This window comes from Peribacillus butanolivorans, from assembly GCF_001273755.1.
Taxonomy (GTDB): Bacteria; Bacillota; Bacilli; order Bacillales; family DSM-1321; genus Peribacillus; species Peribacillus butanolivorans.
Genome location: NZ_LGYA01000005.1, coordinates 288,357 through 346,027, shown reverse-complemented (window position 1 = coordinate 346,027; position 57,671 = coordinate 288,357). Strand labels below are relative to the sequence as shown.

The following is a 57,671-nucleotide window of genomic DNA, read 5'->3' as shown; positions in this document are numbered from 1 at the left end:
AATAACCGCGAATGCAGTAATCACGAACCCTAAAGCTCCTACCTTTTTACCATGGGCCCTAATAGCCTGTTCCGGAAGCGTTCCATGAACCATTTGCTTAAACCCAATTAAAAAGGGCACAACAATCGGTGACAGATACACTTCTCCGATTGAAAAAACCGGATACCATTCGAAAGGTGCTGGAAGTTCACCTCCTGGAATCATAACGAACATCGGAATTAGCCATATTCGTTGAGAAACATACACACCTATTGGCTGTCCCCGCTTGGAAACCTCCAACTGAGGGGATATCTTTTTACTTCCATTGCTAACAATCAGAAAGCCTTCAGCAATCAATAAAAACCCAATCAAAATAACAAGTGTTGGATAGACAGATTGATTCAACTGATTAAACGCATCCTGAAATATCGGCAGTTGGATATCTCTATCGTATAAAAAGAAAAGGATAAAGAAGGTGACTCCCATTGTATAAACGGGTGAAACAAATCTCCGGTTCATGGTCAGCACAGCTATCATCGTAACCGCTGCCACAATGATTAGCGCCGCCAGCGGAATGACGATTCCAGAAGCCAAGGTGAGGAAAGAAAGAATTAATCCCCAGATCAATCCTTGCGGAAACAAAGCACGCAGCTCCATGGATTTTCTGTAAATCTTCGTATTAAAGTCACGGCGTTCTCGTTTAACGCGAAGATAGCCTATGAATAAACAATATGCAATTGAAACATAAAGCAATGGATGAAGAAAAAGTTTTCCTAATCCTAGTAAGCATGCACTCAGCCAATCTGTTGTCAATTTCTTCCCACCATCCTTTCAAGTAATCAAATGTATGTATAATTTCTCCTAGTCAGTTACCTCCTATTCTATCAAATATGTCAGCTCCCTGCCTATTAAGATGAAGAAAAAAAGCGTTTCCTTAAGTTTTCTCCGTTCATCGTATTTAAAATATCCACCCTGCAAATTGAACATATGCAAAAAAGGCACCGCTACAAATGAGCGATGCCTTCTCCTTTACTTCACCACATAATTTAATGCCGTGCGCAACTGAATATCATTGTCTTCATCCTGAATTTTTTCCAGAATTGCGGTTTCTAGGTGTGCAGCGGTTTTAGTGTCCAGTTTACCAGTCACTTTCAAACCATACTGCTTTTGGAATGCTTTAACTGCTATCTCTGTACTCCAGTCATAATAGCCATCTTCACGTCCCGTTTCAAAACCAAGTCCTTTTAAAATAGTTTGGGCATATTGAATTTGTTCATCAGTCATATCACGCTGCAGTACCTTTTCAACGGACAGCTGATGGGCATCAAAGAAATCCGGCTGTTTTACTTCAATTGTAGGCTTTATCCCCTTTTTATGAATCCAGTTCCCAGATGGCGTCAGCCACTTGTATAGCGTAAGTTTAATCTTGCTGCCATCTCCCATTGGTACAGCCTGCTGTACAGTTCCCTTGCCGAAGGTCTTCTCACCGATCAATGGGTAGCCCCCCGCCTCCTGCATCGCACCAGCCAGGATTTCTGAGGCCGAGGCACTGCCCTTATCCGTCAAGACGGCGATTGGATAATCCTTTTCTTTATTTAGATTTGTAAAAAAGGATTGCGTTTCTCCCGTTCTCTCAGCAATTTGTAAATATGGTTTATCCTTTGTTATAAACTCTCCAAGTATCGTTTCCACACTCGATAGGAGGCCGCCTGGGTTGCCGCGGACATCTATGACCAATCCTTTAATCCCTTTCTTTTCTAACTCCTTCATCTGCTTTTTAAAATCAGATGCGGTATTTTCCGAGAAAGTGGTTAATTCGATATAGCCAATTTGCTCTCCCGCCGCTTCTTTAATCGATGAAAAAACAGTATCAAGTGGAATTTCAGCACGAACCATATTGAATTCAATTGGATTTGAAACCCCCGCACGCTTTATTTCCATTTTAACGGCTGACCCTTTTTCACCACGGATTTTTAAGCGTGTCTCATATAAATCCAAACCTTCGACACTTTCATCATTCACCTTAAGGATTTGATCCTTCGGCTTTAACCCTGCTTTTTCAGCAGGGGAGTCTTTGTAAGGAGACACAATAATGACCTTACCATCTTCCATCCCGATTTCCGTACCGATCCCTTCAAACGAGGAATCTAAAGTTTCATTAAATTGCTTAGCGGTTTCCTTGTCCATATATACGGAATATGGATCTTTCAAAGCTGACAGCATACCTTGAATGGCACCTTCGACAAGGTGAGAACCGTCAACCTTGTCCACATACTGATTTACGATCAAACCATAAGCTTGTTCCACTTTTGCCCATTCCTTATCTTTTATTACCATTTGCTTTTCCTGTTTTGTCTCATTCTTACCTGGGAAGCTTGTCCAATATATGCCCCCCCCTGCCCCAATAACTAATGACATAATGATCGCTAGAGGAAGTACCCATTTTTTGACCATATTTATCCCCATTTCTGCCCTGATATGTATTTCACTATATGAGCAACTTGGAGGAAATATGCTTGTAGACAATAGTAAACAAAACAAAAAAACAGACTAGTATTTTATCCTAGTCTGTTTTTCTATTGATGTATTGGGTATTAATTAGGTATGTAGTTTAATGGATTTACTGCATTTGACTTGCTATAATTCCATGCACCTTTATGTAGCTCAAAGTGTAAATGCTGACCGTATGAATGTCCTGTGTTCCCCATGATACCAATTTGTTGACCTTTGGCAACAACAGAACCAGTACTTGCTTGTCTAGAGCTTAAATGTGCATACACCGTTGTCCATTGCTGACCACTGATTGAATGGGTAACAAAGATAACATTACCGTATGTACTAGAGAAGTAAGACCGGCTTACAACTCCGTCTGCTGCCGCTACAACAGGAACCGTTCCACTAGCAGCAATATCAATGCCGGCATGCTGTTTATTCCAACGTTCACCCATTGTTGAAGATACATATCCTGCACTTGGTCTAGTAAAAGTACCCGATGAAACAGCTGGCACTTGACTTACATTAGACGAAGATTGGGATGATGATGGTGATGGTGATGGTGATGGTGAACTGCTGCTTTTTGCACTAGACCCTGAAGAAGAAGATTGTTTTTTTGATTCAGCTGCCTGTGATGCCGCTTGTGATGCTGCTTGTGCCGCTGCTTGCTCTGCACGTTTTTTCGCTTCGGCTGCCGCTTTTTTACGAGCTGCTTCCAATTCTGCAAGACGGTTTTGTTCTAAGTTGATAGCCGATTTGATAGCCGTTTCTTGAGCAGCAAGGTTCGCTTTTTCTTCCTCTAAGCCCATTTTCTCATCTTCATGTTTTTTGGTTTGTTGCTTTAATTTCTTAACTAAAGCAGCCTTTTCTTGCTTCTGCTGTTTTTGTTGCTTTTGGATTTCCAAAAGTTCGGCTTTGGCTACTTCTAAACTAGCAAGCTTCTTTTCAACAGCTGTCTGCTTTTCTTCTAGGTCCTTTTTATCCAACTCATGCTGCTTTAAAATATCCCGATCGGCTTCAGCAATTGTCGCTACAGCTCCGACGCGGTCAATTAAATCACCGAAACTGGATGATCCGAATAACACTTCTAGGTAGTTCACGTCCCCACCAGTCTCTTGGAAAGAAAGCGCCCTTTCCTTCAATACTTCATTACGTTTGGCGATCCGTTCTTTTAATACTTTAATCTCTTCTTTTAATGCTTCAATTTCTTTTTTCGTTTGTGTAATTTCAGCATTTTTAGCATCGATTTTTTTTGTCGATTCTGCAATTTTTGCTTCAATGGCTGCAATTTGTTCCTCTGCCGTCAATTGTTTATCCTGCAGGTTATCGATTTTTTTCTCAGTATCGGAAATATTCGATTCAACACCCGAACGTTTCTCCTGAATGGATTCTTTCTTTTGTTGCAAATCTGAAAGCGATTCAGCATAAGCCGAAGGTGCAGCTAAAATGCTCCCCAACCCGATCATTATTGAAGCATTCATGGCAATGATATTTTTTTTCAACGTTTCATTTCCCCTTTCAATCCCGTCACATCTAACGCCTTGTAACGTCTCTCTATTTGTACTAGGCTTCTTTTGACATTCGAGTGTAAAAGAAGGTGTGAAGATACATTTTTATACTTTTAAGAATTTCCTAACGGACATCAAGCTGCCCCATATCCCGATAACGGCGCCTATTACAATAAGAATGGCCGAAATTTGATAAATAAACGGGCTTGCAGGTAGAAAATCTATGAATTTAAACGTAATCTGTGGTGCTACATATTTATAAATATTGTAATAGAGTACTGAAATTAGACCAATTGGCACGATTGAACCGAGAATTCCCAACCAGAGTCCCTCTAAGAAAAATGGCCAACGGATAAAGTTATTTGTTGCTCCTACTAATCTCATAATCTCAATTTCTTTTCTTCTAGCTACAATTGTAATTTTAATAGTATTCGAAATAAGGAACATCGCAGTAAAAAGCAAACCTACAATAAGAACGATTCCTATATTTCTGGCTATATTCACGAAACTGAATAGTTTCTCTACATAGCCTTGTCCATATTTAACACTCTGGATATATTCAAAACCTTCGATCTTTTTTGCCACCTTGATGACATCTTGCGGAGATTTCGTTTTGATAATGTAAACGTCCCTTAATGGGTTGTCCTGTTCAAATGGTTTGAAGGCATCACCATTATCGCCTAAATCATCTATTAAATTGGTGAGCTCTTCATCTTTTGGAGAGAATATGACTGTTTCGATGCCGCTCATCTCTGTAATTTTCTTACCGATTGCTTTTATATCGTCATCATTCGCAGCATTATCAATATGTGCACGAACTTCGACATCCTTCTCCACATTTCCCGCGATATGATTTAAATTCATCATGAGCACTAAAAAAACGCCAACCAATGTTAGAGTGACTGTTACTGCACTGACTGATGCAAACGTCATCCAACCATTACGGCCAATATTTTTAAAACTTTCACGGAAGTGACGGAGTAATGTTCTAAATTTCATATCCGTAATCACCTCGATGTTCGTCTCGAACTATTTTTCCACTTTCAATGGCAATGACACGTCGTTTAATATTGTTAACGATGTCCCTATTATGTGTGGCCATGACAAGTGTTGTTCCACGATTATTAATTTCTTCAAATATGTTCATAATTTCCCATGATGTTTCAGGATCTAGATTCCCTGTAGGTTCATCGGCGATAACCACCTTAGGGTCATTGACGATCGAACGTGCAATCGCAACCCTCTGCTGTTCTCCACCAGATAGTTCAGAAGGGAGCATTCTAGCTTTATGTTTAATCCCTACTAGGTCAAGAACTTCCATGACTCTCTTTTTAATTTCTTCTGGTTCTTTTTCGATAACTTCCATCGCAAATGCTACATTTTCATAAACTGTGAAGGTTTGAAGGAGTTTGAAATCTTGGAATACCATACCGATATTACGGCGGAATAGAGGAACTTTCGAATTGCGGATACTTGGAAGGCTGACACCATTTACCAAGATATTACCACTTGTCGGCTTTTCTTCCCGATACATCATTTTGATGAAGGTCGATTTTCCGGCACCGCTGGGTCCTACTACATAAACGAATTCGCCTGGTTTTATTTTTACATTGAGTCCATTAATGGCAATTACGCCATTAGGATAGGTCTTTTTCACATCTATCATTTCTATCATTCTAAAACCACCTAATTTGCTTGTTTTTATATTTATGTAACTAAGCTTTTTCGACAATTTTCACTGGAATCTGACAGGAATCTTTCTTACTAGAGCACAGAAACATTATAACATCTAATTTTGTCAAATTAAGAATAAAAATATTACAGTTTCATTTCATTGAGAAAGATTATCAACATCTACGTAATAATTCTAGGATTAGTTTTCTTGATTAGGGATTAGTTGTGGGTTTTCTGTGGATTTATAAGGAGGATAAATAAAACGCCCTGCTGTATGCAGAACGTTTCTATAGTCGTTATTTATGTTCAGCAAGCCATTCAGCAACTTTGCTCGCTTCGGTTCCCTGAATTATACCTTTTGGCATTGCTCCTTGACCTTTTGCAATGACTTGCTCGATTTCATCTTTTGATAATCTCGAACCAACTTTCGTTAAATTCGGTCCTACGCCACCTTCAAGATTTACTGCATGACAGCTTGAACATTTGTTTTCATAAATTTTCGCTGCATCTCCTGCATCTACGGTTGTAGTTTCGTTTTGATCACTTGCTGGCTCATTATCTGCATTATCATCGTTTCCTCCGCACGCAGCCAAGGCGAGAGACGTACCCATTAATAAGGCTAACCATTTCTTTTTCATAGAATTTACCCCCTCTGTTTTATACCAGTACAGAAATATTATACCAATTTTAATCTAGTTTAAAACCCTCCCCAAGTACTTCCGATGCATCCATTACGATCACAAACGCTTTAGGGTCAACAAGTTTAACCAATTGTTTCAATTTAGTGAATTCCGACTGGTCTATTACACACATCAAAATTGGACGAGTATCATCCGTATAGCCGCCATACCCGGAAATTCGTGTTACTCCCCGGTCTAGCTCATGTAAGATAGCATTCCTTACTTCCATTTCATTATTCATGATAATTAATGCCATCTTAGAACGATTCAACCCAACCTGAACGAGATCAATCGTCTTGCTTGTCACATATAAACCTATTAACGCATAAAGCCCTTTTTCAATATCAAAAACAATCGCAGCGCTTAAGACAATGATTCCATCAATGACAGCTACACATGTCCCTAATGACATATGGGTATACTTATGAATAATCTGTGCTGCTAAATCCGTTCCCCCGGTGGAACCCTTCCCGCGGAAAACAATTCCTAACCCAAGGCCCACCATAATTCCCCCACATATTGAACCAAGCAAAGCATCATTCGTCCATGGCTCCCAATCCTTTGTAAGGAATACGACAAGCGGTAAGAACAATGTTCCAATCAGACTCTTTGCACCAAAATGCCGTCCAAGTATAATAAGTCCTGCAATAAATAAGGGAATATTACATCCCCACAGTACATAGGCTGGTTCCCAACCGAGCGTAGAATCGAGAATCGTACTAATTCCGCTGACTCCGCCTGAAGCAATTTGGTTGGGAAGCAAGAATACATTAAAACCAATTGCAATAATAGCCGAACCGACAATTACCAACCCGTACTCCATTAACTTTTGTATCAAAGGGTGCTTTTGCTCCCGGTATCTTTTTCTCATTCTATATTTTCTCCTATAAAACCATCATTTTTTATCTAGTATTGGCCGAACGTTGTATTGCATCCCCTATAATATCCTGTAAAAGTCAGCCAAATGACTTTAAAGTGGTAGTGAATTGAACTTCCATGTATACGTAATCATAAAAAAAGCCGAACCAGAAAATCCGGCCCGACTTTTACTTCTTATAATTTTGAACGTAAATAGGCATCAATGAACATATCGATATCTCCGTCCATGACAGCTCCCAAGTTTCCTGTCTCCGCACTAGTACGGTGGTCTTTTACCATGGAGTAGGGATGGAAGACGTAAGAACGGATTTGGCTTCCCCAGCCAATTTCCTTTTGCTCCCCGCGAATTTCATCCAAATCGGCTTGCTGTTGTTCAATTTCAAGTTGATATAATTTGGCTTTCAGCATATTCATGGCTTGAGCCTTGTTTTTGATTTGCGATCTCTCGTTTTGGCACGTTACCACAGTATTTGTAGGTAAATGCGTAATCCTTACGGCTGAGTCAGTCGTATTAATATGCTGACCACCTGCCCCACTTGCCCGGTACGTATCAACCTTCAGATCTTCCGTACGAATTTCTATATTAATCGTCTCGTCGAATTCCGGCATAACTTCGCAAGAAACGAATGAAGTATGACGGCGCCCTGATGAATCGAAAGGAGAAATCCGAACTAGACGGTGAACACCTTTCTCTGCTTTCAGATAACCATATGCGTTATGGCCCTTGAACAGCAGCGTGACACTCTTGATTCCAGCTTCATCACCTGGAAGGTAATCAAGGGTTTCTACTTTAAAGCCCCTTTTTTCACCCCATCTTGTATACATACGAAGCAACATTGAACCCCAATCTTGGGACTCAGTTCCACCTGCACCAGGATGCAATTCCAAAATTGCATTTTTCGAATCATATTCTTCACTTAGTAAAAGTTGAAGTTCAAATTCATTCATCTTTTGTGAAAGAATCGTGATTTCTTCTACCAACTCAGCAAGAAGTTCTTCATCGCTTTCTTCTTTCACTAATTCATACGTCAAATCCAGATTTTCATATGCATCATTCAAATCGGACAATTGATTGACTTGATCTTTCAATGCATTCGTTTCATTGATGACAGTCTGTGCTTTTGACTGATCATTCCAAAAATCAGGGTGTGTCATCTCATTTTCTAGTTGTGCGATTCGTGCCTCTTTTTCATCTAAGTCAAAGAGACCCCCTAAAGTCCGTTAATCGTTGTGCGGTTCGTTCAAGTTCATTTCTAATTTCTGCTAATTCCATTTCTCTTCACCTCATTAAGTATGTTAAAAAAACCCCTGTACAGGGATGTGTTTCAGTCCAATAAACATCTTCAAACTATACGCAAACTAAACATGAAAAGAGGCGGCAAGTTCTTACACCGTCTCTCTTATCATTATACACCTAACTTTAGGCTAAATTACCATGGCAATTCTTATATTTTTTGCCGCTACCACATGGACATAAGGCATTTCGCCCGACTTCATCCTTTTTACGGGCTGGAGCCTTCTTCACTTTTCCTCCATCTTCTTCCTTCGGATTGACCGCTTGTCCTTTTATGACTTCTTTCCGCTCTAAATTGTTGCGAATTTCAGCTTTCATAATGTATTTAGCGACTTCATCTTCCATGGAGGCAATCATAGCTTCAAACATTGCGAAACCTTCTGATTGGTATTCACGAAGTGGGTCAATTTGACCATAAGCACGAAGGTGAATCCCTTGACGCAATTGTTCCATAGCATCGATATGGTCCATCCACTTGCTATCCACCGCACGAAGAACGATAACCTTTTCAAACTCTCGCATTTGATCTTCTGAAAGCTCTGCTTCTTTTTGATCATAGTCTTCTTTCACTTTACCTAAAATAAATTCAACCAATTCCGATTCATTTTTTCCTTCTAAATCTTCTATTGTAATTGAACCTTCATTGAATAGGTTACCATTCAAGTAATCGACAAGACCTTGTAAGTTCCAGCCTTCTTCATCACCCATTGGAGCAAACGCAGCAACATTGCGCTGAATGGATGCCTCAATCATCGTCTCAACAATTTCACGTAAGTTTTCACTTTCCATCACATCAAAACGCTGTTTATAGATGATTTCCCGTTGTTGACGTAGGACATCGTCATACTGCAGCAATTGTTTACGCGAATCAAAGTTATTCCCTTCCACTCGTTTCTGAGCGGATTCAACGGCTCTCGTCACCATTTTACTTTGAATTGGCTGTGAATCATCCATACCAAGACGTGCCATCATACTTTTCATATTATCCGAACCGAAGCGTCGCATCAGTTCATCTTCCATTGATAAATAGAATTGAGTAACCCCAGGATCTCCCTGACGACCGGAACGACCACGCAATTGGTTATCTATCCTTCGACTTTCATGACGCTCCGTACCGATAACAGCAAGGCCGCCAAGTTCTTTGACACCTTCGCCAAGCTTGATATCCGTACCACGGCCAGCCATGTTAGTAGCGATTGTAACTGAACCTTGATTACCTGCATTCGCAATGATTTCTGCTTCACGCTCATGATTCTTTGCATTCAAAACATCATGAGGTATACCTTTTTTGGATAAATACGCAGAAATGACTTCAGACGTTTCAATGGCAACAGTACCAACGAGCACTGGCTGCCCTTTTGTATAACGCTCAGCGATGTCTTCCACAACAGCGCGGAATTTCCCATCCGTTGACGCGTAAATAAGATCGGCGCGGTCATCACGAACAATATTCCGGTTTGTTGGAATCGCAATAACATTCATATTATAGATATTCCGAAATTCCTCTTCCTCTGTCTTAGCTGTACCTGTCATACCAGAAAGTTTTTCGTACATCCGGAAATAGTTTTGGAACGTGATAGTTGCAAGTGTCATGCTTTCATTTTGAATTTCAAGGCCCTCTTTTGCTTCAATTGCCTGATGAAGACCTTCACTATAACGACGGCCCTTCATTAAACGGCCAGTGAATTGATCAACGATGACAATCTCGCCATCTTGAACAACATAATCCACATCCAAATGCATGGAAACATGCGCCTTCAAAGCCTGATTAATATGATGGTTTAAGGTAACATGGTTGATATCGAACAAGTTATCGATATTAAATGCTCTTTCAGCACGGTTCATACCCTCTTCGGTCAGCTGAACACCTTTTGTTTTTTCATCATACGTATAGTCCGTTTCTTTTTGTAACGTCCTCACAAACGCATTTGCTTGGATGTAAAGCTGCGCCGATTTTTGCGCTGAACCAGAAATAATCAATGGCGTTCTCGCTTCATCAATCAAAATCGAATCGACTTCATCGATGACAGCAAAATGCAACGGGCGCTGTACCATTTGTTCTTTATACAAAACCATATTGTCACGCAAGTAATCAAAGCCTAACTCATTATTCGTGCTATAAGTAATGTCAGAATTGTAGGCAGCTTGTTTTTCTTCTTTAGAATGACTGTTCAAATTCAACCCAACAGTCAAACCCAGGAAATCATACAATACACCCATCTCAGTTGCATCACGGTTCGCCAAGTATTCATTGACAGTCACGACATGCACACCTTTACCAGTAAGCGCGTTTAAATAAACCGGCATGGTTGATGTTAATGTTTTACCTTCCCCCGTTTTCATCTCAGAGATGTTTCCATCATGAAGTGATGCCCCACCCATGATTTGAACACGGTAAGGGTACAAACCAAGAGCTCGTTTCGCCCCTTCACGCGCAACCGCAAAAGCTTCAACAAGCAAATCATCCACGGTTTCCCCGTTTTGATAACGCTCCTTAAACTCCTCTGTTTTGGCGCGCAACTGCTCATCCGATAACGCAGCTGTCTCATCAGCCAGCGCTTCGACCTGATCAGCGACTTTTTCCAGACGCTTAATTTCTCGCTTATTCGGATCAAAAACTTTATTTAATATATTAAGCATTCAATAACGCTCCTCTATTATGGTAATGATCATTCAATAACACATTCATATAAGTAAGAAGAAACACACCTTCTGTTAATACTAATCCACGCTTAATTTTAACACTTCTATTCTAGAGGTACAACTTCATGTCACTCTATGTCTATGGACCTGAATTCAGTTCTTACGAAAAACATTGGATAAAAGAGGGGTAAAACTGTTAAAATAGAGGGAAGTAGCAAAAGTACATTACACACTCCCCACTTTTCACATGAGTCTTTAACAAGACAAACGAAAATGCGAAGTAAACAGTAACCTTCTATCAATAGATATTTTTGGTCCCTCTATACTGATAGTCAGTTGAAGCAATCTAGCTTTTCAGGCTTCCTATTCCTGTGATTTTATGTGGGTTTAAAACTTATAAATCGAAGATAAATAGAACATGTTTCGAGGTGGTATTGTTGATTGGTGAACGTGTAAAAAAACTGCGAGAAGAAAAGAAAATGTCAATGACTGAACTAGCCGATAAAGCCGGAGTAGCAAAGTCATACTTAAGTTCGCTCGAGCGTAACTTACAAACAAATCCTTCTATTCAATTTCTCGAAAAAATCTCTGCTGTACTTAACATTCCTGTAGATGCCCTTCTTTACGATGCGCCAAATAAGGAATCCTTGGACACTGACTGGATGAAAATTGTTGAGGAAGCTATGAATTCTGGCGTTTCAAAACAACAATTCAGAGAGTTCATTGAGTTTAATAAATGGAGAAAAGATAAAGAAGAATAGATAAATGCTAAACTATCTACACAAACATAAATAGTACAGCTCTATCAAACTAGTATTGGTAGAATCTCAGAAAATAAAATAATCCCTATAGACAGCTATGTTGTAAATCAACTGTTTATAGGGATGTTTTTTTCATTCCTTTTTGGTTCTTAGTTTTCATTGTTCTCCTCTAGTGACACATTTAGATTCTCTTTTTTTAAAAAAGCACTAATTTCTTCTTTCTTTAAACCCAATTTCCTAGCTTCTGAAATCAACTTCACCCATTCTTGATCCACTTCCACGTTAACCACCTCTTTTATCCTCCTAAAATACTACTTGTATGTATTTCAGGCAGACCAGCCATCTTAGCATTAGGCAAACTTAGGCCTGTGCCTTTGCGCCCTCATCTTTCGCTGAGCTTGCCTTTGTCAGGGTAATTATTACAAAAACTATATTTATTATGTTATTATAGCGAATATTTGCTCCAAATATTGCTACTTTATGTCGCTAATTTACCACAATGTACAACTTTTTATCGACAAAATATTACAAAATCAAGAAATCCATGATATTTTTTGTCTATTTCATGTACAAAACAAGATGGTTCAAATTATTCATGTTCGTTTTTTTATAAAATTATAAACATTGCCCTTCTTATTCAAACGATGGGGCATATTAATTCTTTCCATAATAAGTGCATCAAAGGCTTTTTGCGCAGACAAGTCTTCACCGCAGGTCGGACAAAGCCAACCTCCATATTCTACACTGCTAAAAGACGCTCTATGACATGTATAGCAATTTTTCCGATACAAAAATCCAACTCCTCTGCACCATATTCAAATCGTTTTATATAAATAAATCATTGTTCTTTTTAAAGAACTTTAATCCGAGTATAGTGCAATAGGAGGGGTTATTTAAATAGGTATAAATGTCTATTTATCTTATTAAAGAACATAAAATGTTCTTTTTAAAGAAAATACAATACATTCCATACTTCATTGTGTTTTTTAGAGAACAATGAAATCCCCAGGAGCCAACCAATTAATCGATACTATTTGATACCTTGTTTTCAACAGATGAATTTTACTTATTATCACATTATCAAAACACTTATCGAATTGCCGAAAAATATTTAAGGAAAAAGGAAGGAAATATAAACAACCATTGACTTCTATGGTTGAAATCGATGGTTATTTTTCCAGAGCTTATCGAACTCCTTAGCCCAAATGAACATTGCAATGGATAGAGTAAAATGTAAAAAGCACAACCCATAGTCTGGGTTGTGCTTTTGTTTATAGATTCATATTAACTAGGTTCAATTAATCCGTAGCGCCCATCTTTACGACGGTACACAACGTTCGTTGTATTTGTATCCGCATTAGTGTAAACGAAGAAACTGTGACCAAGCATATTCATTTGCAGAATCGCTTCTTCACTATCCATAGGTTTCAAATCAAAGCGCTTATTGCGGACTACTTCAATATCAGTATCATCTTCAAATTCATCCACCACTTCATCAATTTCCGTATTAAAGGCGAACGCCTCAGGAGTTGTTGATAAGTTGTTACGGAATTTACGATTGACTTTCGTTTTATGTTTACGAATTTGGCGTTCAAGCTTGTCATTAATCAAGTCAATAGCAGCATACATATCCGCATTTTCCTCTTCAGCGCGAAGAACCAAATTCTGCATAGGAATCGTCACTTCGACCTTGGATGTATTATTGTTAACTTTCAAATTCACTAACACATTTGCATCTGGTGTATTGTTAAAATATCGTTCTAACTTGCCAATTTTCTTTTCGACGTATTCTCGAATTGCTGGAGTTACCTCAATGTTTTCACCGCGTACGTTGTAATTCATAAAGTGAGTCCTCCTTAAATTAAGACTATACAGTTAGATTCTACAATACCCCTCCGGTTTCCTTTAGAAACACATCATGAAATATGTCGAAATTTTGAAACAATTGTCGGAAGGTTAGGAAAGGGTTGATGTCTGCCCTAGCTTTATTATAACAAATACAAAGCTATAAAGAAAAAATTAAGCCCTTAATATTTACAGAAAATTTAAAAACAATTAACATTAAAACTGTTTGCAATTAAAACGGCTGATTAATATCTAATTTCTTTTATCGTAGAACACGCCATCTGTGGATAATGATTGATAAGGGTTCACATATTTATTAGTAGATTCTTTTTTGAGACTTAGCTGTTTAATATCGCGTTGGATTTCTACTTTTTGTTCTTCTAGGAGTTGTGAAACTTTTTCGTTGAGTTCGATTAACTTCTTCCCTAAATCCTGTTCAGAATCAGAAAAAGGCGGTTGAATCCCTGCCATCAACTTCTCCCGCTCCTCAAGTAAGGCCTCAACCTTTTCAATTTTCCGGTCCCGATCCTGCTCATTTTCCAACGTCGAAAGCAATTGGTTCGTTGCCTCATAAAAATGTTGAATAGCTCCCATTATGCTTGACCACTATTGGCAAATTGCTTCTGGCGGTTCAACTGAATAGCTTCCTTCCATGTATCACGAAATTCCATGACAAACCCTTCAACCTCTTCTAAAATATCCAGATCACTTTTAATGTTGGCTTCAATCAAGCGTCGATTCAAATAATCATAAAGGGACATTAATTCCTTGGATATAGCCAAATCCATTTTTAATGTGACCATTAGCTCCTGAATGATTTTTTGCGCTTTAATTAAATTCGTGTTTTTTTCTTGAAAGTTTTTTTCCGCAATTGCTTTTTTGCTCAATGTAATAAACTTAAGGCATCCATTATAAAGCATTAACGTAAGTTCACCTGGAGAGGCAGTATTCACCGAATTTTGTTGATAAGATTGGTAGGGATTATTGATTGCCATCATTCAAACTTCCTTTCTAAAGTTGCTTAGCTGAAATACTGAGATAGGCTGCTGCTTTGACTATTCGCTTTCGAAATCGCTTTCTCCATGGCTGTGAATTGATTATAATAGCGGGTTTCTAAAGCCTTCAGCTTGTCTTGCCAACTATCTATTTTCGTATTGTAGCTATTTAAGAGTTTTCCAATCGTGAAAGTTGAATTATTAACAGAAGTCGCTTTACCTGCTTTATCTTGGATATTAGTCATCGTCGCTTTGATATCAGCCCTCAACCTTTTGGCCAATCCCATTTCACCACTTGTTTCTCCTGATTTCATAAACAAATCATAAATTTTGTTTGGATCCTCTGAAATAGCAGCACGCAGTTTTTCTTCGTTAATGGTTAGCTTACCACCTTCAAGATAGTTACTTGTAGTAGTTATTCCAATTTCACTTAATGAGTTGACGGAGTTGCTTCCACCAACAGAGGTATATAGCGAGGTCCGCATTTTCGTAAGAAGACCCGCTAACATAGAATCTCCCCGAAGTGTCCCACTCTTTGCCTTCGTTTCCCACAGTTTAATTTCATCCTCAGTCATGTCTTTCCTTTGTGCCGTGGTCAACGGTTGGTATGCACGGTACTTTGTTTCATCTGTCTTCGTTTTGATGTTAGCAAGTATCTCGTTGTACTTATTCACAAACTGGGTAACAGTATCTAGAACTGCGTCTACATCTGAGGTAGACGAAAAGGTTACCGGACCCGTATTCCCCTGTTTAAGAGTAATTTCAACACCGTTAATAGTGAATGTGTTGGTGGAACGTTCAATATCCAGACCGTTATAATTTAAGGTTGCATTTTGACCGGCCGTTCCTCTACTCGCTCCAACAGCAGCAATATTATTTTCATCTAAATTTAGGAGATCCGTAAAGAGTGTACCACTCAAACCAATTTCTGCAGTAACACTCGTTCCATCTTCTCTTGTTAATCCAGTTGGAACTGCCCCCGTGTTTTTCGCCGTAAATGAAATCTGTTTCGTGTTCTGATCATAAAAAGCAGTAACATCTGAATTAGCATTAATTTTTGATATTAAACTATTTAACGTATCAGTATCTTCAATTTTTGTCGTAAAGGTATTTAAAGAACCGTCCTTATTAATCGTTTCAATTTTTATTTCCTGTCCTATATACGCTTCAGGAATGATATCTGTTGCTTTTTCAACTCCCACTGCCCCATTACTGAGCATAGTTGCTGCTGAAGCTAATTTTCCTACTGTCAAAGTCCCAGAAAAATCAACCGTTGAATTGATATTCTTTACTGAGATTGCATTAGGATCAGAAACTGACACTGTTTTCTTAATAAAGGATTTTTGCATCCCCACTCCATCTTTAATAAGGGTATCCAGTTCCAACAATAACTTATTGATCTCGCGATAATCATCTCGCTGCCATTCAGCATATTGTTTCTTTTGTTCTAGCGTATCCAAAGGAACACGTGCAGCCTGCATCATACTGCTAACAAGCGCGTCAATATCCATCCCACTCGCTAAACCGTTAATTCTTACCATCGTAACATCACCTACCTATACTTTTTCATCTACCATAATACCGACGAACTCGGTCATCGCTGCATAAAAGTCTAAAAGCTTCTTTGGTGGGATTTCCCGAATCGTTTCATTGGTTACGTCATCCACAACCTTGACATAATACTCATTCAATTTTTCATGATATTCAAAACGAACTGCCGTATGTGTTGGATTCAGAAAGGTGTTTAAACTATCAACTACATCTTGAACCCTTTCTTTTGAAGGCTCAATATTAGATTCCGCACTTTGCTCTGAATAGGCAACTGTATTTATTTCTCTCTGATAGTAGGAACTAATTCCATCTGAAATTGCTGTTCTAAGTTGTGAGGAAAGAATATTAGTGGATAAACTCTCCAGCATCTTAATGCCCCCAATGTATTATCTTTATTTTTTATATCGGTAATTACTATTTTATATTTAGGCTTTCGACATTTCTTAAGAAGTAAGATATACGGGATTTATTTAGTAAGCATCTATTTAAAACCTTGGAAGGTTTGATTATACCTATGACTTACTGTATTCTTCGATAATTATTCTTTTACTAACTCTCTATGAAAAAGGATTCTACCTTAACGAGTTTAATATGGACTATTAAATAATACTTTAGCAATTTAATTTCCTTAGAAACGAAAAAAGACTCTAGAAAAATTCTAGAGTCTTTTTTTTCTAAACTGTAGAGTAAAAATTAACGTAATAACTGAAGAACACCCTGTGGTTGTTGATTGGCTTGAGCCAACATTGCTTGAGCTGCTTGAGATAGAATTGAATTCTTAGTTTGGTTCATCATTTCTTTTGCCATATCAACATCACGTACACGAGACTCAGCAGCAGTTAAGTTTTCTGAAGCATTATTTAGATTATTGATTGTATGCTCCAAACGGTTTTGAACTGCTCCTAGATATGAACGACCTGAAGAAACAGATTCAATTTGAGTCTGTACAGCAGTAACAGCAGCATCAGCACCTGCTTGAGTTGATATATCTAATGCAGCAACAGCAGTGTGAGCAGCAGATAAATCAACACCTACAGTAGTTAGGTCAATGTCAATTGTTTGACCTGCATCAGCGCCAACTTGAATTTTACCGTTTGCGTCTGAACCGTCCAGCAATTTTTTTGTGTTGAAAGTCGTATTGTCTTTAATACGCTCTATTTCTGAAGAAAGTTGTGCAAATTCATCTTGTAAAGCTTTACGATCTGCATCTACATTTGTGTCATTTGATGCTTGAACTGCTAATTCACGCTGACGTTGAAGGATAGAATGTACTTCATTAAGTCCTCCCTCAGCTGTTTGAATTAAAGAGATACCATCTTGAGCGTTACGAGAAGCTTGATCAAGACCACGAATTTGTCCACGCATTTTTTCAGAAATAGCAAGACCTGCTGCGTCGTCACCTGCACGGTTGATGCGAAGACCTGAAGCAAGTTTCTCCATTGATTTAGATTGTGCATTTGTTGCACTTGATAATTGACGGTGTGTGTTTAGAGCTGCGATATTGTGATTAATAATCATTTTTGTTTCCTCCTTGAGTTTTAAATTCCCACATCCATGTGGTTTTTTACGATGAATAGTGAATAAGACTTCCGTCTATTTCACTACTTATCGTTGTATATATAATATCGACGTGCGTAGAAACATATTTAGAGATTTTAAGATTTTTTCTTGAAATGTTCATATAAATTTTCCAGAATACTGGTTTCTGTTTTAGTAGCTTCATTATTTTCTTGCTGAATAGATAGATAGATTTCTTTTCGATGAATCTCCACATTTTTTGGAGCATTGATACCAAGTTTGATCTGTTCGCCTTCTATAGCTAAGACCGTAATTTCAATATCATTACCTATCATGATCGATTCATTAGTTTTTCTAGTTAGAACAAGCACTATTTTTCCTCCTGTTCTACTGAAGGTTCATTAAGAAGATGCTTAGTCATGTAACCACTTCCATTCATGATAAACTGCTTTCCTGTTTTTTTAGAGATATTTAAAATGATAGGAGCTTGAAGATTAGCGGTCGTTTTCTTGAAAGGTTCGTGGATTGTTAAAATGACGAACGTAATGACTTCCTTTTCTGCTTCAATTTGCAAAGTAGATAGTACCTCATCAGTAAGCTTCACTTCATAATCATGAAAAATATCAAATGGGTTCAACATGATAAAAGCAACCTCTTTTGTTGTTATAGATTGCAGAACGACAAATGGTGTTTCCTCCAAAGCTAGCAAACAAAACTGTTTTTCGTCTAAAAACCCTGGTATCCCGCTTTCAAATGTATAAATGTTTTCTTGTGCTATCTCTATTTCGCCATGAAATTTTGTTTGTCTATTCATATATGTCTTCACTCACCTATCTCATCTGGAAACAAATTAATGAAATCTATATCCAGCGAATTTTCTTGTAAAACTTCCACTTCTACATTACCTGGGATGTATGTATGGTTTGGCTTATTAACCTGCACATCGATGATCGGTTTTTGAGGGGTTGCTTCAATTTCTACCTGAGCCGGTTGATAGTCCAGCTGAACACTGAAATGAGAGGGAATCCAGCCGAGATTAAATTGCTTTTCTGGCCCCTTGCTGTTTCGCTTCGCCTGAACCGCGATTGTATTACCTCCGTTTTCAATATGTCTCAACTCCGTACCCTGCTGTGACCTTCTTGCCATACCTGCCAGCCAATCCTGATAGCCCTGCTGTGCAAATTCCTCAACTCGCTTGGATAGGCTTTTCAAATCCATATCTTCTCTCGCTTTTGTTTGATCAATCGTTAGCTGCCCTGGGGTTGTCTGAATTTCTAAGATTGCTCTCGGCTGTTCAATTGATTGGTCCGCTGCCTTCTGCTGAATTTCCTGTACAGGTTGGTCTATATTCAATCCAACCTTCATTGAGGAAGACTGCAATTGTATTTGTGGCATTTGCATCCTTATCACTCCTCTTCTTATGAAAAAAAGCTATCCATATAGGAATAGCTTAGCGAAGAAAATCTAGTAAACTCGGTTGGATGATTCTTGCTCCAACACTTAATGCAGCACTATGAATACTTTCCTGGGTCGTTAAATCCATTATCGCCTTTTCGATATCGACATCCTCGTTTTTCGAAAGGATTTCTGTAGCAAAAACTTCCTGCTGCTTTAGGCGGTCCGTCATCAATTCAATTCGATTCTGCCTAGCACCAACCTGAGCTTGCATAGCTAAGAATGTATTGATAGTTTCGTCAATTCCTTCCAGTGTGCTACTCACGTCACCGCCGTTTTCAAGTGCATCGATCGTTTGATCAATGCTGCCGCCAATAGCAAGCGCATTCCCAAAAAGCTTGGATCCGTCTGTATTAATCTGAATAGTAATCCCAGAAAATACTTCAAGATTAATAGCTCCTGTGCCGTACAATATATTCCCATCACCATCTTTAACGGAAGATGGTTTCACATTCGTATTCTGACCGTTAAAAATATACTTCCCACCAATCTGGGTATCACCTATACTTACGAGATGTTCTTTTAATTGCTTAATTTCTTCTGATACACTTTCAAACTGTTCTCCATCATAGGTTCCATTACTACCTTGAACGGTTAACTCACGAATCCTTTGCAGAACGGAAACTGCTTCACTAATGGCATCATCTGTACTATCAATCCAGTTAGTTGCCTCCGAGATGTTACTTGTATACTGCTGGATTTGATTGAGATTGATCCGGTACCCCATTCCCATCATTGCAGCAACGGGATTATCGGATGGTTTAGAGAGTTTTTTTTGAGAAGAGACTTGTTCCTGCAACTTGCCCATTTTTTCGTAACTTCTGCTTAAATTACTTAACATATTATTAGTTAGCATGGATTGCGTCACACGCATATTTTCTCACTCCTATTATCGGCCTACCGTACCCATTCCGTTAATGATTTTATCGAGCATTTCATCCATCATCGTCATCATTCTTGCAGAAGCATTGTAAGCTTGCTGGAACCTAATCATATCTGTCATCTCTTCATCTAAGGATACAGAACTGACAGAGTCTCTATTTTGGTTAACGGATGTAGCAAGCACTACAGAGTTGGAAAGATTCTTTTGAGCACTTTGTGAATCAACACCCAATTTCCCAATAATCCCGGAATAATAGGTGTCAAAGGTCCCAGTTAACTCCTTAGAATTTTGGTCTTTAGTTGAGTAATCACTAAAAGCTTTCTTTTTCAAATCAGCTAAGAGTTTAGCATTTTCATTATCCCCAGAAGCTCCTCCACTATTACCACCTGCGGCGATTAATGAAGGGTCCTTCAATATCTCACTATTCACCTTGATGCTTTCAGCAGCACTCTTACCTGGTTCAATTTCAAAAAAGTTTAATGTTGATGTTTCACTAGCTCCTAACGCATACCCCTGCTTATGAATAGCATTAAACTCATTCACAAAAGCCGTTGCCATATTATCCAGCTTCTGCAGCATATCAGGATAGGTTCCTCCGATTGTACCATCACTCTTTTTATAGCCAAAACTGTTAATCAACCCGGATAGCTCTCCTGAAGACTTGTACTCCGTTAATGTTTTCGAACCAAATTTCACTCCATCTACCATACCTGTCGATTTATCATAGCTAACTTCAACTTTTGAAGTTCCAAGCATTCCAGTTTGGTTAACACTTACTAGATTGATAGGTGGCACATAAGAAGAACCGTCTTCTTGCATTAGTTCAATATTGTATAGTCCTGTTGCTACATCACTAGCTTTGCCATAATCAGTTGGAATGACGTTTTTTACGTTTATACTAACAAGCTGAGAGAGGCTGTCTACAAGTAAATCACGTTTATCGTAAAGTTCATTCGGGATAATCCCATGCGGCTCTACTTTACTAATTTGCTGGTTAAGTTGATCAATACTGCTAATAAGCAGATTGATTTCGTTCGCTTTAACGTTAATTTGATTTCCGATATCCGTTTGAACGCTTTTTAGCGAATTGTAGTAGTAGTTAAGGGTATCCGCGACCATAACGCCTGTTGAGGCAACAACCTCACGAGCCCCTGAGTTTTCCGTGTTGGCCGTTAACCCCTGCAGAGAATTCCAGAATTTTTCCATCATTGCAGCTAACCCGCTGTCGGTTGGTTCATTCATGATACCTTCCATTTTAGACAATGATTCGCTCATCGCCCCGTAAAAACCGATTTTATTACTTTGAGTCCTGTATTGTGAGTCCAAAAAGCTGTCTCGGATTCGCTGTACAGTTTCTGCAGCCACCCCTGTCCCGAGTTGACCTGCTATACGAGGGCTGTTTAATCCGACGGTAGGAAACCCAGATGTCTGTACCAAGTTAACACGCTGCCTTGAATATCCTAATGTATTGGCATTGGCAACGTTATTTCCTGTAGTATACAAGGCTCCTTGTGAGGTCGATAATCCACGTTTAGCTGTTTCAAGCCCCATAAAGGTTGAAATCATTTGCTCAAACCTCCATCTCTTTTCTGTTTCTTATGCTTTCGAATCAAATATGCCTATACCGCTTTTTGTTGGCTTTTTAACGGACTTCCCGTAGTTCATATCCTGGCTTTGCGGTCTCAGCATATCTAAAGAGACATTAATGAATTGAAGTGACTGGTAGATTAATTGCTGATTTAAAATGTTCCGCTCTTTCAGCTTAGCTACTTCATCGATTAGCTCTTTTTTTAGTCGTTTTAGTGCAGCCGTTTCAATTGGTTCTGTTAATTCCATTACGGTGTCGATGGAAGCAGTCTGTCTCACTGCTCCTTTTGCTGTAAAAAATCCCTCGACTGCTGCTTCTCTTTCTTTATCCGTTTGACTGATTGCTTTAATATGCTTTTGTTCTTCGATCAGCAGAGCGGTAATTGCCTCAGTGTCGCTAGCTTTTAAAATGGTTGTTTTTCTTAAGGCTAATTGATTGAAGCTTCTATGAAGCTTGATCAATTTTTCAAGCGATTCGATGATGTTTCGTGCAGACATTCTTGCTCCCTCCTCTGCTCATGGATGATGGGTGAAATATATTTCCGTTCACATAATCAAACGTTTATTAATAATTTATTTTCGATAAAAATCAATAAGGCCTTTTGCTGTCGCCTGTGAATTCAATTTATAATTTCCATTTTCCACTTGGATTTTCAGTTCGTCCACTTTTGCTTGTCTTGCAGCAGGAATTGGAGATAATTGCTGCATTTCTTTTGCCGCTGAAGAAATTTCAACTTTATCTGAGGCATTGCCCTTAGATTCTTTAACATTTCCCGCTTTATTGGCTTGAAGATTATACGGGTTAATCCCTGTCATACCGACGTTATTGATTTTCATATTCCAGATCCTCCCCTTCGGCCGATTTTCTTTATCTAATCTTGTATATGACCTCATATTTCGATTCCTTTAACAGACCATGAGAATGACTCTTGGCTGTGATTATTCTCCCTATCATTATTATCGACAAGGACTTATTTTTTTTTATGGTTTCCTGTAATCTTTCCTTCGACAACCATTGTCGAATTTTGTTCTCAATACCGAATATTCTAACAAAATACCAATCAGGAAGCCAAGGATTATCCTTCGTGATTATCTTTAATATAATACGTATTTTTTTTATTTCGTTCTTGTATTTTAGTTAGGCACTTTTCTTCATCTTCAAAAGTCTGCAATTCAGAGCGAAGGGAATCGCTGCATTTGCTACATAATCTCCCACTTTGAATGTTGGTCCCGCATTTTTCACAAGGAATGCCTAGGTTAGGAAATTGGGAAATTCTCAGTTTTCCTGTTTTTACAAATTTAATAATCAAATCTTCTTCCACACCTGTGGCCTCAACCACTTGCATCATTAACGCCGTTCGATTACTTTTCTTGCGAATGTAGGCATACACTTCATCAAATTTAGCTTCTTCTTCTTTATAGCAAGCATCGCAAACATTACGAAATTTTGTTTTAACAAATAACGAATTACAGTTTTGACAGTTGAACAAATCCATTGAGGACCCCTCCTTTACTATCACAATGATTGTTCTTCAGTACTGTATATATCGAATATTAACACCGATACTTTAGAAGGTTTATAAAAAATATTCGGTTTTACCTAGCCAGAGTGATTGATGAAACTTCTGTGGCACCAGCAGTTTTCAAAGCCTTAGCCGCATGCCGGAGTGTTGAGCCTGTTGTGTAAATGTCATCCACGATTAAGATTGATTTTTGCTTTAATAAATCCGGTTTGGTGACCTGAAAAACTTGTGGCAATGATATCCGCTCCTCCCGTGACTTTTTCGATTGTTTTTCCGTATGAAGGCGCGTTAATAGCTCAACCGTGTTAAGGCCTAGCAGATCTGTCAAAGCCTGTGCCTGATTGAAACCCCTCTCCATCAGACGTTCATTACTAAGAGGAATGAACGTTACCAAGTCAAAATTCATGTCTTTTAGTTTGTCTTTTAAAAAGGGAACGAAGGCCTCAGCCAGTGCATAATCTCCTCGGTACTTATATTTCGCAATCATGTCTTTCAGGAATTCATTATAATGAAAAAGCGATATGTTTATGGACAAATACCCGCTCCATTTCTTATCTTTTTCCCATCTCACACAATCCAAACAAAGATCCTCGATGCGGTAATTCTTATCAAGCTCTCGAGAGCAAATCGAGCATGTCTCACCTGCTAACTTTTTAAGTTTCCCTTCACATCTTTCACAGATTGTCATTGCCTCTTTCTTTAGTAATAGACTTCTCCACGTCAATACTACTTTCATTTCTTCTACACAAAATAAGCATCTAGCCATCCAGCAGACCTCTTTTCCAGGCCTCTTTATTCATCATTTGTATATGGTAGATCGCCTCGACCATAGCTTTGCTTTTTCCGTAATGAAAAAAAGTGATAGTTCCCGTAGGATACGTAAAGCTTCTGCCGACGCGGCCAGCAATCTGAACGAGAGCACTCTCAGAAAAGACCTCATGTTCAGCACCAATCACGGCTACATCTAGTCGTTCAATTGTCACCCCGCGTTCTAAAATCGTCGTGGTCAATAATCCAGGGACCTCGCCATTCCGTAATGCCTGTACTCTTTCTTTTCGTTCAGGGTGCTGTGAGTGAACGGTCTCCAATTTAGGGGATAGTGTTTGAAACAACGGAATTACCTGTTCCATCACTTGAATGCTCGGAAAAAATAATAATAGAGGAATCTTCTGCTGAAGACGTTCGCTTACCCAACTGGCAATCACAGGAGGAATCTTTTTTTGGAGATATTGTTTTTGCCAATTGCCGCTCCATTTCATTTCAGGAACAGGGATCGGCTTATGATGGTAACGGGCAGGGATTGTCACGGCTTGCAGTTTCCCGCTACGGTAAGATCGTTGCATCTGTTTAGAAGGAGTGGCAGTTAAGTAGATAGTTGTAGCAGAGGGCTTTTTGGATTTATTAACCGCATAATGTAGAGAATCATCAATAGAGTAGGGAAACGCATCGACTTCATCAATGATGACTACATCGAAGGCTTCAGAAAAACGAAAAAGCTGATGTGTGGTGGAAACGGTTAGCGGCGAAGCTTTGCTTCGCTCTTCGCTGCCTCCATACAGAGAGGATACCTCAATGGCTGGAAAGGCTCTTTTTAACCGGGGTGACAGTTCGAGAACGACATCGGTCCGAGGTGTTGCCATACAGATTCGTTTTCCGGCAAGCAAGCCCGCCTCAATGCCAGCAAATAGGACTTCCGTTTTACCAGCTCCGCATACGGCCCAAACCAGTAATTCACCTTTTCTTTTTACAGCCTCAACGACACAGTCCGAGGCCGTTTGCTGACCTGAAGTTAGAGTTCCATCCCAGCTCATTACTTTGTCAGGAACCGCAAACTTCAAATCAGGACCGATCCATCCGTATAATTTTGCACATTCACTGACCCGCCCCATCATGATACAGGCCCGGCAGTAAGTACAATCTTGATTGCAAATCTTACACGGAAACGTATAAAACAAAGCAGAATTTTGGTTACCGCATCGTACACAATTGTACTGACCATTCACGCATTTCACGCCGGAAGTCACAGAGACATAGCCGTGCTTTATTTGGTCGGAAATGATTGCCGGGGAAAAAGGAATTTCGGAGGCCAATAACAACCTTCCTGTGAGGTGATTCTGAAGTTCTGGGGAAAAAGGGGGAGAACTAATCGTAGTTTCCAAACTATAACCTTCTTTCTTAGAATAGAATTTTACACTCGTAAATAGAATTCGCTTTTCACATTAGAATCCCTCTTACATCCATAAAAAAACGCCTCCTCCTTTTCAAGGAAAGACGTTCCTCTGTTTATACTTTATACCAGCCCATCCCCATCGAGCCTTCGCCCAGATGCGTTCCGATCACAGGACCGAAGTAGCTGATGTCAAACTCGACATTTGGGAAACGCGCTTCAAGTTCCGTTTTCCAGTCTTTAGCTTCAGCTTCACGCTTAGCATGAATAATGACCGCTTTATAGTTTTCACCGTTTGCCGCGTCTTCTCCAAGTAAATCAGCAATCCGTTTCATCGCCTTTTTTCTAGTACGGATTTTTTCGAACGGGACAATGACTTTGTCAACAAAATGGAGAACAGGCTTTACTTGTAGCAAACTCCCTATCAAGGCCTGGGCACTGCTTAGCCGCCCCCCACGCTGCAGATGGGATAAGTCATCTGCCATGAAATATGCCCGGACGGAAAGTTTCATTTCTTCGAGCCTGGCCATAATCTCTTCTGCGTCCTTGCCGTCAAGTGCCATCTGAGCCGCTTCGAGAACATAAAATCCCTGGACTCTACAGCTGATTTCAGAATCAAAGGCGTGGACCTGAACTCCCTCTACCATTTCACCTGCTGAAACCGCACCTTGATACGTACCACTGATACCACTCGATAAATGAATTGAAATAACATCATCATATTCTTTTTGCAGCTCTTCAAACTTCTCAACAAACTGACCGATTGGTGGTTGTGACGTGGTCGGTAGCTTCGCTTGCCTTTTTACTTCTTCATAAAACTCATCTGCAGCAATATCGATTTCTTCCCGGTAGGCTTCGTTGGAAAAAATGACATTAAGCGGCATCATATGTATATGTAAACGATCACGCATATCCTTAGGTATATATGCAGTGCTATCTGTTACGACTGCGGTTTTCATAGTGAGTACCATCCTTATAAAATTACTCTAAATATCTTATACACCATTCTATCTGAAAATGCCTTAACTTGCATTAAGTAGCTTCTCTTTTTTTTACCATAAATATGTAAAAATTAAGTAGGTGAATAGATTTATGCCGAGTTCGGCATTTGACAAAAAAAGTCCGGCTCTTCAGTACGCATTGCGAAAACTGAAGAGCCGGACTTATCATAAGTTAAAATTATTTCACTTCTACCCAGCCGTTTTTAATAGCTAAAACAACAGCTTGGGTACGGTCGTTTACATTCATTTTTTGAAGAATGTTACTCACATGGTTTTTTACTGTTTTTTCACTGATATATAAAGTTTCGCCGATGGCACGGTTGCTTTTTCCGTCTGCTAAAAGTTGAAGAACTTCACACTCGCGTCGAGTCAATAGGTGAAGCGGTCTTCTGATCTCTACAGCATGTACTGAATCACGATCAGCACCCTCTTCAGCAGCTAAACGGCGATATTCTTTGACTAAATTATGTGTCACCTTTGGATGAAGGTATGAGCCACCTTCTGCGACTACACGAACAGCATCAATTAGCGCATCTGCGTCCATTTCTTTCAACAGGTAACCTTGTGCTCCTGTTTTCAATGCATGCTGTACATAGTTTTCATCATCATGAATCGATAAAATGATGACTTTCGTTTCAGGGTAACGGTTTACAAGCATTTTAGTCGCTTCGACACCGTTCATATTCGGCATGTTGATATCCATGATAACAACATCTGGTTTGTGTGTTTCAACAAGATCCATAGCCTCGCTTCCGTCATCGCCTTCGGCAACAACATCAAAGGATGATTCAAAATCTAATATACGCTTAACACCTTCACGGAAAAGCTGATGGTCATCTATAATGATGATACTAGTCTTCAACGGCTTCTTCCTCCTAATTTCTATTTAAATGCCTATTCTCTAAAATTTATAAATGATAGGGAATTTGTATAAACACCAAAGTGCCTGACCCTGGTTGTGAATCAATCGTCATTTCACCTTCAAGCAGTTCGACTCTTTCCCTCATGCCTACTAAGCCAAAAGAACCCTCTTTTTGAATGGAAGAATCAAACCCTTTTCCATCATCTTTGACGACAACCGTAACCATCTCTTTAGAAATGGAAAGTTTAACTTGAACTTGCTTTGGCTCTGCATGTTTCAGTGAATTCTGTACAGCCTCTTGGACCAGCCTAAATAAAGCAACCTCCATATCAGAGGGAAGCCTTTTGACCTGGCCGAGGTTAACGAAATTCAAATGCACACCAGTATTATAGTCTTCGGTCGTTTGTAGATACTTTCTGAGGGTAGGAACAAGGCCTAGATCGTCAAGGGCCATAGGGCGCAGATCATAGATGATTCTACGCACTTCATATAACGCATTCCGTACCATGACTTTTAAGCTACGGATTTCCACAAGAGCTTCATCAGGACCTCTCTCTCGTTGTACACGTTCTATCAAATCCGAACGCATCATGACATTAGCAAGCATTTGCGCGGGGCCATCATGGATTTCCCGTGAGAGTTTTTTACGTTCCTGCTCCTGAGCTTCTATTATTTTCAAGCCGAAGTCCTGCTTACGTTTCGCTTCTTGTAGAGCTTCTCCCACAAATTTCAAGTCCTGTGTCAAATAGTTTTGTACAACAGAGATTTGCGAGACGAGATGTACAGCTTTATCAATCGTCTGCTGTAATCCCCTTAATCTAAGCTCAAGTTCATCCCGTCGATTACGAAGCTCTTTCTCTAACTGGCGATTTATTTGTAAATCGACTTGCAGCTTATGTGCCCTCTCATAAGCATCGCGAACCTGTTCTTCAGAAAAATGGTTGAAGTGCATACTGACTTCGGAAAGCCTTTTTCGAGCAAATCTGGCTTTTGAATCCAGTGCATCGCTGTCGGTTATCACAATGGCAACTCTGATTTTCACATCATCAAGCTCTTTTGTTAATGACTCAAAGTCTTTGCGACATTGCTCTCCAATATCAAAGACTTCATCCTTACTTTCACTAACAGTGCATACCATTGTTTCTAAGATCTTGTCCAATGCTTTAGCATCAACCTTTTTTATGGACATTAAGATCCCTCCACTTAAATCAACAGACTTAAACAATTTGTTGTCTTATAGACTATGTATATGGAAAAAAGCTCTTTTTCCTTTTTCATGAATGGTTAATTATCAGGAAACTTGCAATGAAGTAACCTTCATGAACATATTGTACCAAAAAAAGAAGAAAAATACGTCAATTTCATTGTAGGATTTTCACAAAATATACATATTTAGTATACATTTCATATTCCTAGCTTTTATGGATATCACGTTAGACCACCTATTAAAAGGTTGTTTCTATTATCCTAATTCGAATTATCCTTATCAATCAAATGGAATATTCCACTCCATTGATTATTATACGAAACAGATACATTTATTAAATGGCAAAATCCTTGAAATGAGCTGACACGATATGGACAAGCCAGGTTTATGGTACAAAACTCATTGTTTTTCCTACAATGATATTCTTTTAAGCATATATGACCATCTAATAAACATTAGCTGGCAGTAGAATTAATTATAACACGTACAACTTTTTCTTATATTAAAGTTTCTTTACACTATACGGAATAAAAAATAATCTTCATTGCCACTTTTTGCGCAAAGCCTTATAATGAATCAACTAATAGCGAGAGCGAAGGTGGAATAGTAATGCTCCCTCATTATTTAACGGTAAAAGGACGTGGTGAACATGAAATCGTGATTGAGAAATCTCGATTTATTGCCCACATCGCCCGAGTGGAATCAGAAGAAGTAGCCCAGGCCTTTATTCAAGAAATTAAGAAAAAGCATAAAGATGCTACTCATAATTGTTCAGCCTATATGATTGGAGAACAAAATCAAATTCAAAAAGCCCTTGATGATGGAGAGCCAAGCGGTACGGCAGGCGTCCCTATTCTTGAGGTTCTTAAGAAAAAAGACCTAAAAGATACGGCTGTTGTGGTTACACGATATTTTGGCGGCATCAAACTTGGTGCAGGCGGCCTGATTCGTGCTTATAGTAAAGCGACTTCAGAAGGAATTAATACCACGGGTGTAGTTAATAGAAAATTAATGCGCGTAATTTCAACAAATGTCGACTATACCTGGCTCGGAAAATTGGAAAACGAATTACGATCATCGATTTATCAAATAAAGGAAATTCAATACCTTGAACAAGTCAATCTTCTGGTATATGTAGAGGAAGCCCAAAAACAGGCATATACCAACTGGATGACAGAGCTGACAAACGGTCAAGGTCGTATCACTGAGGGCGAAATGATTTATTTAGAACAGGCTCTCGTTTAATTTTCTCCTGCATATTTTTCCTTTTTTTTGCTGTAATATAATTGAAAAGAAATATTTATTTTACGAAATTATTAAATCATTGTAAAATTAGTATTAATATATGACGAAATATATACTGAAGGATTCGAAAAATGGCGATTTATGTCTGCTATTTAAAAGGAGAAGAAAAAGATGTCTAATACTAGGCGTGTTTATAAAATTAAAAAAACAAAGAAAAAAAGGCGAAAGAGGCTTTGGTTATTTCTAGTCCCCCTGTTGGTACTTGGTCTAGGAGCTTCTACGTATGCTGCAACTCTATATATGAAAGCCCAAAATGTATTTAATGATTCTTACGATCCTGTCGAGGCCTCAGCCAAGCGGAGTGAAACGGTTGACCCACTCAAGGATAATTTCTCAATTCTTTTCATAGGGATTGATGACAGCGATGAACGCAACTATAAAGGAAATTCACGCTCGGATGCTTTAATGCTGGCTACATTCAACAAAGATCAAAAATCTATTAAACTATTAAGCATTCCACGTGACTCCTATGTGTACGTGCCAGCCAAGGGCGTAACGACGAAAATCAACTCAGCTCATGCAGCTGGTGGACCAAAAGCAACAATGGATACTGTGGAAGAATTATTCGATATCCCTGTTGATTATTATGTCCGGATGAACTTTAATGCTTTCATCGACGTGGTGGACTCATTAGATGGAATTGAAGTTGATGTACCTTATGAAATGAACGAAATGGATTCGCATGACAAGAAGAATGCCATTCATCTCGAAGAAGGATTACAAACTGTTAATGGTGAAGAAGCATTAGCCTTTGCACGGACTCGTAAAAAGGACAGTGATATCCAACGTGGTGAGCGACAACAGGAAGTTCTGAAAGCCATCATGACCAAGGCAACCTCTGTTGGAGCATTAACGAAGTATACAGGAGTTATGGAAGCTGTTGGCGACAATATGACAACGAATCTCCAATTCTCACAAATTAAAGGTTTCATAAAATATGTAACATCTGACAACGGTCTGGATCTCGAAACTGTTAAACTTGAAGGTCAAGATTCCACAATTAGCGGAACCTATTACTATCAATTGAACGAAACATCAGTAGCAAATACTAAGCTACTACTTCAATCCCACTTAAATCTGGGTCCTAAAGAAGTCTCTAATCAAACTGAAGCCGTTCAATCACAATAACATTTAGAAAAAAAGAACCCCCCACTCATCCTTAGAGATGAAGTGGGGTTTCCTTTTACTCACCAGATAGTTGACTCTCTACCCTTTTGATTGGTGCTTCCATAATATTTTTCAAGATTCTTTCATTATTATTGGTATCAATGTAAGTGAAAATTAACTCTTTCCTTAATGCTACATCATTCCGTTCCTTCATTCCTTGTCTAATGACCTCTTCTAGCTTAATAAACAAGTCATCCTCGGTATAAACAATGTCTCCTAGGAAAGTCTCTTCTATCGGCCTTAAAATACCATTCGCAAAGAATACATCTTGATCAAAATGATAATAGATAACCGGTTTTCCCAGTAAGGTAAAGTCGAATGAAACCGAAGAGAAATCCGTAATCATTATACTGTTATCCTTCAATAAATCCTGCACGGTCCTTGTTCCCAATTCAACCAATTCAATCCTCGAAGTACGAAATTTCACGTTTTCAGCCATATATTCCTGCATCCGATAATGTGGATAGAAATTAAGCTTTAAATCATATTCTTCCAGCATCCCTTGCAATTTATCGGATTGTAAAAAGCCTATATATTTTTCATAATATAAGGAATTCAACAACTTCTCTTCATTGGTGATCCATTCACGCCATGTCGGAATCAAGAGTATTTCCCTTTTAGGATGATGATTTTCCTGCAGCTTATCAAACCGAGCCAACCCCGTCACAACAACTTCATCATCTAAGTAACCAAATTCTTTTTCAACCATTTTCTTTTCATGTTTGGAAGAAACAATAAATAGATCAAATGGATATTTATAAAAGACTTTATGGTACTCCACGTTCTTTCTGCCCAATACACCATGCTGAAGAAATACCTTATGTGCCTTTTGATAATTCTTCACCTTTATTCCTTTAAAAGGTAGGAAATACTCAAGGTCATGTGTCCCAATTAACTTTGAAGCCCTTAAGCTTTTTTCAATATGCTTACGGCTTCCGATATCAAGAACATGATCTAAATTATCCAGCCGTTCCTTATCTCTTGCTTTCGGGTCAATAGCATAATAAATTTTAATATCAGGATAATTGTCTCTCACAAATCTAAAGAATTGATACCCATTATCTTGAGCTGTATCAGGTCGTTCCCCGACAATCCAGATGTCATCGTCCGTTTCCTTCAATTTGAAATCTTGAATCTCGTTGTATATATCCTTTTCATAGATAAAGCTCTCCACTTTCAAGTTTCCTTTAGGAGTAGTCGTTAAATGATACTCAGCCACTTTGTCATCATTCATCGTTCCTTCAAAGCTTAGCAATACATCATCTTTGAAGTAATCAAACTCTTTTAAACCAAGCTTAACTTTTCGGTAAAAATTGTCACCTTTCAAGATAAAGAATACATCAATGATTTCCTTGAATTCGGTAATCAGCTTTCCTAATTCCGGAATCGGAATCCTGGTTATAAACCCATTATTATCTGGATCTTCAGTGCCAATCAACTCTATCGGCAGTTCAGTCGATTCTTCAGACGTCCGATTCACAAGGAGAATGTTCATATCAAACGTTTCCTTACTATTCGGGATTTCAAAAAGTGCATTCCCCTGTATAACGAGGTCATTATTTTCTATATGATAAGAAGAAGCATCCCGGTAAAAAGGCATTTTGGCAAACTTAAAGGAAAGATTACTATATATAGTCGTATGGAATTCTCCAAAATAATATTCATCTATATGGTGGGTTTTGTATTGTCCTTCCAAATCTACTACCGTCTCATCCTCATTCACCTTGATGCGAATATTATAAAAAGACGATTCTTTCACTTTACTGCTGAGATATCCATCCCATTTTTTAGACCATTCAAGTGAACCTGTCAGGAACTGCTTGTAATCAACAGAAGCATGTATGAACGCAATATTGTTATCCTTGGATAATTCGACAGGGATATTAATGAATTCATTCGAATCCCTTTCTCTTAACCGGATATACAGCTCGTCTTCCTTCCCATTTAATAGTTCCATCAATGGAGGTAGGGGAAACCCTAGTGATAATTTCACCTCATCCTCGCCGAAATCAGCTGAAACGCTATGTGCTACAAGATGGATTAGAGACGTCTTTGCTGAGACCTTTCCATTACTTGACTCCACTTTAACTCGGACAGCATCCTTATACCGCGGAACATGGAATTCAAATATCTCATTCTTTTCACGTAAATCTTTAACATAGCAAGGATAAAAATACTCATCATTTTCGTGGACAACCATGATGGATAGTTCCCACTTTCCTTTTGGGAAAATAGGATACACCTCTGTATCGATTTTCGCTGTGAAGATATCCCCATCTACGATTAAAGGGGCTTTTAAATACATCCCATTCTTCTTTTTGATAGTGAAAAAATAGGTGGCCTCCGGAAATTTCTCTTTGAAAAAGCGATGATGGATTTCCCCTTCTACAAGGATTTCCTTCCCATTAAAATCAATCGAATGAATATGATTGGGAATATCATAAACCGTATTGATTTTATGTTTATAGCCCGCACGTAAAAAAGCGGAATTTTCTTTGCTCTTACTCAAAAGAAACATAAAGTCTTTCGATTCAAAAAATGAATTTGAATGATCAACCTGAAAATCTTCGTTTAAGTTAAGGCTAGATGATTTCCCCTCTACAACGACAAACAAATCATAATTCCTTTTTTTCTTTTCTAGCTGAATGTCAACTTTATTAATTGTAAATATATAAAGATTATGGTTTGCATTCTTTTCCATCATCTGTCCTGTTTCCTGAAACACTTTTTCTTTCTTCCTATTATAAAACTCAAGTAATACGGTTGTTTTCTTAGGCTTTGGAACAGATTCTTTGGTAATACTCACATAAAACTCAACCTGATTAGGATGATCTAATACCTTCGTTAAGTAAGCTTCTGGTGGAATATCCGGAATAGCTTGACTCATATTTTATCCTTTATTTTACTCAAATAGGAATTGAACACGTGAAAACACCCTTCCATTCTAATAATATTCGATACATACTAGTTTAACGCCTACTATGGAAGGTTATACCTTACCAAAACAATATAAAAAACCTCCATACGTATTAGTAAATACGGTATGGAGGCAGTAAACATATTTATTGGGCTTTGCATAGAGAATAATAATCTAGTATTCTATGCACTAAAGCAATTATGGTTTGTTTTTAAAATTTAGCATCTTCAACAAAGGTTGATAATCCGAATTGACCAGCCCAATTTTTTCCACAAAAATTTCTATAATCAATAAGAGGCCAGCTACAAGAATCAAAGCTCCCCACATTGTTGCAAATGAAAAGATTATGGCAGCTAAACCAAAGCAAGCAGCTAAAGCGTAAATAAGAAGTACAGTCTGCTTATGAGTAAATCCTAGGTTTAACAAGCAGTGATGTAAATGTGATTTGTCAGCAGCTGATATCGGTTGTTTATTTACAATCCTGCGGATAATCGCAAAAAATGTATCCGAAATAGGAACCCCTAAAATGATAATCGGTACAATTAAGGAAATCATCGTAACGTTTTTAAATCCAAGCAGGGACAGAACTGCGATGATGTAACCTAGGAACAATGCTCCTGTATCTCCCATAAAAATCTTTGCAGGATGGAAATTATATTTCAAAAAGCCAAGGGTACTTCCAATCACAGTCAATGCAACCATCGCTACAAATATATCCCCTTTAATAAGGGCCATCGTAGCAATCGTCACTAATGCAATTGTGGAGACTCCACCCGCAAGACCATCTAGGCCATCTATTAAATTAATGGCATTAATAATCGCTACAATCCACAAAATGGTAATAGGGATACTGAAAATGCCAAACTGAAGTGTGTCGGTAAAAAATGGTAAGTTGATAAATTCAACTTCAAGACCGCCCCATAACACGATAATGAGAGCAGCTAAAATCTGTCCCAAAAACTTGGGTGCAGCTCTTAATTCATATATATCATCCGCCATCCCAATTAATATGATGACAAGAGCACCTACTAGCAGAGGCAATTGCTCCCAAAAGTCATTCGTAAAAATTAAGAATGTAATGAAAAAACTCAAAAATATAGCTAAACCGCCCATGCGCGGCATAATTTTAATATGCACTTTTCGCTCATTTGGTTTATCGGTAGCCCCTAATTTAACGGCCAATTTTCCGACAAAAGGAGTCAAAAAAATGGACAATAAAAATGCTACCAACAAGGCCCCTATTAACATCAAGAACCACCTCTATTCAACATAAATCTAATACCCTTAACAATCAATAAGAAAACGTATTTATAATAACTTATTTATTTTTTCATCCTCAAATAAACATTATATACGTTTTCGGCTAAAATCTCTATAGAAAAGTTGTTTTTTGCAAATTTTTGTAAATCTGTCCCTAACCTTGTCAGGTTTCCGGATTTTTTTAATTCTACTGCTTTACAGATAGCCCTTTTCAATTGGGTTACATGCCCAATCTCTGTTATCCAGCCAAATTTCTCATCCGGAATTAATTCTTTCACACCGCCAACATCACTTGTAATCGCAGGCAAACCTGCCCTTGCCCCTTCAAGTAAAACAAGTGGGAAACTCTCGCTTAAAGACGTTAACAATGTGACATCAGCCAAGGGATAGAGCTTCTCTATATCTTTACGATACCCTAAAAAGAACACGTGATTAGTTAAATTTTTTTCCAAAACCATCTTTTCTAAAGCCAGTCTTCTGCTTCCCTCACCCACAAGCAACAGCTTTACATGGGGAAACTCCGATATCACTTGACTTAATGCCTCTAAGGCAAATTCATGGCCTTTTACAGGTTCAAGCCTAGCAGGCATAATAATAACAAAATCATCAGCCACAAACCCAAAGTCTTCTCTTTGAAAGGGTTCCTCTAATTTCTTTTCAAAGTTAATACCATTTAAAATCTTGGTGATCTTGGTTGAGGGAATCCCTTGACTAATTAAGTCTTGCTTAAATCGATCTGAAACCGCCAGTATATGATCAGTATGCTGAAATGACTTTAAATGCAAGCTCGTAAATAGTTTCCCTTTTACACCCATACCTAAAAAATCATGCTGAGGGGAACTGTGGACAGTAAGAACCCAGGGGCGTTTTACGAGACGTTTTAATAAAGCTCCATAAATATTCGCACGCGGACCATGAGTGTGGATGATCTCTATATTATTTAGACGGATAAAGTCCCGTAAAGGTTTCAATATCGAAAGGTCATACTTAGAATGTTGCTTGAAAATTTCAGTTTGAATCCCAGATGCCACAGCCTGCCGGTACAGAGCACCTTTTTCAAACACGCCAAGAAGGCATTCCTCTTTATTTAGTTGGTTAAGTAAGGACAGAATATGAAACATACCGCCGCCAGTTTCATTACCAGCGTTTAAGTGCATGATTTTCACCTAGTTCACTCCTTATGTTTAGGAACGCTGTAACCTCTTCCTTTTCCTTCTAACCTTTAATACGAATTTTGGCAGCACAAGCATCCGTTTCCATCGGGAAGGCTGTTGGATTAGTCGGTACAACCATTCAAGACGCACCCTCTGCCATATGTCAGGAGCGCGGTTCACCTTTCCTGCGAGAACATCAAAGCTCCCTCCAACTCCCATAAAAAACCCCTTTTTAAATAAGGGATAGTGCATAGAAACCCACTTTTCCTGCCTAGGGAAGCCCAAGGCCGTCAAAATAATGTCGGGTTCGAGTTCCGCTATGGACTTTGCCAAGCACTCGTCCTTGATATCAATGTAGCCATGGTTGTATCCTACGAGTTCGATACCCGGATATTTCTCTTGAACCTTTAAGGCAGCTGTTTCAATCACAGCTTCTTCCGCTCCAAGCAGATATACCTTTAGAGCCTGCTCATCAGCAATCCGAAATAGTTCATTCATCAAATCGAACCCAGTAATCCGCTCCTGTAATGGTTGGTTCAGCCATTTTGAGGCCATAATAATACCAACGCCATCCGGTGTAATGTAATCAGCCGATGTAATGATGTCCTTATAATCCTGATGTTCATTTGCATACTCAACAATTTCAGGATTTGCCGTAACGACAAACGTTTTTTCTTGATTCATTAATCTTGGGTAAATCATCTGATTTATAAATTCATCCATAGTGCTATCAATAAATGGTATGGACAATATCTCCACATATTTCTCAGTCATATCTCTTCAGCCTTTCATATGTACTATACATCTATAGGGTCGGGTATTATTCAAGAATTTTTTTCATACAAATCATATAAAGTAATTTTGATTCAAAGGTGGTTGAACAATTGAAGCTTCTTGAAAAACTTTCGTTACCCATTTTAATTGTGTGCCTGCTCTTCTCATTAGCAGTACCTCACCCTATCGTCGGCTACACTGCGACGGCATTGATGCTTATTTTTATCGTTATAAATAAAAAAAACCTGCTATTAATTCTATTCATTTACTTCCCAGCCCGTCCCTTATTTATGGAACTGAATAGCGGCTTAACCTATACAGGAGATCTGATTATCCTTTTCCTATTTATTTCTTTGCTTATTGAAAAGTTTAAGAAGAAAGAATGGTCAACTGCGAAGTATCATTTTACTTTACCGTTCTGGCTGTATTGTTTAGTTGGTGTTGTTGCCGCGCTCTTAACAGGGGTGGGGCTCATTCCAATTCTGTTTGAACTACGAGCTATACTTGTGACTTTCTTGCTTCTCTATATTATCGGTGAATTAAATCTAGAAAGAAAGGATATCTTTCGCTTTTTGAAGGTAACTGTACTATTTACAATCGTTCTTTGCCTTCACGGCTTATTGGAGAAAATCTTTTCTCGTTCTATTTTTCTGCCTCAAGCTTGGGAAATGTGGACTCTTTCCTCAACAAATCGAATGAGGATTTATGGTGCAGCTGCCAATCCTAATGTCTTTGCTTTATTTTTAAGCATCCAGTTGTTTTTTAGCTTCTTCCTTTTTCAAGCGGTAAAGAAATATAAGTTCTCGGTCTTTCTAGCATCCATCTTAATGTTCGGAACTTTACTGCTCACCTATTCACGGGGGACGATGATTGCTTTTGGAATCGCAACGCTTGTCTTTACCATCTGGACTAAAAATAAAACATTTTTTAAATTTGCTCTAGGGTCATTTGTTTGCGGCCTGCTTCTCATATATTACCCGGTTCTATTCACTTCAAGCAAAGTGGAGCTGTCTGCTTCAGTTCCAATGGAAAATATGAGGATTGGCAGTACTCCTATTGCCGAACGCGAACATGCCCTCTCCGATCGATTCTCTGACATGTTTTCTGATAAGACTCTTCACCAAAGTACAGAATGGGGCCGGTTATTTGTCGTTTTTAAAGGGCTTGAAATTTTTATGGATCATCCAATAGCTGGTACGGGTCTTGCTACATTTGGAGATTCGGCCACTCTTTCCTTCCCCTCACCGATTTATCAGGAATACCAGATTGGTGAAAGGATGTATACTGATAATCAATACATTCAGATTCTTGTCCAAACTGGGTTGCTCGGTTTTTTATCAGTTTTCGTATTTATTCTTTTAACCTTTCGGAAAATCATTAAAACAAGCAATGGTACTACAGCAGTCTTCACCATCTGCCTGATGCTAGCAGCGTTAATAGCAGGACTTTTTTACAATATTCTTGAGGATAAAACGTTTACCCTTATTTTTTATAGTTGTTTAGGATTTTGTTTACAAAAGGACATCTTTTTAAAGGAATGAACATATGCCTACTCTTTCACATGTTGTTAAATCGGTTGGGCTCGTCACTATCATTGCAGCCGTTGGAAAAGTCCTTGGCTTCGGCAGGGAATCAATCATTGCCGCCTATTTCGGAGCATCATCAACGGCAGACATCTTTTTCGTGGCGAGCCTAATTCCCACTATTCTTTTTACAGCTCTCGGCAGCGGTCTTCAGGCCGGTGTCATTCCTATTTACCTGGAGAAAAAAGCGGAAAATCCAAGGAAAGCTGATGAATTCATCAGCGTTTTAGGTTCCTTTTTTACGCTAGTAGCCGTCGTAATGACCATTGTCTGCCTGTTTTTCACAAAGCCGCTCGTTATGATGGTGGCCCCTGGTTTTTCAGGTTCCGAACTTGCTTTAACAGAGGTTCTAACCAGGATTATGCTGCCGAGTTTACTTTTTTTCACGCTTGCATACATGGCGACTGGAGTCTTGAATGCGAATCAGCGTTTTCTACTCCCAGCTTTTACTTCAACAGCCCAAAACATAGTCATTATTGTAGCCACCGTATTATTCGCTGCTCCCTTTGGGGTGAAAGGATTGGCCTGGGGATTTGTGTTTGGTGCCGCCAGCCAATTTATCATTCAATTTCCGTCATTGAAAAAATACCAGATCCGTCCGATTTTTTCCTTTCGTCCTTACAAACAGCAAATTAATAATACGCTTATCACCTTTTATCCTATTATCATCGCGGCATTGGCCATCCAATTAAATAGTGTCGTCGACCGGATTATTGCCACCTCGCTCGAGACTGGAAGTGTATCGGCCCTGAACTATGCGAATCGGCTATTGTGGTTGCCACTAAGCATTGTCCTCACACCGCTGATTACCGTTTTATATCCATCGATTGTCGAACGCGCTATTGAAGGATATCAATCTTTCCTTACTTTAACCTTAAAAGGATTGAAGTCCCTTTTATTCTTAGCCGTTCCTTTTATGATTGTGATGTTGATCAGTGGAAACAGCTTAATCGCTCTGGCTTTTCAACGCGGTGCCTTTGATGCGTCTGCTACAGAAACAACTTATGCAGCATTTTTCTTTTATTCAGCTTGTCTCCCGTTTTTTGCACTACGAGATTATTTGATGAACGCCTTTTATGCCTTAAAAAAAACGAAAGTAGCTATGTATTCCTGCCTGATTGCTGTTTTACTAAATGTCCTGCTCAGCTGGGGACTTTCACGTTTTCTCGGTGTCGGCGGAATCGCCTTAGCCTCAGGTATATCCATGTTCCTGCAGTCTCTTTTCCTATTCAGCTTCTTGTGGCTAAAAACCCAAAAAAGTGACAAAGCTGTATTTACTGATGTTTTTCAAGAAAGCAGCAAACTAATCATCATCGGAGCTATCATCTATGGACTCGCTTTATGGATCCATCCTATTACGCTAAAGTTCCACATTTTTGTGGAATTAGTTATCGTCTCCCTTATGGTATTCGGGTTATATATCCTATTTTCTATGCTTTTTAAAGTAAGTAGTCTACAAGCATTGAGGAAGATTAGATCAAAGTAGTCATTTAAAAGAACGGAGTGCGGATATGAATATTTTAATTACAACGATATTTTCCTACCCTCATGAAGGGGGTCTATCAAGTCATATCACCACATTAAAAAAGGGATTGAAGTCACGAGGTCATAGCGTGGACATTTTATCTTTCTCGCAATTACCCTCATTCAAGAAAAAGTTGCTCGCCCAGGCTCCAGGTTTTTTATTAAATAAAGTAAAACACGGGAGCGGGCAGCTGTTCAATGACCGACAACGTCTGAAGTTATTGACCTCTTCTATTAAAAGTTTGAAAAAAAAGTATGATGTCATTAATGCACAGGATATTTTCGCAACGCTTGCCTCCATTGAATCAGGAATCCCAACGGTGGAAACAGTCCATGGGTATTATTCATTTGAGGCGGTTAGCAGGGGGGCCATTTCCCCTGACAGTATGGAAGATTTAATCATTCGTGATTTTGAAAGAAAAGCCTATCAGTCTGTTGCTAAAGTCGTGACCGTCGATCGCCGAATTAAAGACTATATTAACCATTTAGCACATATCGAAGCGGAAACAATTAAGAATTTCATTGACGTGGCTGCTTTCAAACCCGAAACCACCGACCGGAATGAAACTCGACAAGTCTTTCAAATCCCCTTACATAAAAAGATGCTCTTTGTTCCTAGAAGAATGACAGAAAAAAACGGCGTTATTTATCCGATAATGGCTCTTCCCGAGGTACTGAAAAATCATCATGACACTGTATTAGTCTATGCCGGGACAGGAGAACAGCAAGCCCAACTTGAAGAAACGATAGCCAAGCTCAAATTAACAGATTCAGTACTATTCCTAGGTTCAGTGCCTTTCGAAAAAATGCAAAACCTGTATGGTGCTTCAGATATCGTACTCATCCCAAGCGTTCATTCTCATGGGGTAGAAGAAGCGACCTCCATATCTGCGTTAGAAGCGATGAGTTCCGGCTCACCTGTTATTGCAAGTGCAGTCGGAGGCCTCAAGGAAATTCTCTCTGATGGAGAAGATGGTTTGCTCGTGGAGGAGAAAAACATCAAAGCACTATCTCAAGCCATCTCTACTCTGCTTAGTGACCCAGTACGAACTGCAAAACTAGCCGAAAAGGCTAGATATAAAATTGAAAATGAGTATTCACATCTAGCCGCAGCCGAGCGGTTTGAGAAGGCTTACCAAGAAGTGCTGAATTCAAAAACAGGCAGACCCAATAGTTGAGTCTGCCTGTCACTTTTATACCGTTGTAGAACTACGCTTGTTCATTTGATCTTCACGGTATTTTTTCTGTTCTTTTTTAGACATTGCTTTATATTCTTTCAAGAATGCTTCATATTGCGGCATAACTTCCTCGATGGGGCCGTACGCTTTTACTTCTCCATATTCAAGCCATAACGCCTTTTGACAGAATTTCTTCATCTGACCGATTGAATGGCTGACGAAGAACATCGTTTTGCCTCTTTCCTTAAATTCATTCATCTTCTCTAAACACTTTTCAGCAAAGTTTTTATCCCCAACTGATAAGGCTTCATCAATAATCAGGATATCTGGATCGATATGAACGGAAATGGCAAATCCAAGCCTTGACTTCATCCCGCTTGAATAAGATTTCACCGGTTGGTTAATGAACTTGCCAAGCTCTGAAAACTCAATGATTTCAGGTTCTAGTTCGCGAATCTGCTTTTTATCGAATCCGAGCATCAACATTTTCAATTCGATATTTTCTCTACCTGTCAATTGATTGTTAAGACCTGATGAAACAGCGATTAATGCTGTTTTCCCGTTAGCTTGGACATTTCCATCCGTGGGCGGGATAATACCAGCAATAATGTTGGACAATGTGGATTTCCCGGAACCATTGACCCCGACAAATCCGATTACATCTCCCTTTTCCGCTTCAAAGCTTACATTTCTAAGGGCATAATACTCTTCTCCATAGCTTTTAGGCAAAAGAAGATCCATCAATTTTTCTGAGTTTTTATTATATAATTTATATTTTTTCGTTACGTTTTTGACAACTACCGATTTTTCCATCTATTCTCACTTCCAGTTTACTTAAAGTCAACAAAGCGATCTCTAAATCTAACATGCAGCGAGGAACCTATCAAAAATAAGACGATTACGACTGCCCAGAAATAAAGCGTATATTCCCAATTCACTATTAGGTACCATGATTCCCCCAATAACGAAGCTCGATACCCTTCAACAATATAATATAGAGGATTTAGCTTCATGATATTAACGATTACTGGATGATCTTTAGCATCTAATACCCAAAGGATTGGTGTTAAATAAAACAAGACTTTCATTAAAGACAGTATTATATTGTGAACATCACGAATAATGGTTGATAAGGTGGAAGAAATTAATCCAAATGAAAATAACAGAGCCACTGTCGCAACAATATAGTAAGGCAGTTGTATGATGTAAAACGTCGGGAGATAACCCGTAAACGCTAAAAGTATGATGATGATACCAAGCAGCATGAGATGTTGATACAACTTAGCAAAAATAACATAAGAAGGAATAACACTCATTGGAAAACTCATCTTGGACACCATATTCATCCGGGAATAGACAGATTTAGACGTCTGGGTTATTGTCGGATTCACAAAGAACCAAACAACGATCCCTGCCATCAGCCATGGAAGGAACTCCTCGCCACGATTAACCATTATAAACCCGAATACAAACCAATAAATCGAAATTTGAATCATCGGATTGATGATTTCCCACAGGATTCCTAGGTAGTTACTGCTGTTAGCGCTTTTCATCTCGTAAGCAGACAAACGTCTTATCAAATAAAAATTGTTGATTTGTTCTTTTAAAACGGTCAAAGCTGAACTCATATATTACACAGACCTTCCTAAAAACACTTTTTCTACGACACGACGCGAAGCATGGCCATCCTCGAGCGCACAAAACTTCTCATGAAATTGATTAGATCCTACAACATTTCCAAACTCCATAGCCTTGATGCTATCAATGACCTCATCAGACGTTTTTACTAACGAACCTGGTGCCATCGCTTCAAAATCAAAGTAAAACCCGCGAAGCCTGTCCCTGTAATTTTCAATATCATATACATAGAACAACATCGGACGCTTTAAATTTGCGTAATCAAAGAAAACTGATGAATAATCAGTTATTAATAAATCTGAAATAAGATACAAATGATTGATATCTTCATAGCTGGATAAATTGTAGACAAAACCTTGATACGCCGATACATCCAAGTTCTCAGAAATTAAATAATGAAGACGGAGCAAAATAACATACTCATCCCCTAATTCCTGTTTCATTTGATCCAAGTCCAGTTTTATTTCAAACTTATATTTTCCCTTGCTATAAAACTCATCGTCTCTCCACGTAGGGGCATATAAAATAACCTTTTTCTCTAATGGTATACCCAACTTCCGTTTCAATGAGTCGATTGTATCACGATTATTCCCATTGTACAGTAAATCATTACGCGGATAACCCGTTTCCAGTATTTTAGAAGGTTCAACTTGAAAGGCACGAGCAAAAATCTCACTTGAATAAGCATTCGGAGAAATTAAATAATCCCATTTACTTGATTCGGCATGGAAATTTTCTTTATAACTTTCCGTTGTCGTTCCAGGCATATGAACTTCCTTCATATCTGACGCAAGTTTCTTCAATGGAGTTCCATGCCACGTTTGCAAATAAACCGTGTGATTCGGCTTTGGAATCCAAAGCGGTAACCTGCTGTTCGTTACCCAGTAACGAGCGCGTGTCATTTTAAGTAGCCAACTAAGTGAAAAACGTTTGAGATAAGGAATACCTGCCTCATCAAATTGTGCGGTATACCTTTTATCTACACTCCAATACATTTTATATTCAGAATGGTGACACTGCAAGTATTCATATATTGCACGAGGATTACAACTGTATTGCTTCCCTAAAAAACTTTCAAAAATAACAAGCTTTTTATCGACTGGAAGCAATTTTCCAGCAATACCAAAAGCGATTTTATAGGCGCTTGTGAGCAATACTTTCCCATTTGTTACTATTGATGCCATATGATTCCCCTTTCAAAAAAGAACCGACTGTTAAACAGCCGATATATTCACAATCCTCATTCGATACCACTTTCTTAACAGGAATCGTCTTCTTTAGAAACACTTCATCCACAACACGTTTAGCGGATTGACCGCATTCTAAGTAACAAAACTTCTGATAAAATTCTTCGAATCGTTCACTCAACTGGAATTGTTTTCTTTCGATATTTTTAACCTCTTCAATAAGTTCTTCTGTCGCTTTGGTCAAAAGACCCGGTGCCTTCTCTTTAAAATCAAAATAAAAGCCCCTTAAGTTATCACGATAGTCTTCTATATCATACGTAAAGAAAATCATCGGCCTTCTTAAGTTCGCATAATCGAAGAATACGGAAGAATAATCTGTTACTAGTATATCCGATATCAAATACAGTTCCCGAATGTCTTCTAAGTGGGAGAAATCATAGGCAAAGCCTTCAAATTCAGTAAGATCCATATTTTGGGCCACTAAATAATGCATTCTCATGATGACAATATAGGAGTCACCAAGTTCTTCCTGCATTCTTGCTAAGTCCAGCTCCAAATTAAACTTATACTTCCCTTTCCTGTAAAACTGATTGTCTCTCCAGGTCGGTGCATACAGAATAAGCTTCTTATCAAGAGGAAGATTGAATTTGTTTTTAAGCTCATTTATCGTTTCTTCATTATTTGAGTTTTGCAGGAAATCATTACGCGGATAACCTGACTCAATCATCTTCCGATCAAATTGAAACGCCCGCTCAAAAATCTCCGTTGAAAAAGCGTTTGGCGAAACTAGATAATCCCACTTGCTTGCTTCTCTCAAGAAATTCCTTTTATATTTGTTTGTATTCGTTCCAGGCTTATGCACTTCATCCATGTCCATCGCAAGGCGTTTTAGAGGCGTGCCATGCCATGTTTGTACATATATCGTGTGTTTTGGCTTTGGAATCCACAGCGGGAAGCGGACATTGTTTATCCAGTACTTCGCCCTCGTCATGATCAACAGCCATCGGATGGAAAACCGTCTAACATACTCAACGTCTTTTTGAGCAAAATAATTCATAGAGGCGCGGTCGACACTCCACACTAATTTATAATCTGGATAATGTTCTTTCATGTATTCATATATGGCCCTTGGGCTGTCACTATACTGCTTGCCATGATAACTTTCGAATACTGCCAATTTTTTATTGGCTGGAATAATCAAGCTTATAATTGCAAAAGCTGACTTATACCATTTTCTAAGTCGCTTGCTTCTGCGGGTTTTCACCCATCTTTTTCTTAAGCCTTTAACAACCTCTGTTTTGAAGTTGTAACGTGAGACTGAAAGAGACAAGTATTTCGAAATTTTTGTGGCTTTAACTTTCACTTGTACCCTTTTTTGTTTCACCTTCAGAATGCTTTTGCTAGGAAGGTTTTCAAGTGAACTGCATTTCATTCTCAAACTGGTAAGTTGCTCCTGAGAACCATTGATTTGGTAATCAAGAACTATATAAAACATAAAGTACTTTGATTGATCGAAGTCAATCTCACCCAAGAGATTAATTTCACCTTTGAAACCGATATTCTTTGGCAAATTGCTACCAGCATACTTTTCTACCAAATCATCGCGGTCTACACTCTTGATTGGGACAATCCGCTCATCTTCTGTTAAGTTATTTCTAACGAGCAAGTTCACCTGACCGAACTTGAACCCTTCTAATTGAAATAAGGGTGGATAGTTAAAATAACCAGAGAATTGGAGCATGCCATCCTTTTGTAAATTCAGTTCATCGAACATGGAAAAAAGTTTATAGTCATTAGCATAAAAAGAAAGATTACCTTTTTTTGTTGCAAATGGATAGATCATTTTCCCCTGGTCTTCCTGAACAATGGTATGAAAGTTTAGTTGGCGGTCTCGAGTAGTGATTCTAGACTTAATTTCTGTGTTATCTTCTATCTTTCTTAAGATATGTAGATCCCACATTTCATCATCGATAAATCTATTTATATTTGTGCAAAACGGAAATGTAATCTCAAACAAATAATAAACATCTGTTTGATTTTTTTTCATAAAATTCAAGTTAACGATATCATCTTCGTTATACCTATTTGTTAAAACAAAAGAGTACTCATCTATTCCTTCTAAAAAACTCTGCTTAATGGCAACTTCAATGTAGTAAACTCCATTATCTAAGCTCACATTCATCGTCTTTCTATTCTTAAATACATAATTATCCATATGGAAGAAACTTCTCCTCCCAATTGCAAACCAAAACTAAGTATTATTATTATAGGATTTCACTATCATAAATTCAAATTGATATTATTTTCAGATAAGTAATAAAAAAGCTTTTCTATATTATAATCCAAACAAACACAGTTGCATCAAGTTCGTCTTAACAAACCCAATAGAAATTCTAGAATAGTTTTTGCGAAAATTGTAATATTATTTCCAAGAAACAACAAAAGATATTATATTTTAAACAATATTGTAAAATTTTTGTGGTTCATTTGTAATTCTTTTTTGTTATAATTGTTAAGACTTCTAAACTTATCATTTACAAATAAGTCTTTTCACTAGGTATACCGCATCGATCCTAAAGAGTAAATATATAAATATATGTATACAGGAGGAATAAATATGAAGAAAGTAATCACTTATGGAACCTTTGATTTGCTTCATTGGGGCCATATCAATCTATTAAAACGTGCCAAGGACCTTGGAGATTATCTAATCGTTGCTATTTCAACGGATGAATTTAATGCTTTAAAAGATAAAAAAGCTTATCATAGCTTTGAAAACAGGAAAATGATTCTTGAATCAATCCGATACGTGGACGAAGTCATCCCCGAAGACAATTGGGCACAAAAAAGAGAAGATATCGTTCGTGAAGGTGTAGATATTTTTGTCATGGGAGATGACTGGAAAGGTCAATTCGATGAACTAACTGAAGTTTGTGACGTCGTCTACCTGCCAAGAACAATCGGCATCTCTACTTCTCAAATTAAAGATGACCTTTTAAAAGTTACAAATGGCTAAAGAATTTGCGATAGGGATTTATCTATTTTGTTTTAAAGCCCTATTCTCTATCTTTAAACTTTTTCCATTAACTGATAAAACAACCTTTGTCACATCCTTCGGAGACAATTGCCAGTACATTGCAGAAGAAATGGACAAGCAGGATATTTCTGTTCAAAAAGTATTTTTAATGAAATCGAGCAATCATATACAAGTGAAGGACGATGGAAAAACCATCGTCCTTCCGTTTGAAACGAAAAATATCATCGCCATGATTCGGTCGATTTATCACCTGGCTACATCAAAATGGATTATCATTGATAATTATTTTGGTTTTCTTTCAACCGTTACATTTAAAAAGACAGTGACTTGTGTCCAAGTATGGCATGCAGCCGGTGCCATTAAGCAATTCGGGTCAAAGGATCCTTCGATTCAAAGTCGTTCTGCTGGAGCAAGAAAAAGATTTTTAGAGGTATATCAAAAATTTGATTATGTCACAACAGGTTCCGAGAAAATGGCAGAAATTTTTCAGGAAAGTTTTCAATTACCGAAATCCCATATTCTTAGGACCGGGATTCCTCGGACTGATTTCTTCTTTAATGATGAATCTAAAAAAACTTCACGTAGAGCGTTGTTAGCCATGTTTCCTGAGCTCGAGTATAAAAAAATCATATTATATGCTCCTACATTTCGAAATGATGGCTTAAAGACCGGGGAAATTGCACTCGATTTAGAATTAATCTACAAAGAACTGCAAAGCGAAAATTACGCGTTATTGCTGAAACTGCATCCGGCTGTAAAAGCTGAACATGATTTACAACATAAATTTCCCGGATTCGTATATCCAGTCAATAGTGATTTTCATGTGAACCAACTGCTAATTAGTACGGATCTTTTAATAACGGATTACTCTTCGATTCCATTTGAATTTTCTTATTTAGAAAAACCAATGATTTTCTTTGCTTATGACTTAGAAAAGTATGAGAAAGAGCGCGGATTTTGGGAGGATTATTCCTCTTCCATGCCCGGACCGGTCGTATCTACCAATGAAGAGCTCATTGAAAAAATCCGGAACGCTGATTATTCTATAGAAAAAATTGAGCCTTTTAAGCAAAAGTGGAATCAATACTCGACTGGAAATTCAAGTGAAAAGTTAGTAGATTTTCTTTTTCACAATTCAAAATAAGAAAATCATTAGAGAAATTCTGATTTTCGATAAAAATAGAGCTGTGTAATTCATAAATTCAACCACTCCCTAACACACGGAGTGGTTTTTTATGTAAATAAACCATCGACAATCAGTTCAAATAAACAAACATTTAAAATAGGAATGAAATTTATGGTTGTAGCAAATTCTATAGAAGAAAATAATTCTGCCAGTTTCAATCTGGTATAAAATCCAAATTTCAGAATCCACCGCCATTTGGTATGTCGCTTCTTCCAATAAACGAAAAAAAGGATACCGTCCAGGAACCCTTTTTTCGTTTTTATTTATAATGTAGAACTTCATATACGCACAATTCTTCATTATCTGCAAAATGTGAAAAAAGACTCATAAAATAGAAAATATTGTAGATTACAATACTCAAATCCCACCAGTATAAACCAGTAAAATACTACTATCTTCCCCTTGTAACAAAAATGTAATATAATTTTTACCATTTCATTTGATAGAATAGGGAAAAAGACATATTTGAGGTGGAAAACCGTGAAAAAGAGTGTTGTCGCATTTTCGACATTAGCTATTCTATCATCGACGTTTGTTTCTCCTGCCCTTGCCAGTACCTATACAGTTAAAAGCGGCGATACCTTAAGCAAGATCGCTCAAAAACATAATACTACGGTGAAAGACTTAAAACTTCTTAATAACTTAAAAACAGACCTATTGAAGATTAATCAAAAATTAATTACACCCAACTCCAAAACAACTACAACCACAACAGCAAAGCCTGCTTCAGTTTCCGTAGAAAAAACAAAGAAAACCACTTATACCATTGTTTCTGGTGATACTTTAACTAGAATAGCAAACAAACATAACCTTACACTTGCTGAGTTAAAGAAGTTAAATAACCTAAAATCCGATAGAATTTATGCCGGTGCTAAACTTATCGTATCTAGTTCCACTACTACAACTACTATTGATTTACCTAGCAGTTCCAAACCATCAAATGTTACATCGCCCCCAAAACTTTCGGGTACATACGTTGTGGTAAAAGGTGACACACTTTCAAAAATTTCCAAAAAGACTAACTTAACTGTCGCTGAACTTAAATCAATAAACTCGTTAAAGTCCGATTTAATCAGAATAGGCCAGAAACTAAAACTAGTTAAATCAGCCAATACAGACTCTACAGATCAAAGCAATGAAAAAGTAGATGTACCACATTCCGGTAATAAGGTAGACACACTCGTTTCTGAAGCAAAAAAATTAATTGGTTCCCCTTATTCGTGGGCTGGCGCTTCCCCCTCAGGTTTCGACTGTAGCGGATTTATTTACTATACGTTTAAAAAAGCTGGTTATAAAGTTTCGAGGCTTTCCTCTTCCACTTATTATGATATGGGAAAAAAAGTTACTTCACCAAAGTCTGGTGATCTTATCTTTTTTGCAACTGGTTCGAATAGAGCAGTCGTTAGTCATATGGGTATTTACCTAGGAGATGGACAGTTCATTCATGCCTCCTCAAGTAAGGGAATAGAAATCAATACCGTTTCAAACTCTTACTTCAAAAGTAGAATCATTGGTTATAGAAGTTTATAGTGTTTTTTACCAGACTCCATTTTAAGAGTCTGGTAATTTTATGCAAAAATATGTATTTTCTATATTAATCTATGGTTATTATTATCTCGAAATGGGGCACAGCATGTTAATATTTCGTATATTTTTATTTTCTTTCGTCATCCTCTGCGGGTCTTTATCACTTTTCACAGAATCTACTTTTGCACAATCATCGATTGTAAATCCGAATCAAACATACTCTACCGCTAAGATGCTAAACGATATTAAGAAGCTCGAACAAGCTTATCCCGGTTTCATCAAAAAAGAAGTTATTGGAAAATCTGAATACGGGCGGAATATATATGCTGTTTCTCTTGGAAAAGGGGATTCTACTGTTTTCATTAATGGATCTCACCATGCCCGTGAATGGATTACTACCAATCTCACGATGAATATGATAGACAAATATGCAGCTGCCTATAAAAGCGGCACCAAAATCAACGGCTATGATGTCAAAAAGCTCCTCAATAATACAACCATTTGGTTTATACCAATGGTCAATCCGGATGGAGTAACCTTGCAACAATTTGGTCTGAAATACTTCCCTGCAAAAGACCATTCAAAAATCATTAAAATGAATAATGGCAGCAAAAACTTTAAACGTTGGAAAGCCAATGCAAAGGGAGTAGATTTAAACAGACAATATAATGCAAATTGGAAGAATCTCGAAAGCCCTAAAGCACCCTCATATAAAAATTACAAGGGCGCTAAAGTGGCGACAGCGTCCGAAACTAAAGCCGTACTTTCATTTGTTGAAAAAATCGATCCAGAAATGACGATTTCCTACCATTCAAGCGGGCAAATTATTTTCTGGAAGTATCAGCAAACAGGGAACCGCTATACTCAGGATTATAAGTATGCCAGTAAATTAAATAAAATAACCGGTTACAGCCTTGTTAAACCAAGATCGACCGGAGGCGGTTTCGGTGATTGGTTTAGCAAAGTAGAAAAGAAACCAGCCTTCACCATTGAAGTTTCTCCAGCTGTTGGGGAAACTAATGTACCTCTTAAAAATTATTCTAAAATTTGGAGTCAAAACGCAAGCATTGGTCTATATACAGCACAAGAAGGCTACAAGCTATTTGATACTCGCAATACTGAAGCCAGTGATAAAGTAACGAAGAATATTAAAACGTATAATAATACAGCGGCTAAGTTGAAAAACTATTACTCTCAAAACAAATTGACGGTTACGAGCGCCCATAAGGCACTGTATGACAAAACGGTTAAAGAGATAAAAAAACAAGAGAAAGCAATTGCCAAGCTTCCTGCGAAATATCGGACAAAACCAAATGCTTCATTAAAAACGACCAAAATCTATCGTGATAACTCCCTAGCCTACATGAATGGAATTAAGGCAGGAGACGATCTCGTCTCAGCTAACAAGAAGCTTACCGGTTATTTAATTGCAGGAACTTTAAACGATACAACGCTTACTCTCTATAATAACTTGATAAATCAGATAACAATAGTTGAAAGTAAAATCAAGAAAATGTACAGTAAAGATGTCCAAAAAATTGCCACAGGCAAATATGTCACCCCAGCTAATACTAGCAAGAAAAACATTGGCTATGACTTAGCCAGATATGAACTATTATTAATAATGGAAAATGATTTAAATAATGGAAATTACGATGAAGTTAAAGCTAATATTTCAAATTATGAAAAATTATTTTCTACTTACTCTTACAAAAACACAGAGATTCAATTGTCGAACATGCTGCAAGCCATTAAAGATAAACTTCTTCAACTAGAACCAGAAGAGCCTGAACAGCCTGAACCACCAATTGAAGAACCAGGAGATTCAGATACAGCTCCTGAAGCTATAGAGGGCGACTCAGCCGCCCACTAATATTCCACTAACAGGAAATCGAAGGAATCTTGTTACTAGGACTCCTTCGATTTTTTGAATGGAAATAGGTAAAAATACACTGTAAGTACAAAAAGAAACTATTCTATTCTTAACAAAAAACAGGTATAGTTAAACATACCAACTAGGTACTTTTTCATACTTTTCCATTTTAGTGGAATGGTTCAGGGAGGAATTAATATGAGATCCGAACATAAAAAAAAGAAAAAGAAACGAAAAACGTTTAAAATAATAGGGTTTACCCTTCTTATCCTTTTCATCGGTGGTGGCGCTTATGCGGCCTCTGTTTATCAATCCTTGGCAGGTGCGATTCATACTATGCAGGGTGCGGCGCATAAAACGGACAAACGTGTAGATGATATCAAATTTAAAAGTCAGGACCCTTTTTCACTGCTTATACTTGGAGTAGATGAAAGAAAAAATGACAAAGGCCGTTCAGATACGATGATTGTTATGACCATTAACCCTAAACAAGAATCTATCGAATTATTGAGTTTGCCCCGTGATACACGTACAGAAATAATCGGTAAAGGTACGAATGATAAAATGAACCATGCCTATGCATATGGTGGCGTGAATATGTCGATAAACACAGTGGAGGCCTATTTAGATATTCCGATTGATTATTACGTCAAAATGAATATGGAAGGCTTTCAGGATATTGTAAATGCTGTGGGTGGCGTCACAGTAGATAATGATATGGACCTTGCCTATAAAGGATATAGCTTTAAAAAAGGCACTATAGACTTGGATGGTAAAGAGGCTTTAATTTATTCCCGAATCCGTAAAGAAGATCCTCGCGGTGATTATGGTCGCCAAATGAGGCAGCGTCAAGTTATACAAGCCGTCATGAAAAAAGGATCAAGCCTGTCCACACTTACCAATTATGACGATATATTTGAAGCCCTTGGTAAGAACGTTGAAACCAATTTAAGTTTCAATGAAATGTTAAGTATTCAAAAAAACTACAAATCTTCACTTAAAAATATTGAACAATATACACTTGAAGGTGACAATCAGAAATTCGATGGAGTTTGGTATAACATTGTTTCCGAGGAAACAAAACTTGAAGCCCAAAACCGTGTGAAAACACATCTTGGATTATAAAGAAAGAGGATGGCTATTATTAGTCATCCTCTTTTTCTGATATCAAAAAATGCTTTAAATCAAGGTTTACTTTATTAATCAATCGTTTGATTAAAATAATCGGAACGGATAACTTGGTCACTCATATCCACTTCTTTTTGGTCTTCCGGTAAAAACTCTTCTACTCTCCCCTTTCCATTTATTTTCATTTGGGCACCATAATCCCCTTTTAATATCAGAGCTTCTCCCTCTTCACCATTAAGCATGTTCTCTCCAAAGAAAGAAGAGCTTTGAATGCCAAGCAAATCATATAATGTTGGTAAAATATCGACTTGCCCGGCCACCTTATCAATCGTACGCCCTTGAATATCCTCCTGATAAATAATCACTGGAATGGGCATATACTTTTCAATCCATTCTTCATCGCTAATTTTAATTCCGTAGTACCCTTCAACTTCATGTTTATCTTTTACAAATAGGCCATCATGATCTCCGTAAATAACAATCACGCTGTCCTTCAATTTTTCATTTTCCTTCAAATTCTTTACAAATTCCTCTATGGCCGAGTCTGTATAATGTAACGCTTCATAATATTTCGTAAGGTAGCTTCCCTCTTTTCCTACTTCAGGTTTCAATGTTATCTGATCCGCTGGTAGCGAAAACGGGACATGACTCGTCAATGTCACGAAAAAAGCGTAATAGGGATTTTGTTTATCTTTTAAATAATCATAGCCTTGTTTAAAAAAACTACGATCGCTCAAGCCCATCGATATAATCTCATCCTGCTGCATATCCTCAATGGAGATATAGTCATCAAAACCTAGAGCAGGATATGCATGCTGCCGGTTCCAAAAGTTTTCTTCATCACCATGGAAAGCATAGCTTTGGTAATCTATCTTCTTTAATTCTTTAGCAAGACTCGGAAAATCGTTGTAAGGAAATCGGAAAAAGGTCGCCCCTTGCTTTAAAGGATATAACCCAGTATTCACAATCAACTCACCGTCTGATGAGTTTCCAAATACCGTCTGTGGATATACATGTGGGAAGAATAAACCGTCTTTTGCTAGTTTATTCATAAATGGCGTGACTTCTTGTCCTGAACTCTTTTGGAATAATGGAAAGGCCTGTAATGATTCTACTTGGATGATGATGACATTCTTACCTGCTAATGAGCCAGAATATGTACTATCCTGCTTGTTCTTTTTATCGAAGTAATTAGAAACGGTTCTCTTTTCTTCTGGAGACATTTCATTCTTTCCTGAATCAACAAAGAAGGCATACGTATCCAATACATGATGACCAATTGGACCCCAACTTCGCAAAAAGGTATTCGCCTCATAACGTCGAGTTATATCCACCTGATCGATAAAAATATTTTTTATTGGCTTCAGCCCCGCTATCATCAGAAATAATACAGCCGGTACAAGTGCCATAGCTTTGAGCGGGTATATTTTCTTTGCAAATGATTCAGCAATCGGAACGCCCACTAGTAGAAAGACAGCGTCCTTCACTTCCACCATACTGAGTATGCTTTCACCAAGCCCATTTAGATTGCTTTTTTGCATCCACATATAGGAATTGATAGGTGTTGAATAGTAACGGTAAAACCATATATCACCAAGAAAAAAGGCCATAATTATAAGAAGAAAAACTGTAAAAATAGTACCCTTTATGAATCTTTTCGTTATCCATTCTTTAAGATAGACCAAAAATCCAGCGACACCGAGAATAATCGTAAATATACCGATAGAAAGATTATTATCCATCATTTCATTCGTATAAATAAAAAGTATGGCCACGATGGATATAGATAAGACCTCCAATAATCTCTCCTTCAATCGCCGGTTGTTATGCTTCATGCTACCGCCACTTTCCTCTTCATTATTTCCAAGCTCTTTAAGAAGCCTGCTTGCATAAGATTACTTATAGATATTACTTATCGTTACCATTTATGAGAAAATACACACATGATATAGTTAGAATATTTTGAAATTAAATCTTGATTTTCAATTTATGGAAAAGTAAGTAACCCATCTTCTTTACCATTTAATTATCGTACTATAGTAAAGATTGATGGAAATCAAAGTAAAATAAATATCCTATTTTTTTCTTGACTCCAATAAATAGCTCCTAGTCCGATAATTAATACACTCATAAAATAATAATGACTTCATTTCTCATACACAAAAAGCCCTCATCACAGATGAGGGCTTTTCAACTTCACTATTTAGAAATTGGTGGGTATACTTTCCAACTTGTCAAATCGGGATTTTTCTTTGTTACTAGTTCACCCGGAAAAATAAACGTCCATGGCTTGCTTGTATTCGCCTTCACTTCAAAGTCTTCAAGAGAAAATCCACCTTGGCAAACCTGGTCTCCATCTGCATCCTCTACAATCAATGGTAGTTTTTCAATTTTAATCTGTTTATCACTGCCATTACGAACCAAAACGGTGACTGCTAATTGATTATTTTCTTTCAAAGTAGCTTCTAGTCCCATAAAATTAACTTCACCTTGATTGATCTTTGGCAGTCCGGTAACAAGCCGCTGTAAATTCTCTCGTTGAGCTTCGGAAAGCTGTTCTATCCAGATCGGTGCCAAATCCAATGCATGCTCCATAGATTCCTGATTCTTTAGTTCAAATGCTATCTTCCAACCTTTGTCTGGTATCGACTCCACTAGAATATCTTCCTCTTCAAACATAAAGCTCCACGGCATACATGAAAGGGCTGGTATTTCTCCCATTTCCGTCAAATCGAAGGACTTCTTCGCCAGAACTTGTCCATTTTCATCCAGCAACAATAAATCCACTAATTCAAAGCTTACAGCCTTATCTAATGTATTACGAATAAAAGCCATAATTATTACATCTTCTTCAAACCTTGATAACCGAACTTCTGAGATAGAAATTTGATTCGGTTTTAACAAAGACAACTGTTGATGATGAAACTGAAGTACATATCTTTCCTGTTTGGAAAAATCCGCTTCCTCATGAAAAACCAAGGAAGTATTAATTGCAGCATCAACAGTTGATACGGAATCTTCCATTGTTACCTTGTTACTCTGCAATGCTTCTTTTATCTTCTCACCTCTTCCAAATAGGCCCATTACTTCTCATCCTCCTTTTCTTCAAGTTCTTCCTCTTCATCATCCAATTGGTTTTTATAAAATTCCATAAAGTTTGTACTGGTGCCTGACTCAATTTCGACTAATAGCTGTTCAAATTGATCAAGTGCTTCTTTTTCAAACAACATATAAGGGTCCTGTTGACCGTAGGCATTTAAACCAATGCCTTCCTTCACTCTATTCATTTCACCTACATGGCTTATCCAGTTCATATCTATTTGTTGTAGCATAAAGGCGCGAAGCTGGCTTACCCAATCAACATTGTCCTGAAATGTTAAGATCATGGGTTTTATCTCGTCAAATGCAGCCAGTGCTTTAGCTTTCACTTTAGACCCATCTAAATTTTGCACGTCAATTTCCTGCCAATCTAATGCAAAAAATACAAGGGAGAGCTCTTCAATAAAAGCCTTTAAATTTGGTTGTTCCATATATTCAGGATAATATTTCAAAACGAGTTGACGGATGTATTTCTCAATATATTCAAAAATAATGGTGAACATTTGGTCAGGATTGAGATTCAAGATTCTATCTCTCATCGAATAAATAATTTTACTTTGCTCATTTAATGCATGTTCTAATTTCAATAAGTGGTTACGGCTTGATTGATACATATGCTGAATCGTTTCCTGCACCTTTTTTACAAATTTTTCTGGAGCGGGACCTACCACCATACCATTTACATCCGTTTTGACTTTCTTCATATATCGTTCAATTTCTTCTTCATCATAGTAATCAAACAATTCATCTTCCAGGGAAATGATAAATTGTGTAGAGCCTGGGTCCCCTTGTCGTCCGGACCGTCCACGGAGCTGCATATCAATCCGATTGCTTTCGTGACGCTCCGTTCCGATAATATGAAGACCACCTAATTCCTTAACTTCTTCATCAAGTAAAATATCCGTTCCTCTTCCAGCCATGTTCGTAGCAAGCATAACTTGATTTTTTTTCCCGGCGTTGGCGATAATTCCTGCTTCGCCTTCTTCCGTTTTTGCATTAAGGATCTGATGTTGAATTCTTTCCCTCTCTAAATGAACGGACAGTGCTTCCGATTTTTCAATGGAAGTCGTACCTATTAGAATTGGCCTTCCTTCTCCATGAATTCGTTTTACTTCCGAAACAATTTTATTGATTTTACTTATTTCATCTTTAAAAATTAAATCCGGTTCATCACAACGCTGAATAGGCTTATTCGTTGGAATTTCAATAACAGGCAGCTGATATGTTTCCCAAAATTCTGACTTTGAAGGCATAGCACTTCCAGTCATCCCTGAAAGCGAGTTATATAAACGGAAATAATTTTGGATGGTAATTGTAGCCTGTGTTTCGTTCTCTTCGGAAATTTCCAAGCCTTCTTTTGCTTCAATTGCCTGCTGAAGCCCTTCACTAAAACTACGTCCTTCCATCACTCTGCCTGTGAATTTATCGATCAAAGAAATCTCTCCATCCTTGACGATATAGTCCACATCTAATTTCATAATGGCATGAGCTTTAAGTGCCTGCGACACATTATGCAATAACTCCTGATGCTCTAAGTCATACAAATTATTGACTCCAAATGCTTTTTCAATCCTGGCCGCACCTTGATCTGTTAAAAAGGTCGCTTTCGATTCGTTAGAAATCTCATAA

Annotated in this window: 50 protein-coding genes, 1 pseudogene and 1 riboswitch (2 of these 52 cut by a window edge); of the genes and pseudogenes, 11 read left to right on the top strand and 40 right to left on the bottom strand. The window is 38.1% G+C overall.

Features of this window, described 5'->3' with window-relative positions:
* The 9 genes from AKG34_RS23630 to secA all read right to left on the bottom strand — a co-directional run.
* Window positions 1-792, bottom strand: partial view of a PDZ domain-containing protein gene (locus tag AKG34_RS23630; protein WP_053348582.1) — the 5' portion only. 402 nt of this gene lie to the left of the window's left edge; only the first 792 of its 1,194 coding nucleotides appear in the window; the start codon lies at window positions 790-792; the stop codon falls past the left edge of the window.
* Between the two features lie 216 nt (window positions 793-1,008).
* A complete protein-coding gene (locus AKG34_RS23625) occupies window positions 1,009-2,433 on the bottom strand; it encodes a S41 family peptidase (protein WP_053348581.1) in 1,425 nt (474 codons plus the stop codon).
* Between the two features lie 140 nt (window positions 2,434-2,573).
* The gene (locus AKG34_RS23620; protein ID WP_053348580.1) at window positions 2,574-3,974 is read right to left on the bottom strand and encodes a murein hydrolase activator EnvC family protein; all 1,401 of its coding nucleotides are present in this window, start codon (window positions 3,972-3,974) and stop codon (window positions 2,574-2,576) included.
* A 111-nt stretch (window positions 3,975-4,085) separates the two neighbouring features.
* Entirely contained in the window at window positions 4,086-4,979 is an 894-nt protein-coding gene (ftsX, locus tag AKG34_RS23615) for a permease-like cell division protein FtsX (protein WP_053348579.1), read from the bottom strand.
* A complete protein-coding gene (ftsE, locus tag AKG34_RS23610) occupies window positions 4,969-5,655 on the bottom strand; it encodes a cell division ATP-binding protein FtsE (RefSeq protein ID WP_053348578.1) in 687 nt (228 codons plus the stop codon). Before ftsE ends, ftsX begins: the two co-directional genes overlap by 11 nt.
* 295 nt (window positions 5,656-5,950) lie before the next feature.
* Window positions 5,951-6,292 (bottom strand): cytochrome c551, encoded by a 342-nt coding sequence (gene cccB / locus AKG34_RS23605; RefSeq protein ID WP_053348577.1) that lies wholly within the window; start codon window positions 6,290-6,292, stop codon window positions 5,951-5,953.
* A gap of 49 nt (window positions 6,293-6,341) precedes the next feature.
* Window positions 6,342-7,157, bottom strand: coding sequence for a YitT family protein (locus tag AKG34_RS23600; RefSeq protein ID WP_376106588.1), 816 nt, complete (start codon window positions 7,155-7,157; stop codon window positions 6,342-6,344).
* A 230-nt stretch (window positions 7,158-7,387) separates the two neighbouring features.
* A protein-coding gene (gene prfB, locus AKG34_RS23595) for a peptide chain release factor 2 (protein WP_235569524.1) occupies window positions 7,388-8,486 on the bottom strand; the annotation gives its coding sequence in 2 pieces (ribosomal slippage) (window positions 7,388-8,422 and window positions 8,424-8,486; 1,098 coding nt in all).
* Window positions 8,487-8,633: 147 nt separating this feature from the next.
* Window positions 8,634-11,147, bottom strand: coding sequence for a preprotein translocase subunit SecA (gene secA / locus AKG34_RS23590; protein ID WP_053348574.1), 2,514 nt, complete (start codon window positions 11,145-11,147; stop codon window positions 8,634-8,636).
* Between the two features lie 440 nt (window positions 11,148-11,587).
* Between secA and AKG34_RS23585 the strand changes: the two genes are divergently transcribed.
* Window positions 11,588-11,911, top strand: a complete 324-nt coding sequence (locus AKG34_RS23585) for a helix-turn-helix domain-containing protein (protein ID WP_053348573.1) — start codon at window positions 11,588-11,590, stop codon at window positions 11,909-11,911.
* Window positions 11,912-12,060: 149 nt separating this feature from the next.
* Here the strand turns inward: AKG34_RS23585 and AKG34_RS27265 are convergent, their stop codons facing one another.
* The 20 genes from AKG34_RS27265 to AKG34_RS23485 form a co-directional block, all read right to left on the bottom strand.
* Entirely contained in the window at window positions 12,061-12,201 is a 141-nt protein-coding gene (locus AKG34_RS27265) for an anti-repressor SinI family protein (RefSeq protein ID WP_236695035.1), read from the bottom strand.
* A gap of 36 nt (window positions 12,202-12,237) precedes the next feature.
* Window positions 12,238-12,324: riboswitch (cyclic di-GMP riboswitch) on the bottom strand.
* An 871-nt stretch (window positions 12,325-13,195) separates the two neighbouring features.
* A complete protein-coding gene (hpf, locus tag AKG34_RS23575) occupies window positions 13,196-13,753 on the bottom strand; it encodes a ribosome hibernation-promoting factor, HPF/YfiA family (protein ID WP_053348571.1) in 558 nt (185 codons plus the stop codon).
* Window positions 13,754-14,008: 255 nt separating this feature from the next.
* A complete protein-coding gene (locus tag AKG34_RS23570; RefSeq protein WP_053348570.1) occupies window positions 14,009-14,350 on the bottom strand; it encodes a flagellar protein FliT in 342 nt (113 codons plus the stop codon).
* Window positions 14,350-14,751 carry a flagellar export chaperone FliS gene (gene fliS, locus AKG34_RS23565; RefSeq protein WP_053348569.1) on the bottom strand — a complete coding sequence of 134 codons (402 nt, stop codon included), beginning with the start codon at window positions 14,749-14,751 and terminating at the stop codon, window positions 14,350-14,352. Before fliS ends, AKG34_RS23570 begins: the two co-directional genes overlap by 1 nt.
* Window positions 14,752-14,777: 26 nt before the next feature.
* Window positions 14,778-16,292: a flagellar hook-associated protein 2 gene (locus tag AKG34_RS23560; RefSeq protein WP_053348568.1), complete on the bottom strand. Its 1,515-nt coding sequence runs from the start codon at window positions 16,290-16,292 to the stop codon at window positions 14,778-14,780.
* Window positions 16,293-16,307: 15 nt separating this feature from the next.
* On the bottom strand, window positions 16,308-16,670 hold the full coding sequence (gene flaG, locus AKG34_RS23555; protein ID WP_053348567.1) for a flagellar protein FlaG: 363 nt from the start codon (window positions 16,668-16,670) through the stop codon (window positions 16,308-16,310).
* 325 nt (window positions 16,671-16,995) lie between these two features.
* On the bottom strand, window positions 16,996-17,820 hold the full coding sequence (locus AKG34_RS23550; protein WP_053348566.1) for a flagellin N-terminal helical domain-containing protein: 825 nt from the start codon (window positions 17,818-17,820) through the stop codon (window positions 16,996-16,998).
* 137 nt (window positions 17,821-17,957) lie between these two features.
* Window positions 17,958-18,191: a carbon storage regulator CsrA gene (gene csrA / locus AKG34_RS23545; RefSeq protein ID WP_053348565.1), complete on the bottom strand. Its 234-nt coding sequence runs from the start codon at window positions 18,189-18,191 to the stop codon at window positions 17,958-17,960.
* Window positions 18,191-18,634, bottom strand: a complete 444-nt coding sequence (fliW, locus tag AKG34_RS23540; RefSeq protein ID WP_053348564.1) for a flagellar assembly protein FliW — start codon at window positions 18,632-18,634, stop codon at window positions 18,191-18,193. Before fliW ends, csrA begins: the two co-directional genes overlap by 1 nt.
* 8 nt (window positions 18,635-18,642) lie before the next feature.
* Window positions 18,643-19,221: a DUF6470 family protein gene (locus tag AKG34_RS23535; RefSeq protein WP_053348563.1), complete on the bottom strand. Its 579-nt coding sequence runs from the start codon at window positions 19,219-19,221 to the stop codon at window positions 18,643-18,645.
* Between the two features lie 49 nt (window positions 19,222-19,270).
* Window positions 19,271-20,149, bottom strand: a complete 879-nt coding sequence (gene flgL / locus AKG34_RS23530) for a flagellar hook-associated protein FlgL (RefSeq protein WP_053348562.1) — start codon at window positions 20,147-20,149, stop codon at window positions 19,271-19,273.
* Window positions 20,150-20,164: 15 nt separating this feature from the next.
* On the bottom strand, window positions 20,165-21,724 hold the full coding sequence (gene flgK, locus AKG34_RS23525; RefSeq protein ID WP_053348561.1) for a flagellar hook-associated protein FlgK: 1,560 nt from the start codon (window positions 21,722-21,724) through the stop codon (window positions 20,165-20,167).
* A gap of 30 nt (window positions 21,725-21,754) precedes the next feature.
* Window positions 21,755-22,243, bottom strand: coding sequence for a flagellar protein FlgN (locus tag AKG34_RS23520; protein WP_053348560.1), 489 nt, complete (start codon window positions 22,241-22,243; stop codon window positions 21,755-21,757).
* Window positions 22,244-22,318: 75 nt separating this feature from the next.
* Complete coding sequence (gene flgM / locus AKG34_RS23515; protein ID WP_053348559.1) at window positions 22,319-22,582, bottom strand: flagellar biosynthesis anti-sigma factor FlgM; 264 nt, start codon at window positions 22,580-22,582, stop codon at window positions 22,319-22,321.
* A 239-nt stretch (window positions 22,583-22,821) separates the two neighbouring features.
* On the bottom strand, window positions 22,822-23,241 hold the full coding sequence (locus tag AKG34_RS23510) for a TIGR03826 family flagellar region protein (RefSeq protein ID WP_053348558.1): 420 nt from the start codon (window positions 23,239-23,241) through the stop codon (window positions 22,822-22,824).
* A gap of 100 nt (window positions 23,242-23,341) precedes the next feature.
* Window positions 23,342-24,034, bottom strand: coding sequence for a ComF family protein (locus tag AKG34_RS23505; RefSeq protein WP_053348557.1), 693 nt, complete (start codon window positions 24,032-24,034; stop codon window positions 23,342-23,344).
* Window positions 24,027-25,358, bottom strand: coding sequence for an ATP-dependent helicase ComFA (locus AKG34_RS23500; RefSeq protein WP_236695034.1), 1,332 nt, complete (start codon window positions 25,356-25,358; stop codon window positions 24,027-24,029). The genes AKG34_RS23505 and AKG34_RS23500 overlap by 8 nt, the downstream gene beginning before the upstream one ends.
* 193 nt (window positions 25,359-25,551) lie before the next feature.
* Entirely contained in the window at window positions 25,552-26,394 is an 843-nt protein-coding gene (locus tag AKG34_RS23495; protein WP_053348556.1) for a DegV family protein, read from the bottom strand.
* A gap of 220 nt (window positions 26,395-26,614) precedes the next feature.
* The gene (locus AKG34_RS23490; protein ID WP_053348555.1) at window positions 26,615-27,298 is read right to left on the bottom strand and encodes a response regulator; all 684 of its coding nucleotides are present in this window, start codon (window positions 27,296-27,298) and stop codon (window positions 26,615-26,617) included.
* Between the two features lie 46 nt (window positions 27,299-27,344).
* Window positions 27,345-28,487, bottom strand: a complete 1,143-nt coding sequence (locus tag AKG34_RS23485; protein ID WP_053348554.1) for a sensor histidine kinase — start codon at window positions 28,485-28,487, stop codon at window positions 27,345-27,347.
* A gap of 627 nt (window positions 28,488-29,114) precedes the next feature.
* On the opposite strand from AKG34_RS23485, the gene AKG34_RS23480 reads away from it, so the two are divergent.
* Window positions 29,115-29,750, top strand: a complete 636-nt coding sequence (locus tag AKG34_RS23480) for a YigZ family protein (protein ID WP_053348553.1) — start codon at window positions 29,115-29,117, stop codon at window positions 29,748-29,750.
* A 171-nt stretch (window positions 29,751-29,921) separates the two neighbouring features.
* On the top strand, window positions 29,922-30,938 hold the full coding sequence (locus tag AKG34_RS23475) for an LCP family protein (protein ID WP_053348552.1): 1,017 nt from the start codon (window positions 29,922-29,924) through the stop codon (window positions 30,936-30,938).
* Between the two features lie 55 nt (window positions 30,939-30,993).
* On the opposite strand, the gene AKG34_RS23470 is transcribed toward AKG34_RS23475, so the two are convergent.
* The 4 genes from AKG34_RS23470 to AKG34_RS23455 all read right to left on the bottom strand — a co-directional run bounded on the left by AKG34_RS23470 (window position 30,994) and on the right by AKG34_RS23455 (window position 37,082).
* Entirely contained in the window at window positions 30,994-33,864 is a 2,871-nt protein-coding gene (locus AKG34_RS23470; protein WP_053348551.1) for a CDP-glycerol glycerophosphotransferase family protein, read from the bottom strand.
* A 228-nt stretch (window positions 33,865-34,092) separates the two neighbouring features.
* A complete protein-coding gene (locus AKG34_RS23465) occupies window positions 34,093-35,142 on the bottom strand; it encodes a glycosyltransferase family 4 protein (protein ID WP_053348550.1) in 1,050 nt (349 codons plus the stop codon).
* A 74-nt stretch (window positions 35,143-35,216) separates the two neighbouring features.
* The gene (locus AKG34_RS23460) at window positions 35,217-36,311 is read right to left on the bottom strand and encodes a glycosyltransferase family 4 protein (RefSeq protein WP_236695045.1); all 1,095 of its coding nucleotides are present in this window, start codon (window positions 36,309-36,311) and stop codon (window positions 35,217-35,219) included.
* A 27-nt stretch (window positions 36,312-36,338) separates the two neighbouring features.
* Window positions 36,339-37,082 carry a WecB/TagA/CpsF family glycosyltransferase gene (locus AKG34_RS23455; protein ID WP_053348548.1) on the bottom strand — a complete coding sequence of 248 codons (744 nt, stop codon included), beginning with the start codon at window positions 37,080-37,082 and terminating at the stop codon, window positions 36,339-36,341.
* A 110-nt stretch (window positions 37,083-37,192) separates the two neighbouring features.
* Between AKG34_RS23455 and AKG34_RS23450 the strand changes: the two genes are divergently transcribed.
* Genes AKG34_RS23450 through AKG34_RS23440 form a run of 3 tightly spaced genes read left to right on the top strand, consistent with a single transcriptional unit; the run spans window position 37,193 to window position 41,367 of the window.
* Window positions 37,193-38,623 (top strand): O-antigen ligase family protein, encoded by a 1,431-nt coding sequence (locus tag AKG34_RS23450; protein ID WP_053348547.1) that lies wholly within the window; start codon window positions 37,193-37,195, stop codon window positions 38,621-38,623.
* A gap of 4 nt (window positions 38,624-38,627) precedes the next feature.
* Window positions 38,628-40,151 carry a murein biosynthesis integral membrane protein MurJ gene (gene murJ / locus AKG34_RS23445; protein ID WP_053348546.1) on the top strand — a complete coding sequence of 508 codons (1,524 nt, stop codon included), beginning with the start codon at window positions 38,628-38,630 and terminating at the stop codon, window positions 40,149-40,151.
* A 25-nt stretch (window positions 40,152-40,176) separates the two neighbouring features.
* Complete coding sequence (locus AKG34_RS23440; RefSeq protein WP_053348545.1) at window positions 40,177-41,367, top strand: glycosyltransferase family 4 protein; 1,191 nt, start codon at window positions 40,177-40,179, stop codon at window positions 41,365-41,367.
* Window positions 41,368-41,382: 15 nt separating this feature from the next.
* On the opposite strand, the gene tagH is transcribed toward AKG34_RS23440, so the two are convergent.
* The 4 genes and pseudogenes from tagH to AKG34_RS29500 form a co-directional block, all read right to left on the bottom strand.
* A complete protein-coding gene (gene tagH, locus AKG34_RS23435; protein WP_053348544.1) occupies window positions 41,383-42,180 on the bottom strand; it encodes a teichoic acids export ABC transporter ATP-binding subunit TagH in 798 nt (265 codons plus the stop codon).
* Window positions 42,181-42,197: 17 nt separating this feature from the next.
* Window positions 42,198-42,995, bottom strand: coding sequence for an ABC transporter permease (locus tag AKG34_RS23430; RefSeq protein WP_053348543.1), 798 nt, complete (start codon window positions 42,993-42,995; stop codon window positions 42,198-42,200).
* 3 nt (window positions 42,996-42,998) lie between these two features.
* Window positions 42,999-44,159, bottom strand: a pseudogene (locus tag AKG34_RS23425) (CDP-glycerol glycerophosphotransferase family protein); the annotation flags it as partial.
* Window positions 44,140-46,407, bottom strand: coding sequence for a CDP-glycerol glycerophosphotransferase family protein (locus tag AKG34_RS29500; protein ID WP_152952399.1), 2,268 nt, complete (start codon window positions 46,405-46,407; stop codon window positions 44,140-44,142). The gene AKG34_RS29500 and the pseudogene AKG34_RS23425, both read right to left, overlap by 20 nt.
* Window positions 46,408-46,809: 402 nt before the next feature.
* Here AKG34_RS29500 and tagD point away from each other — a divergent pair, with 402 nt between their 5' ends.
* The 5 genes from tagD (at window position 46,810) to AKG34_RS23395 (ending at window position 52,940) form a co-directional block, all read left to right on the top strand.
* Window positions 46,810-47,208, top strand: coding sequence for a glycerol-3-phosphate cytidylyltransferase (tagD, locus tag AKG34_RS23415; protein ID WP_053348541.1), 399 nt, complete (start codon window positions 46,810-46,812; stop codon window positions 47,206-47,208).
* Window positions 47,201-48,373, top strand: coding sequence for a CDP-glycerol glycerophosphotransferase family protein (locus AKG34_RS23410; protein ID WP_053348540.1), 1,173 nt, complete (start codon window positions 47,201-47,203; stop codon window positions 48,371-48,373). Before tagD ends, AKG34_RS23410 begins: the two co-directional genes overlap by 8 nt.
* A 522-nt stretch (window positions 48,374-48,895) precedes the next feature.
* The gene (locus AKG34_RS23405; protein WP_053348539.1) at window positions 48,896-49,945 is read left to right on the top strand and encodes a C40 family peptidase; all 1,050 of its coding nucleotides are present in this window, start codon (window positions 48,896-48,898) and stop codon (window positions 49,943-49,945) included.
* 103 nt (window positions 49,946-50,048) lie between these two features.
* Complete coding sequence (locus tag AKG34_RS23400) at window positions 50,049-51,815, top strand: M14 family zinc carboxypeptidase (protein ID WP_053348538.1); 1,767 nt, start codon at window positions 50,049-50,051, stop codon at window positions 51,813-51,815.
* Between the two features lie 198 nt (window positions 51,816-52,013).
* Window positions 52,014-52,940, top strand: a complete 927-nt coding sequence (locus tag AKG34_RS23395) for an LCP family glycopolymer transferase (protein WP_053348537.1) — start codon at window positions 52,014-52,016, stop codon at window positions 52,938-52,940.
* Window positions 52,941-53,014: 74 nt separating this feature from the next.
* Here the strand turns inward: AKG34_RS23395 and AKG34_RS23390 are convergent, their stop codons facing one another.
* The 3 genes from AKG34_RS23390 to secA2 form a co-directional block, all read right to left on the bottom strand.
* Entirely contained in the window at window positions 53,015-54,778 is a 1,764-nt protein-coding gene (locus AKG34_RS23390; protein ID WP_083450948.1) for an LTA synthase family protein, read from the bottom strand.
* 364 nt (window positions 54,779-55,142) lie between these two features.
* A complete protein-coding gene (locus AKG34_RS23385) occupies window positions 55,143-56,027 on the bottom strand; it encodes an accessory Sec system S-layer assembly protein (protein ID WP_053348535.1) in 885 nt (294 codons plus the stop codon).
* Window positions 56,027-57,671: the 3' portion of an accessory Sec system translocase SecA2 gene (secA2, locus tag AKG34_RS23380; protein ID WP_053348534.1), read on the bottom strand. Its footprint extends 746 nt past the window's final position; only the last 1,645 of its 2,391 coding nucleotides appear in the window; its start codon lies off the right edge, out of view; its stop codon occupies window positions 56,027-56,029. Before secA2 ends, AKG34_RS23385 begins: the two co-directional genes overlap by 1 nt.

Bases quoted from the DNA above. Each gene is read 5' to 3' on its own strand.
- AKG34_RS23625 (WP_053348581.1), bottom strand. From the start codon at position 2,433: ATGGTCAAAAAATGGGTACTTCCTCTAGCGATCATTATGTCATTAGTT.
- ftsX (WP_053348579.1), bottom strand. From the start codon at position 4,979: ATGAAATTTAGAACATTACTCCGTCACTTCCGTGAAAGTTTTAAAAAT.
- ftsE (WP_053348578.1), bottom strand. From the start codon at position 5,655: ATGATAGAAATGATAGATGTGAAAAAGACCTATCCTAATGGCGTAATT.
- cccB (WP_053348577.1), bottom strand. From the start codon at position 6,292: ATGAAAAAGAAATGGTTAGCCTTATTAATGGGTACGTCTCTCGCCTTG.
- AKG34_RS23600 (WP_376106588.1), bottom strand. From the start codon at position 7,157: ATGGAGTACGGGTTGGTAATTGTCGGTTCGGCTATTATTGCAATTGGT.
- secA (WP_053348574.1), bottom strand. From the start codon at position 11,147: ATGCTTAATATATTAAATAAAGTTTTTGATCCGAATAAGCGAGAAATT.
- hpf (WP_053348571.1), bottom strand. From the start codon at position 13,753: ATGAATTACAACGTACGCGGTGAAAACATTGAGGTAACTCCAGCAATT.
- AKG34_RS23570 (WP_053348570.1), bottom strand. From the start codon at position 14,350: ATGGGAGCTATTCAACATTTTTATGAGGCAACGAACCAATTGCTTTCG.
- fliS (WP_053348569.1), bottom strand. From the start codon at position 14,751: ATGGCAATCAATAATCCCTACCAATCTTATCAACAAAATTCGGTGAAT.
- AKG34_RS23560 (WP_053348568.1), bottom strand. From the start codon at position 16,292: ATGGTAAGAATTAACGGTTTAGCGAGTGGGATGGATATTGACGCGCTT.
- flaG (WP_053348567.1), bottom strand. From the start codon at position 16,670: ATGCTGGAGAGTTTATCCACTAATATTCTTTCCTCACAACTTAGAACA.
- AKG34_RS23550 (WP_053348566.1), bottom strand. From the start codon at position 17,820: ATGATTATTAATCACAATATCGCAGCTCTAAACACACACCGTCAATTA.
- fliW (WP_053348564.1), bottom strand. From the start codon at position 18,634: ATGAATAGACAAACAAAATTTCATGGCGAAATAGAGATAGCACAAGAA.
- AKG34_RS23535 (WP_053348563.1), bottom strand. From the start codon at position 19,221: ATGCAAATGCCACAAATACAATTGCAGTCTTCCTCAATGAAGGTTGGA.
- flgL (WP_053348562.1), bottom strand. From the start codon at position 20,149: ATGCGTGTGACGCAATCCATGCTAACTAATAATATGTTAAGTAATTTA.
- flgK (WP_053348561.1), bottom strand. From the start codon at position 21,724: ATGATTTCAACCTTTATGGGGCTTGAAACAGCTAAACGTGGATTATCG.
- AKG34_RS23520 (WP_053348560.1), bottom strand. From the start codon at position 22,243: ATGTCTGCACGAAACATCATCGAATCGCTTGAAAAATTGATCAAGCTT.
- flgM (WP_053348559.1), bottom strand. From the start codon at position 22,582: ATGAAAATCAATAACGTCGGTATGACAGGGATTAACCCGTATAATCTT.
- AKG34_RS23510 (WP_053348558.1), bottom strand. From the start codon at position 23,241: ATGGATTTGTTCAACTGTCAAAACTGTAATTCGTTATTTGTTAAAACA.
- AKG34_RS23505 (WP_053348557.1), bottom strand. From the start codon at position 24,034: ATGGCTAGATGCTTATTTTGTGTAGAAGAAATGAAAGTAGTATTGACG.
- AKG34_RS23495 (WP_053348556.1), bottom strand. From the start codon at position 26,394: ATGAAAACCGCAGTCGTAACAGATAGCACTGCATATATACCTAAGGAT.
- AKG34_RS23485 (WP_053348554.1), bottom strand. From the start codon at position 28,487: ATGTCCATAAAAAAGGTTGATGCTAAAGCATTGGACAAGATCTTAGAA.
- AKG34_RS23480 (WP_053348553.1), top strand. From the start codon at position 29,115: ATGCTCCCTCATTATTTAACGGTAAAAGGACGTGGTGAACATGAAATC.
- AKG34_RS23475 (WP_053348552.1), top strand. From the start codon at position 29,922: ATGTCTAATACTAGGCGTGTTTATAAAATTAAAAAAACAAAGAAAAAA.
- AKG34_RS23470 (WP_053348551.1), bottom strand. From the start codon at position 33,864: ATGAGTCAAGCTATTCCGGATATTCCACCAGAAGCTTACTTAACGAAG.
- AKG34_RS23465 (WP_053348550.1), bottom strand. From the start codon at position 35,142: ATGTTAATAGGGGCCTTGTTGGTAGCATTTTTATTGTCCATTTTTTTG.
- AKG34_RS23460 (WP_236695045.1), bottom strand. From the start codon at position 36,311: ATGCACTTAAACGCTGGTAATGAAACTGGCGGCGGTATGTTTCATATT.
- AKG34_RS23455 (WP_053348548.1), bottom strand. From the start codon at position 37,082: ATGACTGAGAAATATGTGGAGATATTGTCCATACCATTTATTGATAGC.
- murJ (WP_053348546.1), top strand. From the start codon at position 38,628: ATGCCTACTCTTTCACATGTTGTTAAATCGGTTGGGCTCGTCACTATC.
- AKG34_RS23440 (WP_053348545.1), top strand. From the start codon at position 40,177: ATGAATATTTTAATTACAACGATATTTTCCTACCCTCATGAAGGGGGT.
- tagH (WP_053348544.1), bottom strand. From the start codon at position 42,180: ATGGAAAAATCGGTAGTTGTCAAAAACGTAACGAAAAAATATAAATTA.
- AKG34_RS23430 (WP_053348543.1), bottom strand. From the start codon at position 42,995: ATGAGTTCAGCTTTGACCGTTTTAAAAGAACAAATCAACAATTTTTAT.
- AKG34_RS29500 (WP_152952399.1), bottom strand. From the start codon at position 46,407: ATGGATAATTATGTATTTAAGAATAGAAAGACGATGAATGTGAGCTTA.
- tagD (WP_053348541.1), top strand. From the start codon at position 46,810: ATGAAGAAAGTAATCACTTATGGAACCTTTGATTTGCTTCATTGGGGC.
- AKG34_RS23410 (WP_053348540.1), top strand. From the start codon at position 47,201: ATGGCTAAAGAATTTGCGATAGGGATTTATCTATTTTGTTTTAAAGCC.
- AKG34_RS23400 (WP_053348538.1), top strand. From the start codon at position 50,049: ATGTTAATATTTCGTATATTTTTATTTTCTTTCGTCATCCTCTGCGGG.
- AKG34_RS23395 (WP_053348537.1), top strand. From the start codon at position 52,014: ATGAGATCCGAACATAAAAAAAAGAAAAAGAAACGAAAAACGTTTAAA.
- AKG34_RS23390 (WP_083450948.1), bottom strand. From the start codon at position 54,778: ATGAAGCATAACAACCGGCGATTGAAGGAGAGATTATTGGAGGTCTTA.
- AKG34_RS23385 (WP_053348535.1), bottom strand. From the start codon at position 56,027: ATGGGCCTATTTGGAAGAGGTGAGAAGATAAAAGAAGCATTGCAGAGT.